The 46,709-nt window shown below is 69.4% G+C and carries 36 protein-coding genes and 2 pseudogenes; 21 read left to right on the top strand and 17 right to left on the bottom strand.

Features of this window, described 5'->3' with window-relative positions:
- Positions 1-485: 485 nt before the first annotated feature.
- The gene (locus tag E1284_RS07915; protein WP_207923622.1) at positions 486-704 is read right to left on the bottom strand and encodes a hypothetical protein; all 219 of its coding nucleotides are present in this window, start codon (positions 702-704) and stop codon (positions 486-488) included.
- A gap of 14 nt (positions 705-718) precedes the next feature.
- Positions 719-1,408, bottom strand: coding sequence for a winged helix-turn-helix transcriptional regulator (locus E1284_RS07910; protein WP_131938339.1), 690 nt, complete (start codon positions 1,406-1,408; stop codon positions 719-721).
- 113 nt (positions 1,409-1,521) lie between these two features.
- On the opposite strand from E1284_RS07910, the gene E1284_RS07905 reads away from it, so the two are divergent.
- Complete coding sequence (locus E1284_RS07905; protein WP_207923621.1) at positions 1,522-2,331, top strand: class I SAM-dependent methyltransferase; 810 nt, start codon at positions 1,522-1,524, stop codon at positions 2,329-2,331.
- 51 nt (positions 2,332-2,382) lie between these two features.
- Here the strand turns inward: E1284_RS07905 and E1284_RS07900 are convergent, their stop codons facing one another.
- Positions 2,383-3,387, bottom strand: coding sequence for a CDP-alcohol phosphatidyltransferase family protein (locus tag E1284_RS07900; protein ID WP_131938338.1), 1,005 nt, complete (start codon positions 3,385-3,387; stop codon positions 2,383-2,385).
- A 127-nt stretch (positions 3,388-3,514) separates the two neighbouring features.
- Between E1284_RS07900 and E1284_RS07895 the strand changes: the two genes are divergently transcribed.
- Complete coding sequence (locus tag E1284_RS07895; protein ID WP_131938337.1) at positions 3,515-4,963, top strand: hypothetical protein; 1,449 nt, start codon at positions 3,515-3,517, stop codon at positions 4,961-4,963.
- Here E1284_RS07895 and E1284_RS07890 read toward each other — a convergent pair.
- The 5 genes from E1284_RS07890 to E1284_RS07870 all read right to left on the bottom strand — a co-directional run bounded on the left by E1284_RS07890 (position 4,849) and on the right by E1284_RS07870 (position 14,417).
- On the bottom strand, positions 4,849-8,259 hold the full coding sequence (locus E1284_RS07890; protein WP_165965169.1) for a bifunctional glycosyltransferase/CDP-glycerol:glycerophosphate glycerophosphotransferase: 3,411 nt from the start codon (positions 8,257-8,259) through the stop codon (positions 4,849-4,851). The genes E1284_RS07895 and E1284_RS07890 overlap by 115 nt on opposite strands.
- A gap of 71 nt (positions 8,260-8,330) precedes the next feature.
- Entirely contained in the window at positions 8,331-10,517 is a 2,187-nt protein-coding gene (locus tag E1284_RS07885; protein WP_279433030.1) for a bifunctional glycosyltransferase/CDP-glycerol:glycerophosphate glycerophosphotransferase, read from the bottom strand.
- Positions 10,518-10,608: 91 nt separating this feature from the next.
- Entirely contained in the window at positions 10,609-11,733 is a 1,125-nt protein-coding gene (locus E1284_RS07880; protein ID WP_131938335.1) for an acyltransferase family protein, read from the bottom strand.
- A gap of 266 nt (positions 11,734-11,999) precedes the next feature.
- Complete coding sequence (locus E1284_RS07875) at positions 12,000-13,421, bottom strand: LCP family protein (protein WP_131938334.1); 1,422 nt, start codon at positions 13,419-13,421, stop codon at positions 12,000-12,002.
- Positions 13,422-13,532: 111 nt separating this feature from the next.
- Positions 13,533-14,417 (bottom strand): TIGR03089 family protein, encoded by an 885-nt coding sequence (locus E1284_RS07870; RefSeq protein ID WP_131938333.1) that lies wholly within the window; start codon positions 14,415-14,417, stop codon positions 13,533-13,535.
- A 138-nt stretch (positions 14,418-14,555) separates the two neighbouring features.
- On the opposite strand from E1284_RS07870, the gene E1284_RS07865 reads away from it, so the two are divergent.
- The 3 genes from E1284_RS07865 (at position 14,556) to E1284_RS07855 (ending at position 18,859) form a co-directional block, all read left to right on the top strand.
- Complete coding sequence (locus E1284_RS07865; RefSeq protein WP_131938332.1) at positions 14,556-16,601, top strand: hypothetical protein; 2,046 nt, start codon at positions 14,556-14,558, stop codon at positions 16,599-16,601.
- Between the two features lie 216 nt (positions 16,602-16,817).
- Positions 16,818-17,762 carry a glycosyltransferase family 2 protein gene (locus tag E1284_RS07860; protein ID WP_131938343.1) on the top strand — a complete coding sequence of 315 codons (945 nt, stop codon included), beginning with the start codon at positions 16,818-16,820 and terminating at the stop codon, positions 17,760-17,762.
- Between the two features lie 17 nt (positions 17,763-17,779).
- Entirely contained in the window at positions 17,780-18,859 is a 1,080-nt protein-coding gene (locus E1284_RS07855; RefSeq protein ID WP_131938331.1) for a glycosyltransferase family 4 protein, read from the top strand.
- Here E1284_RS07855 and trxA read toward each other — a convergent pair whose 3' ends face one another.
- Both trxA and E1284_RS07845 read right to left on the bottom strand, forming a co-directional pair.
- Complete coding sequence (gene trxA, locus E1284_RS07850; protein WP_131938330.1) at positions 18,860-19,183, bottom strand: thioredoxin; 324 nt, start codon at positions 19,181-19,183, stop codon at positions 18,860-18,862. It abuts the gene before it with no gap.
- A complete protein-coding gene (locus E1284_RS07845; protein WP_243714330.1) occupies positions 19,180-20,148 on the bottom strand; it encodes a lysylphosphatidylglycerol synthase domain-containing protein in 969 nt (322 codons plus the stop codon). Before E1284_RS07845 ends, trxA begins: the two co-directional genes overlap by 4 nt.
- Before the next feature lie 66 nt (positions 20,149-20,214).
- Here E1284_RS07845 and E1284_RS07840 point away from each other — a divergent pair, with 66 nt between their 5' ends.
- The 3 genes from E1284_RS07840 to manB all read left to right on the top strand — a co-directional run bounded on the left by E1284_RS07840 (position 20,215) and on the right by manB (position 23,293).
- Positions 20,215-20,919, top strand: coding sequence for a class I SAM-dependent methyltransferase (locus E1284_RS07840; RefSeq protein WP_131938329.1), 705 nt, complete (start codon positions 20,215-20,217; stop codon positions 20,917-20,919).
- A 121-nt stretch (positions 20,920-21,040) separates the two neighbouring features.
- On the top strand, positions 21,041-22,189 hold the full coding sequence (locus E1284_RS07835) for a glycosyltransferase family 4 protein (RefSeq protein WP_131938328.1): 1,149 nt from the start codon (positions 21,041-21,043) through the stop codon (positions 22,187-22,189).
- Between the two features lie 36 nt (positions 22,190-22,225).
- Complete coding sequence (gene manB / locus E1284_RS07830) at positions 22,226-23,293, top strand: mannose-1-phosphate guanylyltransferase (RefSeq protein ID WP_131938327.1); 1,068 nt, start codon at positions 22,226-22,228, stop codon at positions 23,291-23,293.
- A 15-nt stretch (positions 23,294-23,308) separates the two neighbouring features.
- Here manB and E1284_RS07825 read toward each other — a convergent pair whose 3' ends face one another.
- Positions 23,309-23,914 carry a type 1 periplasmic-binding domain-containing protein gene (locus tag E1284_RS07825; RefSeq protein WP_165965168.1) on the bottom strand — a complete coding sequence of 202 codons (606 nt, stop codon included), beginning with the start codon at positions 23,912-23,914 and terminating at the stop codon, positions 23,309-23,311.
- 254 nt (positions 23,915-24,168) lie between these two features.
- Here E1284_RS07825 and E1284_RS43620 point away from each other — a divergent pair, with 254 nt between their 5' ends.
- From E1284_RS43620 to E1284_RS07800, 4 genes are all read left to right on the top strand, one after another.
- Entirely contained in the window at positions 24,169-35,118 is a 10,950-nt protein-coding gene (locus E1284_RS43620) for a LamG-like jellyroll fold domain-containing protein (protein ID WP_165965167.1), read from the top strand.
- A gap of 9 nt (positions 35,119-35,127) precedes the next feature.
- Positions 35,128-35,547 (top strand): ankyrin repeat domain-containing protein, encoded by a 420-nt coding sequence (locus tag E1284_RS07810; protein WP_131938324.1) that lies wholly within the window; start codon positions 35,128-35,130, stop codon positions 35,545-35,547.
- A 146-nt stretch (positions 35,548-35,693) separates the two neighbouring features.
- On the top strand, positions 35,694-36,353 hold the full coding sequence (locus E1284_RS07805; RefSeq protein WP_165965166.1) for a polymorphic toxin-type HINT domain-containing protein: 660 nt from the start codon (positions 35,694-35,696) through the stop codon (positions 36,351-36,353).
- A 12-nt stretch (positions 36,354-36,365) separates the two neighbouring features.
- On the top strand, positions 36,366-37,064 hold the full coding sequence (locus tag E1284_RS07800; protein WP_131938322.1) for a DUF6193 family natural product biosynthesis protein: 699 nt from the start codon (positions 36,366-36,368) through the stop codon (positions 37,062-37,064).
- Positions 37,065-37,250: 186 nt separating this feature from the next.
- Here the strand turns inward: E1284_RS07800 and E1284_RS43615 are convergent, their stop codons facing one another.
- The 3 genes and pseudogenes from E1284_RS43615 to E1284_RS43610 form a co-directional block, all read right to left on the bottom strand.
- Complete coding sequence (locus tag E1284_RS43615) at positions 37,251-37,688, bottom strand: IS66 family transposase (RefSeq protein ID WP_207923619.1); 438 nt, start codon at positions 37,686-37,688, stop codon at positions 37,251-37,253.
- 74 nt (positions 37,689-37,762) lie between these two features.
- Positions 37,763-38,185 (bottom strand): IS66 family transposase, encoded by a 423-nt coding sequence (locus E1284_RS07790; protein WP_131938321.1) that lies wholly within the window; start codon positions 38,183-38,185, stop codon positions 37,763-37,765.
- 29 nt (positions 38,186-38,214) lie between these two features.
- Positions 38,215-38,394: pseudogene (locus E1284_RS43610) on the bottom strand (DUF6444 domain-containing protein); the annotation flags it as partial.
- A 118-nt stretch (positions 38,395-38,512) separates the two neighbouring features.
- On the opposite strand from E1284_RS43610, the gene E1284_RS43970 reads away from it, so the two are divergent.
- The 7 genes and pseudogenes from E1284_RS43970 to E1284_RS07760 all read left to right on the top strand — a co-directional run bounded on the left by E1284_RS43970 (position 38,513) and on the right by E1284_RS07760 (position 41,958).
- Complete coding sequence (locus E1284_RS43970) at positions 38,513-39,163, top strand: polymorphic toxin-type HINT domain-containing protein (protein ID WP_424923474.1); 651 nt, start codon at positions 38,513-38,515, stop codon at positions 39,161-39,163.
- Entirely contained in the window at positions 39,088-39,339 is a 252-nt protein-coding gene (locus tag E1284_RS43965) for an HNH endonuclease (protein ID WP_424923473.1), read from the top strand. Before E1284_RS43970 ends, E1284_RS43965 begins: the two co-directional genes overlap by 76 nt.
- An 89-nt stretch (positions 39,340-39,428) precedes the next feature.
- Positions 39,429-39,917 (top strand): DUF4265 domain-containing protein, encoded by a 489-nt coding sequence (locus E1284_RS07775; RefSeq protein WP_165965165.1) that lies wholly within the window; start codon positions 39,429-39,431, stop codon positions 39,915-39,917.
- Positions 39,918-40,252: 335 nt separating this feature from the next.
- Entirely contained in the window at positions 40,253-40,477 is a 225-nt protein-coding gene (locus E1284_RS07770; RefSeq protein WP_131938318.1) for a hypothetical protein, read from the top strand.
- Positions 40,478-40,616: 139 nt separating this feature from the next.
- A pseudogene (locus E1284_RS43960) lies at positions 40,617-40,805 on the top strand (polymorphic toxin-type HINT domain-containing protein); the annotation flags it as partial.
- Positions 40,806-40,829: 24 nt separating this feature from the next.
- Positions 40,830-41,243, top strand: coding sequence for a hypothetical protein (locus E1284_RS07765; protein ID WP_243714327.1), 414 nt, complete (start codon positions 40,830-40,832; stop codon positions 41,241-41,243).
- Positions 41,233-41,958 carry a DUF6193 family natural product biosynthesis protein gene (locus E1284_RS07760; RefSeq protein ID WP_131938317.1) on the top strand — a complete coding sequence of 242 codons (726 nt, stop codon included), beginning with the start codon at positions 41,233-41,235 and terminating at the stop codon, positions 41,956-41,958. Before E1284_RS07765 ends, E1284_RS07760 begins: the two co-directional genes overlap by 11 nt.
- Positions 41,959-42,119: 161 nt before the next feature.
- Here E1284_RS07760 and E1284_RS07755 read toward each other — a convergent pair whose 3' ends face one another.
- Both E1284_RS07755 and E1284_RS07750 read right to left on the bottom strand, forming a co-directional pair.
- The gene (locus E1284_RS07755; protein ID WP_131938316.1) at positions 42,120-43,235 is read right to left on the bottom strand and encodes a sensor histidine kinase; all 1,116 of its coding nucleotides are present in this window, start codon (positions 43,233-43,235) and stop codon (positions 42,120-42,122) included.
- Positions 43,228-43,923 carry a response regulator transcription factor gene (locus E1284_RS07750; protein ID WP_131938315.1) on the bottom strand — a complete coding sequence of 232 codons (696 nt, stop codon included), beginning with the start codon at positions 43,921-43,923 and terminating at the stop codon, positions 43,228-43,230. The genes E1284_RS07755 and E1284_RS07750 overlap by 8 nt, the downstream gene beginning before the upstream one ends.
- Before the next feature lie 155 nt (positions 43,924-44,078).
- Between E1284_RS07750 and E1284_RS07745 the strand changes: the two genes are divergently transcribed.
- Positions 44,079-44,681, top strand: a complete 603-nt coding sequence (locus E1284_RS07745; protein WP_207923617.1) for a M15 family metallopeptidase — start codon at positions 44,079-44,081, stop codon at positions 44,679-44,681.
- Between the two features lie 23 nt (positions 44,682-44,704).
- Positions 44,705-45,781, top strand: a complete 1,077-nt coding sequence (locus E1284_RS07740) for an endonuclease/exonuclease/phosphatase family protein (protein ID WP_131938313.1) — start codon at positions 44,705-44,707, stop codon at positions 45,779-45,781.
- A 3-nt stretch (positions 45,782-45,784) separates the two neighbouring features.
- On the opposite strand, the gene E1284_RS07735 is transcribed toward E1284_RS07740, so the two are convergent.
- Positions 45,785-46,612, bottom strand: coding sequence for a phosphotransferase family protein (locus tag E1284_RS07735; protein WP_131938312.1), 828 nt, complete (start codon positions 46,610-46,612; stop codon positions 45,785-45,787).
- Positions 46,613-46,709: the final 97 nt, after the last annotated feature.

Here is a 46,709-nt window from a genome sequence, read left to right as displayed (position 1 = left end):
TCCTGTGCGGACAAGGTTGATCTTGGTCGACAACCTCATCTAGCAGGAGCTTCACTCATTCACCGCCCACATCCGTCGCCCGCGACGAACCCGTGACCTGCACAGTCAGGTTGGAATGGGCTCACTGGTGGCGCTTGCGAGCCTCCGTGACGGCCTCTTCACCGCCGGCCGCTGCAACGATGTCGGCGCGGATCTCGCTCCACTTGGGGAAGTTCGTCATCGCTGCTCTTCCTAGATCTGACATTTCTGCACGTTTGCGGCGTCGTGAGCGGGGCGTTTGCGGTTGGTGTGATTGTCGCGCTGGGTGGCGCCTGGCCACACCTTGATGAGGGTGCCATGTCCGCTGCACAGAGCCGGTCTGGTCTGCGGCATCTGTGGTGAGGATCGCGACCGGGCCGGAGGCGGTGAGTGCGGTCGCGCGGAATGGCTTGGTCAGGCGCCCGCTGTCGAGGACGAGGGTGCCGCCAGGCGTGGCGGGAGCCGGGTCACGTGACGTCCGACCTGCCCTGTTCTCTGCGCGCCTGGTGGAGTTGGTCGCGCAGCGCTTGGACTTCCTCGGCCTTGAGGGGGCCGTGCTCGGCCTCGGCGGCCGTGATGAGTTCGTTGAGGTTGTCGCGTTCGGTCTGGCGGGTGTCGGCGGCCGCTGCGGGCTTTGGCCATGTCGCGCGGCTCATGATCGACGACTGCCCGGGTGGCTCGCTCATGCCGTTCATCCTGCCTAAGAATTGCCACCGACGTGGTGGATGGCGGGACGGGGGACGGCGGCGAAAGGGGAGAGGGCGAACCAGGTCGGGAGGGTGCGGCGGACGGTTTCGGGGCCCTGGAGGTCGAGCGCGCCGGAGCGTAGGGCGTCCGGCCAGCTCAGGTCGCCGCGCCAGATCCGGACCATGTCGCGAAGGTCGGCGGTCACCGTCACCGAGACCTCGAAACCGGGGTCGGTGTCGCAGACGTCGGCGTTGTCGGGTGTGAGGACGAGCCACCAGTGCCGGGTGCGGGCGGGGACGTCCGGGAAAGCGAAGAGGATGACGGTCCGGTGGGCCGGTAGGGCGCCCGGGACGATGTTGCGGCGCATGTCCCAGAGGAGGAGTTGAGGGTCGAGGTCCTGGTCGCCCAGTTCGCCTATCCAGCGGACGCCCCATACTGCGAGGGCCTCCACCACCGGGCGCAGTTCCTCGCCGGCCGGGGTGAGGATGTAGCGGTCGTCCTTCTTGGTCAGGACGCCGGCTCGTGCCAGCTGGTTGAGGCGCTTGGAGAGCAGGGTCGGGGACATGCGCGGGACGCCCCGGCGCAGCTCGTTGAAGCGTCCGCTTCCGGAGAGCAGCTCGCGGACGATCAGCAGCGTCCAGCGCTCGTCCAGCAACTCCATCGCTTTGGCGACGGGGCAGAACTGGTAGTACGAAGCCCCCATGCTTCGCAGGCTAGGACGATTCCCCATGAGCGGCCAGGGCCGGTACAGATCCTGTACTAGGAGCGGGGCCTCCGGATTCCTAGCGTTGAACCCACAACGGGAGGTGAAGTGTCATGGGGGACACGGTGAAGGACGCGCACAGGGCGATGTGGGCGCTGGGCGACTATCCGGCGGTGGCGTCGGAGGTCATCCCGGATTTGGGGGCGGTGCTCGTCCGGGCGGCGGGCGTGCAGGCCGGGGACAGGGTGCTGGACGTCGCGGCAGGGGCGGGGAACGCGGCCATCGCGGCGGCGCTCGCAGGGGCGGACGTGGTGGCCGGCGACCTCACTCCGGAGCTGCTCCGGGCGGGGGAGCTGGACGCGGCCCGGCGGGGCGCGGAGCTGGCGTGGCGGGAGGCCGACGCGGAGGCGCTGCCGTTCGGCGACGGGGAGTTCGACGCGGTGCTGTCGTGCGTCGGGGTCATGTTCGCGCCGGATCATCGGGCGTCGGCCGGCGAGATGCTGCGCGTCTGCCGGCCGGGCGGGACGATCGGGCTGGTCAACTGGACGCCGGAGGGCTTCATCGGGGAAATGTTCGCCGTGATGAAGCCCTACGCGCCGCCGCCGCCCGAGGGGGCGCAGCCGCCGCCGCTGTGGGGACGTCCCGAGCACGTCCAGGAGCTGTTCGGCGATCGCGTCGGCGACATCGCGTTCGAGCGGCGGGTGGTGCGGGTCGAGCGGTTCGGGAAGCCGGAGGAGTTCCGCGACTACTTCAAGGCCCGCTACGGCCCCACCGTCGCCGTCTACCGGCGCATCGCCAATGACCCGGAGAAGGTGGCCGAGCTTGATCTGGCGCTTGCCGAGCTGGCCAGGCGGCATGACGTCGGGACGTCCGGGCTGGTCATGGAGTGGGAGTACCTGCTCGCCACCGCGCGCAGGCGCTGAAAGCAGAAGTCCCCCGGTGCCCGAAGGCGCCGGGGGACTTCCGCGTCGACGTCAGCCGGAGCTGGAGACCGTCACCTGGTAGTCGGTGGGGAGGGCGGCCCGGTGGGCCTCGATCTTGGCGTTCAGGTTGGCGAGGGTGCGGGTGTAGTCGCGGCTGGCCAGCCAGAACTTGTAGATGATGACGAGCTCGAAGGCGAGCAGGCCGGCGGCGCTGACCGCGACGACGGGGATGATGGCGCCGGGGACGATCACGGCGGCGATCGGGGCGATGATGAAGACGCCCATCTGGAACTCGATGCCGCTGATCAGGTGGGGCCGGATGCGGCCCGCCATCAGCACGTTGCGGATCCGCGCGTACCAGGGGAAGCGCTGGTTGAAGCCCTGCTGGAGGTTCGCGATGGTCGGGTCGGCGTCGGCGACGACCCGCTCCTCCATGTCGGCCTCCGGGTCCTCGGCGAGGGCCTCGGCGGAGCGGAGGTCCCCGTCGGCGTCGGAGATCTCGCCGTTGGCGCGGCGGGCGGCCTGTTCGAGTTCCTGCGCCTCCGCGCGGGCCGCGTTCAGGGTGGAGCGCATCTGGGCGCGGACCTTGTAGATCTCCAGCGCGTCCATGTAGCGGAGCATGTCGAGGAACACGACCGCCACGGCCGTCCAGATGTAGGCGACGTTGTCGGTGGCGGCGTACTGGCCGGCCATCAGGGCGATCGCGCAGGCCAGGACGCGGACGCGGTCGAAGATGTAGTCGAGCCAGGCGCCGAAGACCGAGCCGGTGCCCTTGAGGCGGGCGATCTTGCCGTCCATGCAGTCGAGCGTGAACGACAGGTGGTAGAGCAGCGCTCCGGCGAGCAGCCACGGCCAGGACGCGACGGTGAAGCAGGCGCCGGCGGCGAGGCCGAGGATCAGCGCTCCGACGGTGAGCTGGTTCGGGGTCACGCGCGTCCGGTTGGCCGTGAACCTCACCAGCCGGGACGCGAGCGGATCGACCAGCAGGACGGTCCACCAGGCGTCACGCGCCTTGTACGTCCGTTGCCGAACGTCGTCGAGCGTGAAGTTCGCCATGGAGTTCCTTTCATCGTGAGGAGCGGTCCGATGTTATCGGCTGTCCGGTTCCGGTCTCCGGGAATGCGCCGCATCCGTGCCTCCGGACCGGACGTTGACGATCATCATCCTCGGTACGCTGGGCAGAGTGCGCGTCCCCCACGTCGCCCATGTGCCGTTCGCGGTGGTTCTCGCGGCGGCGATCTGGATCCGAATCATCGCGGTCCTCGCATATCCGGCGCCGTTGTGGTTCGGCGACTCGCCGGGGTATCTGGAGGCCGCGATCCGGCTGCGGCCGGGCGAGACGCGTCCGAGTGGATACCCGTTTCTGCTCTGGCTGATCGAGCCGCTGCACAGCTTTACCGCGGTGGTGGCCGTGCAGCATGCGATCGGCCTGCTCAGCGGCGTGCTGGTCTACGCGGTGGTGCTGCGCGCCGGCCGGGCCGCCCGACCGCCGGACGAGCCGGGACGGTGGTCGTGGCGCGTCTGGGCGCCGACGTGGTGGCTGGGAGCGATCGCGGGGACGTTCACGGCCTTCGCGGCGCTCACCAGGTCGGCGGGCCTGCCGCTGATCGCGGTCATCCTGGTTGCGATGCTGCTGAGGCAGGCCGGATGGCGGGCATGCGTCGCGGCGGTGGTCATGTTCGTGCTGCCCGTCGTCGGCTACATGGCCTGGTTCCAGGCGGTGTACGGGCAGTTCAAGCTCGCCAAGGCCGACTCGATCTGGCTCTACGGGCGGACGGCTTCGTTCGCCGACTGCCGGGTCATCGACCCCCGCCCCGAGTTGCGGATCATGTGCCCTCAGCGCACCGATTCGCGCATGTCACGGCCTTTCGCGGCGATGTGGACGAAGGATTCCGCCTTCCGGGAGATCCCCGGCTGGGTGACCGGCGAGCAGGCCAACCGGCTCGCGGGGGAGTTCGCGCTGGAGGCGATCGAGAAGCAGCCCGGCGACTACGCGAAGGTCGTCGTCCATGACACCTTCATGGCGTTCGAGTGGAACCGCAGGCCGTACCCGACGCCGTGGACGTGGCTGCAGTACGAGTTCCCCGAGGGGGAGGCGTGGAGCGATGAGCAGGCGCTCCTCGCCGCGAAGTACGACCCGGACGGCGGCGAGACCAGGGTCGTCCGGCCGTGGGCCGGGCAGGTCCTGGCTTATCAGGACCACTTCGCCATGCCCGGGACGTTCCTCGGCATCCTGCTCATCGGCGGGCTCGCCGGTCCGTTCCTGCACGTCAGAGCTCGGGGACGGTGGCGTCCGCTCCGCCCCGTCCGGCACTGGGGGACGGGTGCGCTGCTCCCGTGGGGGACGAGTCTGGCGCTGCTCGTCATCCCCGCCGCGACCGCCGACTTCGACTACCGCTACGTCCTGCCCGCCGTGCCGTTCGCCTGCATGGCCCTCGGTCTGGCCACCCTCCCGCCGCCCCGGCGGCCCCGCCCGACAGTTGTGGACGGGAAGGATGACGCTGACCCTCGGCGAGGTCACGAGCGCCCGGAACCGGCCGGGTCGAAGACGCGGTCCACGGCACGGGATGCGGCCTTGCCGTCGTCGAGCGGGCAGAACCGGTCGACGAAAGCCTCATATCGCGACTTGTGACCGGCGCAGGCGGCCTCGACGTCCCGGATCGCGTCGATCAGATCGTCGGACGTCTCCACCAGCGGCCCCGGCGCCTCCGCCTCGAAGTCGAAGTAGAAGCCGCGGAGCCGGTCCCGGTAGTCGGCCAGGTCGTAGGTGAAGAACAGCATGGGACGCCCCGTGTTGGCGTAGTCGAACATCACCGACGAGTAGTCGCTGATCAGCACGTCCGAGACCAGGTACAGCTCGGTGATGTCGGGGTACTGGGACACGTCCCGGACGAACCCGTGCCCGTCCTCCTCGACCCCGTCCACAACGTTCGTGTGCAGCCGGATGAGCAGGACATGGTCGTCGCCCAGCGCGGCCCGCGCCCGCTCCACGTCGAGCCGCATGTCGAACTTGTAGCGGCCCCGGCTGTAGTACTGGTCGTCGCGCCACGTCGGGGCGTACAGCACCACCCGCTTGCCCTCCGGGATGCCGAGCCGCGCCCTGACCTGCTCGGCGACGGCGCCGGCCTCCGGGCTGTGCATCAGGTCGTTGCGCGGATACCCCACTTCGAGCATCTCGCCCTTGAACGCGAACGCTCGCCGGAAGATCTCCGTGCTGAACGGGTTCGGCGACAGCAGATGGCTCCACTCCGGCAGGACCGGCCCGCCGCCCGTCTTCGCGTGCAGTGCCTTCTTCATCCCGGGCGCGTACGCGAAGTGGACCTCCTTGATGTCGCTGCCGATCTTCTTCAGCGGCGTGCCGTGCCACGTCTGCAGGACGACCTGGTCGGGATGGCGCCGGAACGCGTCCCCGAGCCGGTGGTTCGTCACGATGTAGCGGGACGTGGCGAGCGCCTCGTTCCACTCCCTGCCGTTCAGCCGTACCGCCCGCAACCCGCTCGGCAGCTCCACCTGCGCGTCGTTGACGACCCACAGCTGCTCCAGGTCCGACCCGCGGCGCAGCAGCTCCTGCTGGATCGCCTTCGGGCTGTCGGAGTACTGCCGCCCGCTGAAGCACGAGAACAGCACGGCGTCGCGCAGCCCGTCCCGGTCGACGCGGCGGCGGGCCTCCTCCCGGTATTTCGCCCCGGCGCTCTTCTCCTCCGGCGTGACGTCGCCGGTCACCGACACGGCGAGGCGCCCGTCGCGGGCCTCCAGCGCGTAGCCGCGCCGCGCGACCTCCCGCGGCTCCGGCAGCGCCTGCTGCGCGTGCGCCGACAGGCCCACGGCCAGCGCCCGCTCGCCCGGCGGGCGGAACAGCACGTCCCAGCGGCCCGGACGCAGCGGCAGCACGCCGGCGACACCGGGCACCGCCGCGACCGGGACCTCGGCGCGCAGCACGCCGGACGACGGGTCGGCGACGAGGTCGAACGCGTGCTCCTTGCGGCGCCCTCGGCTGCGCAGCACCAGCTGCCCGCCGCCGTGGACGGGATGCGTCGCGGTCACCGACAGCGACCCGTCCGGACGCCACGTGCAGTCGTCCACCGACAGCCGGACCGTGGACCGCCGGATCCGCAGGTAGCCGCTCGGGCCCCGCCCGGCGACGACCTCCAGCGCGCCGAACATCCGGTCGACGTCGCCGACGCCTTCGGCGAGCACCAGCCGCCGCCCGCCGGCCGACACCGCCCAGTCGCGGGTGTCGTCGCTCTGGTCCGGCGGCATGGGCGGCCCTTCCAGGGCCACCGGCTCGACGCGGGCCGCGAACCCGTCGCCCGCCGCCGTAACGGGCACGGTGACGCGGTCGTCGCCGAGGGACAGGACCAGCTCGTCAGGGGCCTCGCCGGTGCCCTCGATGATGAGCGCGTCGCCCTCCCAGCGCAGCGCCGCCGCCCGCCTGACGACCTTCTCGACCGTGATGACGAACCGGCCGTCCTCGACCCGGGGGACGATCCGCACATCATCGGCGACATACCGGTACGGGGGATGAGCGCCGCTGCCCGACCCGCCGCCCCGCAGCGGCCCCCGCCGGAACACGCCCGCGTTGAGCACGGACGCGTCGACCGTCCAGTCGCCCTCGACCCATCGCCCGTGGCGGCGGAGCCGCCCGGTGTCGAAGGCGGCCTCGAACCCGGACCAACCCGACTTCTGCCCCGGCGCGGGCGTCTGCCTGGCCCGCGCGACGATCTTCCGCCCGGCGGACCGCAGCGTCATCGCCTTCACCGACGTCCAGCGGCGCCGCATGCTGACCGAGTTGATGTACGCCTCGCCGCTGATCATCAGCGTGCCGCCCGACCAGCTCACCGCGTGCACCCGGCCGCGCAGCCGGACCTCGCCGCGCGCCCGGTAGACCTCGCGCGGGACGCCGACCTTGGCGTCCTTCCAGTACGGGTACACGACGTAGCGCCGCAGCGGGTCGCGGACGATCGCCGGCGACACCTTCCCGCGCTCGTACCGGACGACCTTCACCAGCTCCCTCGTGTGCCCGGCCGCGGCGAGATGCCATTTCAGCCGGGTCAGCGCGGGCGCGGCCGCGAGCACCTTCGCGGGCACCTCGGCGGCGTACGCGGCGGCCTGCGCGACGACCTGGTCGCGCTCCTCGGCGGGCACGTCGGGCAGCGCGTCCAGGAACACCTGCAGCTCGCCGGTCACGGCGAGGAACTGCAGGTGCCGCTTCGCGTCGGTGCGGCCGTGCTCGCCGAGCCAGTTCGTGGCGAGGGTGACGGCGCCGAACCCGTCGGCGATCTCCTGCGCCTCCGTCGTCGTCGCGAACCCGGGCCCGCGGCGGTGCAGGACGATGTCGGGCAGCACGTCGACGCCCTCCGCCAGGTGCAGCGCCCGGACCGCCACCGGCAGGTCGTCGTACCAGCCGAGATCGGGGAACTCCAGCTTGCCCGCCGTCCAGAACGAGCGGCGGAACAGCTTCCCCGACACGCGGCGGTCGCCGACGAGCTCCGGGGTGCGCCGGACGTCGGTGCCGGTCGCGGGCGCGGCGACCGCCGGGCCCGCCTTCCACTGCGATACCTGGCCGTTCCACTTGCGGGCGGCCTCGCGGCCGAGCGCGATGTCCGAACCGGACCGCTCCAGCGCCGCCAGCAGGGTCGCGGCGGCGTCCGGCGGGAGCTCGTCGCCGCCGTCGACGAACAGCAGGAACTCGCCGCGGCTCTCCGCGACCCCGGCCTCGCGGGCCGCGCCCCGGCCGAGCGCGCCCCGCCGGACGATCCGGAACCGGTCGTCGGGCACGGTGGCCCCGGCGGCGGCGCCGGCGCCGTCGTCGACCACCAGCACGTCGAGCCCGGTGTGCGTTTGCGCCGCGAGCGAGGCGAGGGTGCCGCCGAGCGACTCCCCGGCCCCGTGCGCGAGCACGATGACGCTGATCCCGCCGGAGGACAAGCGGCCCACTCCTTCGATCGGTTCAGGACGGCCCGGCGGCGCCGCCGGGCCGGGTCGGACGGGACGGCGGTTCACCGCGGCGGATTCGGGATCTTCTCGCCGAGGAACATGCGGCGGACGGCGCGCTCGGCAGCCTCCCCGTCGTCCCACGGGCAGAAGCGGCTCCGGAAGATCGCGAGGCTCTTCGCGGCCGCGTCGCCCCACGGCGCCCGGGACGCGAACGCGTCGACCAGCTCCTCCTCGGTCGTCGCGACGACGCCCGGCGCGGTCTCCAGCAGGTCGAAGTTGACGCCGCGGGTGAGCCGGTAGGTCTCCCAGTCGTTGGCGTAGACGACGATCGGCCGGTCGAGGTTGGCGTAGTCGAACATCACGGACGAGTAGTCGGTGAGCAGCGCGTCCGAGGCGATCATGAGGTCCTCGACGGACCGGTGCCGGGACACGTCGATGACCCGGCCCGCCGGCCGGCCGAGGTCCGCCGCGATGTTCCTGATCTTGTAGTAGTAGTGCGCGCGCAGCAGCAGGACGTGGTCGTCGCCGAGCCGCTCCATCACCCGCCCGATGTCGAACATCGGGCTGTAGCGGCGCTGGTAGTCGCGGTGGGTCGGCGCGTACAGGATCGCGGTCGCGCCGCCGGGGACGCCGAGCTCGGCGCGCAGCCGGGCCCGCTCGTTCTCGGTGGCGCGCACGAGGCGGTCGTTGCGCGGGTAGCCGATCTCCAGCATCTCGTAGTCGCACGGGAACCCGCGCTCCCACGCCTCCGTCGACAGCGGGTTGGACGACAGGAGGTAGTCCCACCGGTCCGAGCGGGCGATGAGGGTCGTGAAGTCCATGTCGGCGGCGCCGACCGGGAACTCCATCTGGTCGAGGCCCATCTTCTTCAGCGGCGTGCCGTGCTGCGTCATCATGTGCACCTGCCCTGGCCGCTTCACGTAGTGGTCGGGGAAGTTGACGTTGTTGACGAAGTACTTGGCGCGGGCCAGCGTCCGGTAGTACTCGGCGCCGCCCGCGACGACGTAGTCGACGCCGTCCGGCATGGTCTTGCGCGCGGCCGGCTTGACCACCCACACCGGCTCGATGTGCGGGGCCAGCTCCCTGACCTTCTCGTAGATGGCGGCCGGGTTGCAGGCGTACCCGCGGTACCAGTAGGCGGCGAAGACGGCGAGGTTCTCGTCGATCGCGAGGCGCCGCTGCATCTGGTAGTAGCGGTCCTTGGCGAGCTCCTTCGACAGGAGCACGCCGCGCCTCCCGACCCGCGCGGCCTTCCGGCTGCCCCGCTTCCGCGCCTTGTTCCTGGCCTCGGCGGCGCGGACGTGCAGGAACCCCTTGTAGTCGTTCGCCTTGATCAGTCGGTGCTTCTCGGCGAGGTAGGGCTGGTCCTCGCGCTCGGGCGGGACGTGCCCGATCGGCTCGTACCGGTTGTAGGTCCGCGACATCTCGGCGAAGAAGCGCGGGTTGTCCGACTCGTGGACGCGGTCGCCGCGCTCGATGATGACGAGCAGGTGCCAGATCGTCCGGTCGAACATCAGCGGGCGGAACCGGTCGGCCTTCGCCCCCATCAGGTCCATGAACTCGAAGATGCGGTCGTACTGGGCGAACGCGTCGAAGTGCTTGGCGCCGGTGGTCCTGGTGATCGCGCCGCGGCGGCGCTGCCGGTAGATGTAGCAGACCCGGTCGAGCAGGCTGATCCGCTCGGCCGCCATCAGGATCGGGTAGGTGACGTTGACGTCCTCGTAGTAGCCGCCGCTGAACCGGAGCCCGAGGTCGAGCAGGAACTCGCGGCGGATCGCCCGGTTCCACGCCGTCATCATCATCTCCAGGACGCTCTGCCGCTCGGCGAGGGAGAACACGTCCGGAGCGGGCGGCTCGCGGAACAGGTGGTTGATGATGCTGCGCTTGACCCTGCCGTTCCAGTAGGCCCGCGCGTAGTCGAACAGCAGCACGTCCGGGCGGGTCTCGGCGAGCCGGTCGAGGACGGCCCGGACCGCGCCCTCGGTCGCGTAGTCGTCGCTGTCGAAGAACCAGACGTAGTCGCCGGTCGCCATGTCGAGGCCGATGTTGCGGGCGTGGCCCAGCCCGACGTTCTCGGCGAGGTGGCGCACCCGGACGCGCGGGTCGTGCGCGGCGAACTCGTCGAGGATCTCGCCGCAGCCGTCCGGCGAGGCGTCGTCGACCGCGATGACCTCCAGGTTCGGCAGGTCCGGGTCGAGGATCGAGTCCAGGCACTGCCGGATGTACCCCTGCACTTTGTGCACGGGCACGACGATGCTCAGGGAAATGTCGCGATCAGAAGTACTCACACGTTGGCCAATCAGCTTCTCGGTGAATCCGGACCGTTTCCGCGGACCCTGTTCAGATCTTTTTTCCGCTGTGCAACGGTTTAAGCAGCCATCGGCTCTCGGGCTCGACGGCCCGGTGCGCGAGGCGCTGGACGGGGACGGTGGCGAGCAGGACGCCGAGCGCGAGCGCGCCGGCCGTCACCAGTGTCAGCCCGGCCGGCGTCCGCAGGAAGGGGGCGTCGAGGGCGCCGCCGTAGTCGAGCCCCTTCACCACGAGGCCGTGCAGCAGGTAGACGTACATCGTCCGGGTGCCGAGCGCGGTGTACCAGGCGCGTCCGCGCGGCACGGCGGCGAGGAACGCGGCGCCGAGGACGGCGGCGATCCCGAGCGCGAGGAGGCGGTAGGCCATGCCCTCCTCCGCGCTGAAGTCCAGGTGCTCGTAGCCGCGGTTCCACAGCAGGACACCGCGCTCGACCGGCGGGACGACGGTGCCGAGCTGCCAGACGTAGGCGGCCGGCAGCGCGGCGAGCAGCACGGCGGCCCCGGCCCAGCGCGCCCGGCGCAGGTCGCGCAGCCGCTCGACGCGATCGCGCGGGACCGTCAGGCCGAGCACGAAGAACGGCAGCAGCCCGGCGGCCCGGCACAGCGTCGGGTCGGCGGCGAAGCTCCAGCTGCCGGCGACCAGGCACAGCGCCACCGACACCGCGACCGGGTGCCGCAGATGCGCCCACAGCGGGGCGCTCAGCCGCCAGAGCACCAGCGCGACGAGGAACCACATCAGGAACTGCGGACGGAAAAGCTCCGGCAACCGGAACTCATTTCCCCGGACGAAGACGAGCTGCAGCCGGTAAAGCACATCGAAGATGACATAAGGGACGACCAACGTCGGGAAAACCACCCGGAATTTCTTCGTGTGGTTCATGAAGCCGCGGGAGAAGTGGCCGCAGACGAACACGAACACCGGCATGTGGAATCCGTAGACGAGCGTGTAGGCCGCGTCCACCGCGTGGCTGTCGCCGCGGAACACCTCCCAGAAGTGCCCGACCACCACCAGCAGGATCAGAAAGAACTTGACGTTGTCGAAGTAGGCGTCCCGTCCGTCCGCCCGCGCATCCGCCGCGCCCGCCGGCCGGGCGGCCGCAAGCACCGGGACGGTGGCGGTCGCGGACGGGCGCGCGGAAGACAGGATGTCCGGCATGTCTGGTATAACCACTTTCAGTGCGCAAGCGATCACGTAGAGTGCATGGTGGACTCTAGCGGCGATCGCCCGCGTCCGTGCCCAGATCCGGAAGACTGGCCCCGACCGGGAAGGCGCGGACTCGCTCAGGCGGGCCCGATCAGCAGGACAGGGGCCGGGCGGGCGCGCCCCCCGGCCGCCGCAGCGGCGTGAACGCCCGCGCCATCGTCGGCTCCAGCACCCGGCTCATCGACCGGACGAACCGGCCCGGAGCATGCTTCCCGGGGTCAGATCCCCTTGCAGATGTTGTCGCTGGCGCGGATCTCGCCCTGCTGCTTGGGGATGCCGGCGCCGGCGCTCTTCAACACGGTCCAGTCCTTGCCGACGACCAGGTCGACGACGCCGGGCGTGGCGCCCTTCCCGCGCACGGCCGGCTGCGGCTTGCTCGGGATCAGGTCGGCGAGTGTCTGGGCCTGCTGGTCGGCGCCGGTGCCGTACAGCACCTTGGTGGCCGCGGTTGGCGCAGGCGCGTTTCCGCCGACCGTCACCTGGAAGCCCTGCGACTCGAGGTCGTCGGCGACCCGCCCGGCCTGGCCGTCCACGCCGCTGCCGTTGTAGACCCGCACCCGCACCTGGCTCGGCGGGATCTTCACCTCGCCGGCCTTCGGCTCCTTCGGGATGGTCTTGTCGTTGCGGACGGCGGCGAAGAACGGCTGCGCGGCGTCGGTGAGCGCCACCCGGTTGATGTCGGCCGGGTCGGGCCCGGACGGGACGGTGACGAACCGCAGCTTGCCCGAGGTCATGCCCTGCATCTCCTGGGCGATGTCCATCATGACCTGCGGCGTCAGCTCCTTGTCGGTGGTGAGCGACTTGGTGACCGCGTTCATCAGCGAGTACATCTTCTTGGGGTTGCTGAGGACCCCCGCGCTCATCGCCTTGTTGGCGAGGGCGCCCATGAACTTCTGCTGCCGCTTGATCCGGTCGGTGTCGGAGCCGTCGCCGAGGCCGTGCCGGACGCGTACGTACGCCAGCGCCGTCTCACCCGAGATCTTGTGCGTGCCCTTGCTCAGCTTGAGCCCGGACTTCGGGTCGTTCACCGACTTCGGCAGGCACACCGGGACGCCGCCGACCGCCTTCGTGATCGTCTTGAAGCCGGTGAAGTCGACCTGCATGAAGTGGTCGATGCGGATATTGGAGATGCTCTCGATCGTCTTGATGACGCAGGCCGCGCCGCCGTTGGTGAACGCCGAGTTGATCTGGCCGCGGGACTGCGCCGGGATCGTCCCGCCCTTGCGGCCCTTGCAGGACGGCATCGGGATCATCAGGTCGCGGGGGAAGCTGATCCCCATCGCCTGGCCGCCGCCCGGCGACAGGTGCAGCAGGATCATCGTGTCCGAGCGGGGCAGCTCGTTCTTCAGCGAGCGCCCGTACTTGCCGTTGGACCCGGCGCGGGTGTCGGACCCGAGCAGCAGGATGTTCATCGCGCTGTTCAGCTTCTTCGGCCGGTTCGGGCCGAGCTGCGCGTTGACGTCCTCGTGGGAGATGTTCCCGAACGCCTTGCGGTACAGGCCGTAGGCGGTGAGGGAGCCGACCACCATGACCGCCGACAGCCCGATGCACACCCAGCCGAGGATGCGCCAGCCGCGTCGCGGCGCCGGCTGCGGGTCGGCGTCGTCGACGTACTCCATGTACATCGGGTTGCTGTTCATCGGCTCCGGTGTCCGGGGTCTCAGCGGTACTGGGGGGTGCGGGGGCGTCCCCCACACGGTGCTCGCCCGCTTTCAGGGTCGGGTCGGTGGACGGGGCAAGGAGAGCGTAGGTCAGGCGAGCCGGTACGGGGGCCCGGATGCGCCATCCGGTCCGGGCGGACCGGCCACCACCGTCACATGCTCCACGGTCAGACGTCGATCTAGTGTGGCTTTGTCGAAGTTTCGTTGGATTATGACGGAAGCACCCGATGCTAGTGGTGCAAGAAGGCCCGCCAGCACCCCGTCGAGTGTGGCGAACGGCATGTCGACGAGGAGCCGGTCGCGCACGTCCAGCTCCCATTTCTCGACGGCTTCGCGGGCGGCGGCCACCAGCTCGGCGGCGTCCAATGTGGTGTTTGTCACATCGAGCGCGGGCGCCTCGGGCGTCACTCCCGGTACCGGCTCGAACCGGTCGCCGTAACCGCGGACCTCGTCGGCGTAGTCGGTCACGCCGGGCGGGCAGTCGGCGAGCGGGCCGCCGAGCGCGTGCAGCGACAGCCCGACGATCTCCTCGGCCTCCGCGTCGTCGATCACCTTGTCCAGCACCTCCTGAGCCGCCGCAAGGATGTAAGGGCCCTTGCGGGGGGTGTGGGGGGTCGTCCCCCCACGGTGATACGGCCCGGACGAGCCGACCGGTTCGCCGCTCCGGCCCTTCACCGACTCCGGGTCGACCGGTTCGGCGACGAGCCCCGCCGACCAGCAGGCCATCAGCCACACCGCCGTCTGCCAGTGCGGCGGCAGGACGAGCACGACCCGGCCGCCCGGCTCGGCGCCGAGGCCGTCCACCAGGAAGTTCGCCGTCTTGGCGACCCAGTTGTCGAACGTCCGCGCGGACAGCTCGACCCGCTCGCCGGTCGCGTCGTCGTAGAAGGTGACGAGCGGGTTGGACGGGTCGTCCGCCACCCGCCGCCGCAGCAGCTCCGCGGGCGTCGCCCCGCTCGGGCCGTGTGCGCTCATGGACCCGAGCCTATGCCCGCGTGATCGTCCGGGAGTCACCACCCGGCCAGTGCCGCTACGCTCCGCACGGGTGGATGACCACCCCATGAACCGGAGGCGGGCGGGCGCGCACCGCACTGACGAACGCGGGGCGGATTGATGGACGCTGGCCGGCTGCTCGCCCGCGCCACCCTCGCCCCGGCCCTGCTCGTCGTGGCGTGGCTGGCGGTCGCGCTGCCGCTGCTGCTCGCGGGCGTGTTCCGCCCGGTCCCGGCGATCGCGCTGTTCGTGCCGGTCGCGGCGGTCATCCTGTGGCTCGGGCTGCGCGCCCCGGCCGGCGCCGCCGGTGACCGGCCCCGCCGCGGCCATGCGGACGCGGCGCCCTGGTGGGCCACCGGGAGCGTCCTCGCGATCACCGTCGCGTTCCTGGTGCTCCAGGTGGTCATGTGCTCGGAGCAGATCGTCGTCCGCCGCGACCCTGCGTCCTACGTCCAGTTCGCGACCTGGCTGGCCGAGCACGGGTCGCTGCCCATCCCGCGGACGACGGACGCGTTCGGCGGCCCCGACGCCGTCCTCCGCTTCGACAGCCCCGCCTTCTACGCGGACGGCGGCGCGATCGTCCCGCAGTTCATGGCGGGGATGCCGCTGGTCCTCGCGCTCGGCGGCTGGATCGGCGGCACCCACGGCATCCTGCTGATGGCGCCGCTGCTCGGCGCGTGCTGCGTGCTCGCGTTCGCCGGGCTCGTCGCGCGGCTGGTCGGCCCGCGCTGGGCGCCCGCCGGGGCGCTGCTGCTCGCGCTGACGCTGCCGATGCTCTACGTCTCGCGCAGCACGTTCAGCGAGCTGCCCGCGATCGTCCTGCTGCTGGGCGGGCTGTCGCTGATGCACGACGCGCGCCGGGAGCGCGGGCGGCACGCCGATGTGAAGGCGCTCCTGGCGGGCCTCGCGCTCGGGCTGATCGTGCTGGTCCGCATCGACGGGCTGCGGGACGTCCTGCCGGTGCTCGCGTTCGCGGGCCTGCTCATCGGGCTGCGGCGCGGCGCCGGGTACTGGGCGGCCGGCGGGCTGCTGCTCGGCGCGGGCGCCGGGCTGGCCGAGGGCTTCACGCTGTCCCGGCCGTACCTGAGGTACCTCGACGCGTCGCTGAAGCCGCTGCTGGCCATCAGCGCGGCGGTCCTCGTCGCCACGGTCGCCATGGCCGCCCTGCTGCGCGCGGACCGGACGGGGACGCGGCTGCGGGCGCTCGGTTCGAAGGTCGCGCGCGGCCCGCTGCCCGGCGCCGCCGCCGGCCTGACCGTGCTGGTGATGGCCGGCTTCGCGGTCCGGCCGCTGGTGCAGACCGTCCGGCGGGTGCCGGCGACGCAGGACGACGAGCTGAACGTCCGGTTCATCGAGATGGTGCAGCGGATCCAGCACCTCCCGGTGGACGGCACCCGGCAGTACTCGGAGCTGTCCCTGTACTGGGTCGCCTGGTACATCGGCGTCCCCGCGCTGCTGTTCGCGACGCTGGGCGCCGCGCTGGTGGTGCGCCGGCTTCTGCGCGGCCAGTCACCGCAATGGCTGCTGCCCTACGCGATGATCGTGTGGACGACGACGCAGGTGCTGGTCAGGCCGGGGATCACGCCGGACCACCCGTGGGCGTCCCGGCGGCTGATCGGCCTCGTCATCCCCGGCCTGCTGCTGTTCACCGTATTCGCGTCCGCGTGGACGGTGCGGCGCGTCCGCCGGCTCGGGTACGGGCCGAAGCTGGTCAACCGGGGCGCGGTCGCCGGCGTCCTGCTGATGCTGGTGCCGATCGTGCTGACGTCCGGCGGCTTCCTCGTGAGCCGGACGGAGCAGCACGAGGTGGGCGCGGTGCGGGGCATGTGCGGCAAGCTGCCGGGGCGGAGCTCGGTCGTGGTGGTCGAGCAGTCGACGGCCGACCGGTTCCTGCAGGTCGTGCGCGGGATGTGCGGGGTTCCGGCGGCGCGGACGAGCGGCGGGGCGACGCCGGACGACGTGCAGCGCGTCGTCGCCGGCGTGCAGCGGGCGGGCCGGCGTCCGGTGATCATGGCGGCCAAGCGGGAGCAGGTCGCGCCGTACGGGACGCCGGAACACGTCCTGCACGTGCGGACGCGGCAGGACGGCCGCACCCTCACCAAGCCGCCCGGCGGGACGTGGGGGCTGACGATGGACGTCTGGATCGCCGCGCCGTCCGCACCCTGACCGGTCGCTCCGGAGGCCCGGAGAGCGCGCCCGCATGGCCGACGAGGCTGCTGAGGCCGGCGCGGGCGAGTATCCTCGCGCTGCGTGAGCACCCAGTCTGCCGAGCCGACGTCCGAGACCGCGCCCGCCGAGCCGGCCGCGCCCGCCGAGCCGGCCGCGCCCGCCGAGGGCACCGGGCCGGTCGAGAGCGCCGAACCCGCCGCGCCCGCCGAGCCCGTGGAGGCGCCGCCCGCGCCCGCGGCGGCGCCCGCCCCCGCGGCTACGGACGACGGGCCCGTCCACGTCACGATCGTCCTGCCCTGCTACAACGAGCAGGACCACGTGATCGACGAGGTCGAGCGCATCTGCAAGGCGATGGACAACAGCGGCAAGACCTACGAGCTGCTGGCCGTCGACGACTGCTCCACCGACGACACGCTCGCCCGGCTGCGCGAGGCGGAGCCGCGCTTCCCGCACATGCGGGTCATGGCGTTCCAGAACAACAGCGGCTCGGGCACCGTCCGGCGGATCGGCTCCCAGCAGGCCCGCGGCGACATCGTCGTGTGGACGGACGCCGACATGTCCTACCCGAACGAGCGGATCCCCGAGCTCGTCGACGTCCTGGACACCGACCCGTCCGTCGACCAGGTCGTCGGGGCGCGCACCACCGAGGAGGGGACGCACAAGATGCTGCGGGTCCCCGCCAAGTGGTTCATCCGCAAGGTCGCCGAGCGGCTCACCAACACCAGGATCCCGGACCTGAACTCGGGGCTGCGCGCGTTCCGCCGCGAGGTGTCGCTGCCGTACCTGCGGCTGCTGCCGCCCGGGTTCTCCTGCGTCACCACGATCACGATCGCGTTCCTGTCGAACCAGCACCCGGTCCGGTACGTGCCGATCGACTACGCCAAGCGGGCCGGCAAGTCGAAGTTCCACTTCACCAAGGACGCCTACCGCTACATCCTGCAGGTCCTGCGGATGGTCATGTACTTCAACCCGCTCAAGGTGCTGATGCCGCCGGCGCTGTGGCTGATCGTGATCGGGCTGCTCAAGGGCGTGTTCGACATGGTGGTGCACTTCGGCTACTTCGCCAACAACACCATCATGATCTTCGTGACCGGACTGATCATCGCGTCGCTGGCGCTGCTGGCGGACCTGATCGTCCGATCGCGCGGCGACGTCTAGCGGTGGCGGCCCGGGGCATGCGCATCGCGATCGTCGGCCCGGCGTTCCCGTACAAGGGCGGCGGCGCCCGGCACACCACCGAGCTGGCGCACCGGCTGGCCGCCGCCGGGCACGAGGTCGTCATCGAGTCGTGGCGCGCCCAGTACCCGGGGTTCCTGTATCCGGGGCAGCAGACGATCGCCGAGCCGGAGGGCGAGCCGTTCCCCGGCACCCGGCACCGGCTCGACTGGCGGCGCCCCGACGGCTGGTACCGCACGGGGCGCGCGCTGCGCTCCTGCGACCTGGTCGTGCTGGTGGTGCTGAGCACCGTTCAAGTGCCGTCCTACCTGGGGATCCTGGCCGGTATCGGCGGCCGGACACGGGTGGTGGCGCTGTGCCACAACGTCCTGCCGCATGAGCGCAAGCCTTACGACGAGCCGCTGATGAAGCGGCTGCTGCGGAAGGTGGACGGAGTCCTGGTCCACACCGACGCGCAGGCCGATGTGGCGCGCGGTCTTACCTCGCGCCCTGTGCGGGTCGCGGAGATGGCGGCGCACCTGCCCTCGTCGGGGGCCGTCTCATCCGGTGACGACAAGGTGCGGCGACGGCTGCTGTTCTTCGGGATCGTCCGCCCGTACAAGGGCCTGGACGTCCTGCTGCGCGCCCTCGCCGAAGGCCCGGACGACGTGGCGCTGACCGTCGCGGGCGAGTTCTGGGGCGGATTGGACGAGACCCGCGAGCTGATCCGCTCGCTCGACCTGACCTCGCGGGTGGAGCTGCGTCCGGGCTACGTGCCGGCCGCCGACGTTCCCGGCCTGTTCGCCGCCGCCGACGCGCTCGTCCTGCCGTACCGGACGGCGACCGCGTCGCAGAACGTCTGGATGGCCTACGAGCACGGCCTGCCGGTGATCGCCACCGACGTGGGCGGCTTCGCGGACCAGATCCGCGACGGCGTCGACGGGCTCGTCTGCCCGCCGGACGACGCCGCGTCCCTGGCGTCCGCGCTGCGCCGCTTCTACGAACCGGGGGAGCCGGAGCGCCTCCGCTCCGGCGTCCGCCCGGTCGACCACGGCCCGCTGTGGGCCGCCTACATCGACGCGCTCACAGCGGTTCGATGATCAGAGGTGCGGTTCGATCTCCTTGAGCAGGGCGCGCTTCGGCTTGGCGCCGACGATCTGCTGGACGGGCTCGCCGTCCTTGATGAGCAGCAGGGTCGGCAGCCCCATCACGCCGTACTTGTTCGGCGTCTGCGGGTTCGCGTCGTAGTCCATCTTCGCGATCTTGAGCTTGCCGTCCTTCTCCTCGGCGATCTGCTCCAGGATCGGGGCGATCATGCGGCACGGCCCGCACCAGTCGGCCCAGAAGTCGACCAGCACCGGGGTATCGCTCTTGAGGACCTCGTCCGCGAATGTCGCGTCGGTCACGGTGATCGGGGCCGTCACGGTCCCTCCTTCGTCGGCTGCGTACCCGTCACAAGCTCCTTCGAGGGGGGTTCATTCCCGGCCCGCGGAGCGGTACGCCCGAGCAGGAGCGCGACCCCCGCGTTGATCAGGTCGGCGAGGGTCAGCAGCACCCGGGACGCGATCGCGACGACGACCGGCGCGCCCGCCGGCAGCACCGGCGTCAGCACCACCGTCAGCGCGGCCTCCCGCGCCCCGATGCCGCCCGGCGCGATGAACACCAGGAACCCGGCGACGAACGCCAGCGCGTAGGCGCCGGTCGCGACGAACGGCAGGCCCGTGCCGTCCCCGCCGACGGCCATGCACAGCAGCCAGGTGTGCACGCCGAACAGGATCCAGCCGAGGACCGTCCAGCCGATGGCGCGCAGCGTGACGGCGAGGCTCACCGGGTGCTCCAGCGGCGGCCGGCGGATCAGCCGCAGCATCGTCCCGAGCGCCCAGGTCACGATCTTCGGGTGCAGCAGCACCAGCAGCACGGGCGCGAGGAGGAACAGCCACCAGTACTCGTCCCGCGCGGCCTTCGACGTGAGCGGCAGCGTCACCGCCGCGACCGCGAGCCCGCACGCCGTGGACGTCGCCACCGCCAGCAGCGTCGATCCGAAGCTGCGCTCCGGCGGCACCTTGTGCTCGCGGGTCATCTCGATCTGCGTGACCAGCGCCCACACCTTGCCGGGCACGTACTTGCCGAGCTGCGAGATCCCGGAGATGCGGAAGATGGCGCGTACCGGGAGCGGCGAGCCGAGCCCGGCGAGGAACTCCCGCCAGCCGAGCATCCAGATGAAGAGGCCCGCCAGCCCGGCGACCAGGGCCCCGGCGAGCGCCGCCCAGGACATCTGCTCGAACGCCCGCACCGTCGCGTCCCACTGGGAGGCGACGCTGTAGCCGCAGAACGCGAGCGCGAGCAGGACCAGGAACACCCGCAGCGCCCGCACGGCGACGACCCTCATCTTCACCCGCCCAGCGTAGGCGAACGCTGCCTCGCACCCGGCCGGGCGGCCTAGAGTTGGGGGACGATGAAGATTTCGGATGTGGTCGCCTTCATGGGGCACCAGGTGCACGTGTGCCGGTACCGCGAGGCGGGGACGCTGCTCGACTGGATGGGACGCGACCTGCGCGGCAGGCGCGTCCTCGACGTGGCCGGCGGCGACGGCTACTGGGCGGGGCGGGCGCGCAGGCGCGGCGCCGACGCCGTGTCGATCGACCTCGCCCGCGGCAAGATGGTCTACGGGCGGACGCTGGCCAACGCCCCCGCGCTGATCGAGTGCGACGCGCTGAAGCTCCCCTTCGCGGACGGGTCGTTCGACGCCATCCTGTCCGTCTGCGCGATCGAGCACTTCGACGACGGCGGCAGGTCGCTGGACGAGATGGCGCGAGTGCTGAAGCCCGGCGGTGAGATCTACATGTCCGCCGACGTGCTGAGCCGCGCCGACACGTGGCCGAAGCTCCGCGACGCGCACAAGGCCAAGTACCACGTCCAGCACACCTACACCCACGACAGCCTGCGCAAGCTGATGGACGAGCGCGGCCTCGACCTGGTGAAGCACAGCTACCAGTTCCGCACGGCCGCCACCGAGCGCCTCTACCTGTCGCTTTCCACCTACGGCGGCAAGGTCGGCTTCAACGCCGCCGCCCCGCTCACCCCCCTCGTCGCCCTCGCCGACCGCAAGGCGCCCAACGAGCGCGGAAGCATCGTGCTCGTTCAGGCGCGTAAGAGGTAGTGATCGGGTAGGGGCCCATCGTGAATCGCGTGGAATGAGGTCACGCGAGCCCGCGCCCGACGGGCGTAGGCTCGGACGTAAAGGGTGATCTACGCGACCGCGCTGGATGGGGGAATGGACCGTGGCGCCTCGAATTCTCCTCGACGCCACCGCCGTGCCTGCCGACCGCGGCGGGCTCGGCCGGTACGTGGACGGGCTGCTGGGCGCCCTGCACGCGCAGGGCGCCGATCTCGCCGTCGCCTGCCAGCGGGCGGACGAGAAACGCTACGAGACCCTCGTCCCCGGGGCGCGGGTCGTCGCCGGCCCGGCGACGCTGGCGCACCGCGCGACCCGGCTGGCGTGGGAGCAGTCGGGGCTGCCGCACCTGGCCGAACGCGTCGGCGCGGACGTCATCCACCTGCCGGCGTACACGATGCCGGTGAGCGCCACGCTGCCGACCGTGGTGACGATCCACGACGTGACGCTGTTCACCGAGCCCGAACTGCACGACCCGGTCCGGACGTCCTACATCAAGTCGGCGACCCGCAGCGCGGCGCGCCGCGCGACCCGGCTGATCGTCCCGTCCCGCGCCACCCGCGACGAGCTGGTCGGGGTGCTCGGCGCCGACCCGGCGCACATCGACGTCGCCTACCACGGCGTCGACCACAAGGTGTTCCACCGGCCCTCCGAGGCCGAGGTCGAGCAGGTCTCCGACCGGCTCGGCCTGCACGGCCGCCCCTACATCGCCTACCTGGGGGCGCTGGAGCCGCGCAAGAACGTCCCGAACCTGATCCGCGGCTGGGTCGAGGCGTGCGCGAGCCGTCCCGACGCGCCGGTCCTCGTCCTCGCGGGCAGCGGCGGCTGGGACGACGAGGTCGACGCGGCCCTCGCGACCGTCCCTCTCGACCTGCGCGTGCTGCGTCCCGGATACCTGCCGTGGCCGTCCTTGCCCGGCTTCTTCGGCGGTGCCCTGGTGTTCGCGATCCCGAGCCGGGGCGAGGGGTTCGGACTGCCCGTCCTGGAGGCCATGGCGTGCGGCGCGCCCGTCCTCACGACCCGCCGCGGCCCCCTGCCCGAGGTCGGCGGAGACGCCGTCGCCTACACCGAACCCGACGCACCCGGCATAGCGGGCGCTCTGGCCGCCCTCATCGACGACCCGTCCCGCCGCGCCGACCTGGCCGAAGCCGCGCACGCCCGCTCCCAGGAGTTCTCCTGGTCGGCGTCCGCCGAGGCGCACATGGCCTCCTACCAGCGCGCAGTCGATCAGTACGCCGCCTCCCGCACCCACTAGGCTCTCTCCAACCGCGCGCGTGGAGAAAGGAAGCCAGTGGAAGCGATCCTCCTGGTGGGGGGCCAGGGCACCCGCCTGCGCCCGCTGACGATCTCCACCCCGAAGCCCCTGCTGCCCACCGCGGGCGTGGCGTTCCTCGCGCACCAGCTGGCGCGCGCCCACGCGTCCGGCGTCGAGCGGATCGTGTTCGCCACGTCCTACCGCGCCGAGATGTTCGAGGCGGCCTTCGGCTCGCACGCCTACGGCGTCGATCTCGCCTACGTCACCGAGAAGGAGCCGCTCGGCACCGGCGGCGCCATCCGCAACGCGGCCCGCGCCCTGACCTGCGGCCCGGACGACCCCGTCCTGATCCTCAACGGCGACATCCTGTCGGGCCACGACGTCCGTGCCCAGGTCAAGCTGCACGAGGAGGCCGCCGCCGCGGTCACCCTGCACCTCACCGAGGTGGACGACCCGTCCCGCTTCGGCTGCGTCCCCACCTCCCCGGACGGCCGCGTCACCGCCTTCCTGGAGAAGACCCCGCATCCGGTCACGAACCAGATCAACGCGGGCTGCTACGTCTTCCGCCGCTCCGCCATCGACACGATCCCCGAGGAGGAGGTCGTGTCGGTCGAGCGCGAGACGTTCCCGTCCCTGATCTCGTCGGGCGCCCTGGTCATGGGCCACGTGGAGTCGGCCTACTGGCTGGACGTCGGAACCCCCGAAGCCTTCGTGCAGGGCTCGCGAGACCTCGTCCTCGGCGCCCTGGCCTCTCCCGCCATGCCCGGTGACCCGGGCGAGCGCCTGGCCCTCGCGGGTTCCCGGGTCGCGGCGGGCGCGGTGGTGCGCGGCGGCACCACAGTCGGCCGCAACGCCGTGGTCGAGGCAGGGGCCACCGTCGTCGGCAGCGTCCTCCTGGAGGACGCCTTCGTCGCCGAAGGCGCCACGGTCTGCGACTCGGTGCTGAGCCGAGGCGCCCGGGTGGGCCCCGGCGCCGTCCTGGACGGCGTGGTCCTGGGCGACGGCGCGGTAGTGGGCCCCGGCAACGAACTGCGCCCCGGCCTGCGCGTCTGGCCCGGCATCGAACTCCCCCCGACCGCGATCCGCTTCTCCACCGACGCCTGACCCCGCCCTCCCGCATCAGGTGACCGCCTCGGACACGACGCGCTCGACGGCGGCGGCCACGGGCGTCCCCGACACCCGCACCGCACGGACGTTCTCAGCCGCACCCGCCGTCCCGAGCACGACGAAGTGCGCTGTGGCGAAATTGCGGGCGTTGGCGGTGACGGTGTCGGTGGCCAGCTCCCCGGCCGCGATGATGACGCCGCACTGCCGCTGCACGAGGCTCGCCAGGTAGGGCCGCGCGTTCGCGACCGTCGCCGGGTCCGGCACGGCGAGGTACTGGATCTTGGCGTGGGTCTTCAGCGACGCCCGCCGCATCCCCTCCCAGACGGGCGCGGCCTCCTTCCCGGCGATGCCGTGGGAGTCGGTCAGCAGGCACGCCTTGAACGCCAGGTACTGCCGGGCGCGCGGTTCGTCCGACGGTGTCGGCAGCGCGAGCCAGACCCCTGCCGCCACCACCGCGGCGAGGGCCGCCGCGATGGCGGCCCGCCACTTCGGCGCGAGGCGTTTCCACCGGTCGAGCCCGGCCGCCGCCCACCGGACCACCGCCTCGACCACCGGCGGACGGGCCGCGCCGGAACCGCGTCGCCGCTGGTCGGGGGGACGTATGCGGGATGCCGGCATGGGGGTGCCTCGTCTCTTCCGGAGCGTCGGCCGGCCTCGGCGCGAGCCGCGCGACCGTTTCCGGATGATCGTTCTCCCCCTGCCGACGATCACGAAAACGCCGCTTACCGGATCCGGCCAACGGCCCGGCCGGAGTCTTGCACAGTGCAATTCACGGGGTTACTTTCCGGCTGTTTGGAAGTTATGGGAGAAAAGTTCACATTGAGCTGGATTGTCGCTTTGTGACTACGGCTCCAGGAGAGGCCGGGTGGGCGGTGCCGAACGCGCAGGTTCTGGGCATCGTGATCGTGGTCGTCGCGCTCGGCCTCGTCGCCGCGGCGGGCGCCTACGCGGGCGGCGCGCTGTACCGCCTCGCGCTGTGGCTGCGGCGCCCGCGCGCCCCCCGGCGGCCGCGCTACGGGCCGGGCGCGGTGCGCGCCATCCGCCGGAGTGCGGCGGCCAGGCGGACCGCGATCCTCCTGTGCGTCGCCCTGGCGCTGATGGCCACCGAGCAGCCCGCCATCGCGGCCGAGGGCATGCCGGAGGTGTCGTTCGCGGGCGTCACCGGGATGTTCGGGTGGCTGACCGGCGACCCCGTTCCGCACTTCGGGCGCCTGCCGCGGCAGAAGTCCGGGACCGCGGCCGGACGCTCCCACTCGGCGACGGCCGCCGCGACCCGGGGCGGCCGGGGCACGGGGCGCGAGCCCGGCCACGCGAAGGGCGAACTGCCCGCCTACAAGGCCGGCGGACGGAAGGTCCCGCAGGGGCGCAGCGGCCACGGCAAGGTCGGCTTCGCCGCGAGCACCAGCCGCCGGGACGCCGCGAAGTCCACCGCGACGACCGACTACTACCGCAACGCCGACGGCTCGCACACCCGCAAGTTCGCGCAGAGCCCGATCAACTACCGGGACGGGAACGGCGACTGGCAGCCGATCGACACCACCGTCCGGCAGGGCGGCGACCGGCGCTGGCACGAGCGGGCCAACGCGCTCGGGGTGAGCTTCGCGCCCACGGCGTCCGACGCGCGGCTGGCCCAGGTGGAGGGCGACGACGGCCGGCGGCTGGCCTACGCGCTGCAGGGCGCGGCGCCGGTCGCCCCGGCCGTGTCGGGCTCCGTGGTCACCTATCCGCGGGTGCTCCCGTCCACCGACCTGTCGGTGTGGCCGACCGCGACCGGCCTGAAGGAGTCGATCGTCCTGCACTCGGCGGACGCGTCGAACGTCTGGGTGTTCCCGCTGAAGCTCACGGGCCTCAAGGCACGCAAGGCCGCCGACGGGTCGATCGAGCTGGTGGACGGCTCCGGCAAGGCCGCCGGCCGGATCCCCGCCGGATACGCCTACGACTCCAAGATCGATAAGCGGTCGGGCGAGGGGGCGAGCACGCATGCCGTGACCTACGACCTCACCGAGGCCGACGGGAAGCCCGCGCTGACGGTCACGCTCGACGAGACGTGGCTGCACGCCCCCGAGCGCGTGTTCCCCGTGACCGTCGACCCGTCCTACAGCAACCTGCTGACCTGGTCGACCACCTACGCCGAATCGGGGATCGACCCCGGCGACCACTCGACCGAGGAGACCATCAAGGTCGGGTCCTGGGACGCCGGCCCGCACAGCGCCAACTCGTTCCTGACGTTCCCGCGCGCCGGGATCGACGGCTCCCAGGTCTCCGTCTCCGCGGCGCAGCTCACGCTCTTCGACACCTGGGCGTCCACCTGCACGGCCGAGCGGTTCGACGTCGCCGCCGTCACCGAGGACTGGTCGCCCTCCACGGTCGTCTCCTACCCGGGGCCGTCGCACGGCGGCTCGATCGGGTACGCCACCCCGAACGTCCCGCACGCCTGCGCGAACACCGGCGCCGACCGGAACGTGGGCGACTGGGTCACGGTCAACCTGTCGACCGGCACGTTCAACAACTGGGCCAACGGCGGCAACGACTACGGGCTCGCCCTGTACGCCGCCACGTCCGACAGCCTGCACTGGAAGCAGTTCAACACCGCCTTCGCCCCGACCGGCACACCGACCCTGTCCCTCACCTACACCGGCGCGATGCTCCCGCAGGTGTACGGCCAGATCCCGGCCAGCGGCCACCGCGCCGACACCCTGACACCGCAGCTGACCGCCTGGGGCGGCCGCGACCCCAACCTGGCGGTCACGGTGAAGCTCCAGTTCCGCGTCCTCGACGCCGATGGGAAGACGGTCGCCGACTCCGGGCTGCTGACCCCGCCGGGAGACTCCTCGACCGCCACGTGGAAAGTGCCCGCCGGCAAGCTGAAATGGGGCCACACCTACTACTGGGGCGCGGTCGCCTTCGACGGCACGAACTATTCGGCGGCGCCACCCCTGAACCAGCTGGTCATGAGCGTGCCGCAGCCGACGGTCACATCGAGCCTGGCGCAGAACTCCGAGCACGACTTCGACCCCGCGATCGGGAACTACACCTCCACGGCGACGGACGCGGACGTGGCGACGGTCGGGCCGAGCCTCTCGGTGGTCCGCGACTACAACTCCCGAGACCCGCGCGCCTCGGGCGCCTTCGGGACGGGCTGGTCGAGCGTCTTCGACGCGAAGGCGACCGAGTGGTACACCCCGTCCGGGGCCGTCCGCAGCGTCGCGGTCACCTACCCGAACGGCGCCACGGTCGGATTCGGGAAGAACTCCGACGGCTCGTTCAGCCCGCCGTCCGGGCGGTTCGCGACGTTCACCGCGATCAGCGGCGGCGGCTACCGGCTGACCGACAAGAACGACACCGTCTACACCTTCGGGCAGTCGCTCGGCTCCGGCGCCTACGGCATCACCTCCGTGGCCGACGCCTCGGACCGGACGGTGGACTTCACCTGGGCGTCCGGGCACATCACCGCGATGACGTCGCAGGCGTCCGGGCGGTCGCTGCACCTGACCTGGTCCACGCCGCAGGACGCCACGAGCCCGCATGTGGCGACGGTCGTCACCGACCCGTCCGATCCGGGCGACACGTCGACCGCGCAGACCTGGACCTACTCCTACACCGCCGACCGGCTCACCTCGGTGTGCTCACCGGAGGACACCGCCCCGGCCTGCACCCGGTACGGCTACCAGAGCGCGTCGCCCCACCATGAGCAGGTCCTCGACGAGGGCGCGTCGTCGTTCTGGCCGCTGGCGGAGTCCTCCGGAACGACGGCGGCGAGCGCCGTCCTGCTCCATGAGGGCACCGACAACGGCACCTACTCGGACGTGACGCTCGGGCAGCCGGGTCCGCTCATCCCCGGGACCGCGACCGCCGCCGGATTCAACGGGACGTCGTCCAAGGTGAGCCTGCCCGACCTGAACATGGGCGTGTCCACCACCGAGTCGGTGTCGATGTGGTTCAAGACGTCGCAGGGGCCGGGCGTGCTGCTGTCCTACTCCGATGTGGAGATCAAGCCCAGCAACACCAGGGGCGACTTCACACCCGCCCTCTACATCGGGACGGACGGCAAGCTGAAAGGCACCTTCTGGTGGGACGGGGAGAGCCCGAACCCCATCAGCACGTCCGGTTCCGTCGCCGACGGTGCCTGGCACCACGTCGTGCTGACGGGTTCATCGACCGGCCAGACGATGTGGCTGGACGGCACCAAGGTCGGTACCGGGCCGGGGGCGTCGTCCTTCGCCTTCAACTTCCAGCCGTCCTCGCTGAGGCACCACTACCTCGGCACCGGCTACCTCGGCTGGAAATGGCCCGACCAGCCCCACTACAGCACGTCGTCCTACACCGTCTACGGCACCTACTTCAACGGTTCGATGGCCGATGTGGCGCTGTTCGGCGAGCCCCTCGTCCAGGCCGATGTCACCGCGCTGTACAACAGCGGGAAGCAGCCGACGAGCCTGCTCACCTCGGTCACCAAGCCGTCCGGCGACACCTACGCGACGGTGTCGTACGACCCGCTGACGTCGACCGTCACCCACGTCACCGACGAGAACGGCGGCTCGTGGAACCTGGCAGCTCCCGCCGTGACCGGCACCTCGAACGTGTACCGGGCGGCGGTGCTCGGCTCGCAGCCCGCGACCTACTACCGGTTCGGCGAGGCTGCGGGCGCGGCCCAGGCCGTAGGGGAGACCAACTCCGCGACGGCGGAGTACTCGAACGTCACGCTGGGCGCGGACGGACCGTTCGACGATGCCACGGCGGCCGCGTTCAACGGCACGTCTTCGCTCGTGCGGCTGCCGGTCGACGACCGGGTGCAGACCTCGCCCGGCTCGATCGAGATGTGGTTCAAGGTCCCGGCCGGCAACACGGCGGGCGGCGTTCTGTTCGACGAGGAGTCCGAACCGGTCGGCCCCGTCTCGGGCAACTTCGTCCCCGCCCTCTACGTCGGCACCGATGGCAAGATGCACGGCAAGTTCTGGGACACCGACGGGACCAGCAAGGTCCTCATCTCCGGGCACAAGGTCAACGACGGCGTCTGGCATCACGTCGCCCTCGCCGCCGGGACGAACAAGCAGACCCTCTACCTGGACGGCGTCGCCCAGGGCTCGCTGAGCGCCGCGCTGGTCACGACCTCGGTCAACTACGTCTACGTCGGCGCCGGCATCTCCGGCGGAGCGTGGCCGTCCCATCCCGCCGTCACCACCGGGTACTTCACCGGGTCGATCGCCGAGTTCGCGTTCTACCACTCGCAACTGTCCGGCGAGGACGTCGTCCGGCACTTCACCTCGGGCCGCAACTCGCGCGGCCTCTCCCCGACCACGACCGTCGACCTCACCGACCCCGGCGGCAAGACGCTCGTGCGCCAGTACGACCCCGGCAACGGCAACCGCCCGATCTCCGAAACCGACGGCCTCGGCAACCGGACGACCTTCGGCTACGACTCCGGCGGCTACCTCCACACCGTCACCGACCCCAACGGGAACGTGACGACCACCGGGCACGACGCGCGCGGCAACACCGTCTCCGAGACTACCTGCCAGGACCAGGCCGCGCAGAAGTGCTCCACGACGTACACGACGTACCTGCCCGACGACACGAGCACGCAACTGACGCCCGACCCCAAGAACGACCTGGTCGCCACCGTGCGGGACGGGCGGTCGTCGGGGCCGTCCGACGACACGTACAAGACGTCCTATACCTACGACGACGCCGGCAACCGCACCGCCGTGACGACACCGCCGGTCGCCGGGTTCCCGAACGGCCGCACGACCAAGATCTCCTACACCGACGGCACCACCGTCGCCGCCGCCGACACCGGGTTCGCGCCCGCCGGGCTGCCGTACAAGACGGTGTCCCCGGGCGGGGCCGTCAACACCATCGCCTACTTCCACACCGGTGACGTCGCCTCGGTCACCGACGCCGCCGGGAAGATCACCCGGTACACCTATGACGGTCTCGGGCACGTCCTGACCAGCACCGAGGTATCGGACACCTATCCCGCCGGCCTGACGACGTCCTACGTCTACAACGCGATGGGCCAGGTCGTCACCGAGACCGACCCGCCCGTCACCAACCGGGTGACCGGCGCCGTCCACACGGCCCAGACGACCAGGGTCTACAACGCCAACGGCGACGTCACCTCGGAGACCGTCGCCGACACCACCGGCGGCGACGCCTCACGCACGACCCTCACCGGCTATAACACGCACGGCCAGATCACGTCCCGTACCGACCCCCTCGGCAGGGTCACCGAGTACACCTACGACGCCTACGGCAACAAGGCGACGGAGAAGAGCCCAGGCGGTATCACCGTCGCCTACACCTTCAACCCCTCCGGGCAGGAGCTGACCCAGACCCTCAAGAACTACACCGGTGACCCGAACGATCCGCAGGACGCCAAGGACCTGGTGGAGTCCTCCCGCTCCTACGACCCGGCCGGACGGCTCGCCGCGCTGACCGACTCGATGGGCAACACCACGTCCTACACCTACACCGACAACGACCTGGTCGCGACGGTCACGCGCACCGACGCCGACGGCAACTCGCCCTTCGTCGAGCGGTCCACCACCTACGACGCGGCGGGCAACCCGGTCCAGCAGGTGACGAACAACGGGGCGACGGTCACCACCGCGACCCTGGACGCCGCCGACCGTCCCACCAAGACTGTCGTCGACCCGGACAAGGAACGCCGCACCACCACGATCTCCTACAACCCGGATGACCAGGTCGCGCAGCGGGTCCAGACCGACCTCGACGGCTGGTGGTACTCGACGTCCTTCACCTACGACCCGATGGGACGGATGACCAGCAGCGTCCTCGGCGGCGACCATCCCGACCATCCGGTCGCCTGGTGGAAGCTCGACCAGACGTCCGGTGAGTCCGTGCCCGACTCCTCCGGCGTCGGCAACGACGCCCACGTCGGCACCGGGGTCACCTGGGCCGACCAGGGCGCGGTGTTCCCCGGCACCGCCGGCCAGGAGATCGCCACCAACGGCCCCGTCCTGGACACCTCGCAGAGCTTCTCGGTGTCGGCCTGGGTGAAGATGGCGGCCACCCCGTCCACCGGTTACCAGACCGTGGCGAGCCAGGACGGTAACCGCGCCAGCGGGTTCTTCCTCCAGTACTCCGGCTACGCCGGCAAATGGGCCTTCAGCCGGTCGGCGTCCGACACCGACGGCGCGTCCGGCATCCGCGCCTTCTCCACGCAGACGCCGGCCGCCGGCACCTGGACGCACCTCGTCGCCGTCTCGAACTCCGAGGACGGCTCGATGACCCTCTACGTCGACGGTGCGGCGGAGGGCACCGCCGTCGACCCGACCCCGTTCAACACGTCGGGCCCGATGGTCCTCGGCCGCGGCAAGTACAACGGCGCCGCGACGGACCTGCTCAACGGGTCGGTCGCCAACGTGCAGGTCTACGACCGCGTCCTCACCGCCGACGAGGTGTCCTCGCTGTACGGCAAGGGACGCGGCGGAGGCACCGTCCACTCGTGGCACACCGCGACCACCACCTGGGAACTCGACCAGCGCGGGCTGCCCACGAAGATGACCGACCCCAAGGTCCGCAACACCCACTACACCTACGACGAGGCGGGCCGCCTCGCGATCACCAGCCTGCCGACCATCAACACCGAGACCGGCGGCGGCGCCCCGGTGGTCGCTCACCCGATCGTGACGACCGGCTACGACACCTTCGGGGAGAAGACCGAACTCCAGGACCCCGGCGGCAACGTCAGCACCATCGCCTACGACGCCGCCCGGCAGCAGGTCAGCACCACCCTGCCCGACTACACGCCGCCGGGCGGGACGAGCCCGATCACCGCCGTCGCCTCGCGGGCCTACGACCTCGACGGCAACGTCACCGACGTCACCGATCCGCTCGGCAAGACCACGCACTACGACTACACCCAGCTCGGGGACGTCGCCACGATCACCGACGCGTCCGGTGGCGTCACCAAGACGGTGTACGACACCAACGGCGACGTGCTGTCGACGACGACGCCGACCGGGGCGCAGACCCAGCAGACCTACGACCACCTGGGACGCACCCTCACCAGCACAGTGCTGGATCGCCTTCCCACGCCGACCGCCGCCACGACGACGTACTCCTACACCGCATCCAACGACAACCGGGGCGGGACCTGGCTGGCAGCCGAGACCACACCCGAGGGAGCCACGACCACCTACGGCTACGACCACATGGGAGAACTGGTCAAGGCCACCGACCCGGCCGGTGCCGTCACCCAGTACCGCCGCAACCTGCTCGGCCAGGTGACCAAGGAGATCCGGGACGACGGCACCGCGACCCGCTACACGCTGAACCAGTTCGGCCAGCCCACCACGACGATGGAGCTCGACACCGACGGGACGACGCTGGCGGTCGGCACCGCGGCGTACGACTCGATGGGGCAGTTGAGCTCCGCGACGGACGCCCGCGGCCACACCACCACCTTCACCCGCGACGGCGTCGGCAACATCACGTCCGAGGTACAACCGGTCGACGCGACGCACTCGATCACCACGTCGTTCGGATACGACGCGGCCGGCAACCGCACTCGTTTCACCGACGGGCGCGGCAACTCCTGGATCTACGGTTACAACAGCTGGAACAAGCCGGAATCGGTCCTCGAACCGGCCACCGCCACGTACACGTCCGCCGGTGACCGCACGTCCACCGTCGCCTACGACGCGGCCGGTCGTCCCGTCACCAACACGCTGCCCGGCGGCGTGACCGTCACGACCGGTTACGACGACCTCGGCAGGGTCACCAACCAATCGGGGAACGGAGCCGACGCCCCCACGCCCGACCGGACGTTCACCTACGACCACGACGGCCGCATGCTGACGGCCGCGACCTCGGCTGCCGGGTCCGCGCCCTCCACCAGCGAGACGTTCACCTACAACGACCGCGGCCTGCTGCTCACCGCGTCCGGCTCCGCAGGCGCCAGCTCGTTCGCCTACAACAAAGACGGCCTTCCCACGTCCCGCACCGACGCGGCCGGGACCACGAGCTACACCTACGACGTCGCCGACCGGCTGTCCACGCTCGCGGACCCGGCGACCGGTACCACCCTCACCTACGGCTACGACGACCTCTCGCAGCTCACCTCGATCGCGTACGGCTCGGGCGGCGACACCCGCGCCTACACCTACGACCACCGGCACCGCCTCACCGGCGACACGCTGAAGACGTCCGCCGGCGCCACCATCGCGTCGATCGCCTACGGCTACGACGAGAACGGCAACGAGACGTCCAAGACCACGACCGGTTTCGGCGGCACCGTCCAGAACACCTACGCCTACGACTGGGCGAACCGCCTCACGAGCTGGGACAACGGCACCGCCGTCACGCCGTACGAGTACGACGACTCCGGCAACCGCACCCGCGTCGGCGGAGACGTCTACACCTACGACGCCCGCGACCAGCTCACCTCCGACGGCACGAACAGCTATACCTACACCGCGCGCGGCACGCTCTCCGCGCAGACCACTCCCACCCAATCGCTCACCGCCACCAGCGACGCCTACGGGCAGCAGGTCACCGTGGCCGCCCCCGCCGGCACCCAGACCTACGTCACCGATGCCCTCGGACGCGTCGTCACCGCCAACTCAACGGCGAGCCCCAACCGCACCTTCGTCTACTCGGGGGCCGCGAACACCCTGGCCTCCGACGGCACCAACACCTACACCCGGACCCCGGACGACTCGCTCGTCGGCATCGGCACCCCCGCCGGAGGCAGCGGCGTCCTCGCCTACCTCGACCAGCATGACGACGTCGTCGGCAACTTCAGCGCCACCGGCGCCGTCCTCACCGGCTCGGCCGCCTACGACCCGCTGGGCAACGTCACCAACAGCACCACCATGTCCGGGCGGCTCGGCTACCAGTCCGGCTGGACCGACGACACCACCGGCAAGGTCAACATGGCCGCCCGCTGGTACAACCCGGCCGTCGGCCAGTTCCAGAACAAGGACACAGTCGCCCTCGACCCGATCCCCGACCCGGCACAGGCGAACCCGTTCGCCTACGTCGGCGACAACCCCCTCCTCGGCACCGACCCCACCGGCCACTGCTGGAGCGGCTTCGGCCTGGTCTGCAAGGCCGCGAGCGCGGTGAACCGGCACGTCATCCAGCCGATATGGAACGTCATCAAGTGGGGCGCCCACAAGGTGCAGCAAGGGGTCTCGTGGACGGCCCGCCATGTCGCGCACATCGTCACCGACTCCTTCAAGTCCCTCGGACGCCAGTTGCAGGTTCTGGCCCAGGAGATCAAGGACCTGAAACATGAACTGCACCAGCAGATCGTGCGCGCGAAAGCCGCGGCAAAACGGGCAGCCGCACGAGCACGAAAAGCCGCGGCACAAGCCAAGAAACGCGCGATAGACGCGTACAACAAGGCCTACAACCTCGGAAAGTACTCCGTCAGCAAGCTTCAGAAGGCCGTCCATACCAGCGCCACGTTCGTCAAACACCATGGCGCGGCCATCGCGTCCATCGCCCTCGCGACCGTGACCTTCATCGGCTGCGAAGCGGTCGTGGGCGTCCCCACCGCCGGCGTGGGCGCCGTCGCGGGCGCCGCCGGGTGCGGAATGCTCGCCGGCATGGTCGGCGGCGCCATCGACCAGGGCTCCAAGTGCATGAAGGGCCAGAAGGGCGCCTGCTCCGCCGGTTCCTTCGGCAAGTCGATCCTGATCGGCGGCGTCGGCGGTGCCATCGGCGGAGCACTGGGCGGCAGCCTCGGCGGGAAGCTGGCCCAGTCCGCCTTGGGCAGGATCCTTCCCCGCGTGGCCACGGACGCGCTGGAAGGCGCCACCATCGGCGGCCTGTCCGGCGGCGCCACCGGCGCCCTCGACTACGGGCTGACCTGCCGTGAACGCTCAGGCGGCTGTACCTGGTCCGGTGCCGCCGGCGCCGCGGGCACAGGCGCCGCCTTCGGCGCCATCGGCGGCGCCGCGTTCGGCGCCGCTGGCGGCCGCCTGGCCCGCTCCAAGTGCCACAGTTTCACCGCGGCCACCCCGGTCCTGATGGCCGACGGCTCGTCCAAGCCGATCAGCAAGATCAAGGCCGGTGACAAGGTCGTGGCCTCCGTCCCCGGCGGCCACACCGAGAAGCACAAGGTCGAGCGCGTCATCGTCACCCGCACCGACCACGACTTCGTCGACCTGACCATCGCGACGAGCCACCCGGGCCGCGGCCCTCCGGCCACCCTGACGACCACCGCGACCCACCCCTTCTACGACATCACGCAGTCGGCCTTCGTAGACGCGGCCCACATCAAGCAGGGCGACAAACTCCAGCAGCCCGACGGCACCACCGCCACCGTCAAGAAGACCCACCGCTACACCACCACCCAGGTCACCTACGACCTGACCATCAACGGCCTCCACACCTACTATGTAGAAGCCGGCACCACCCCCGTCCTCGTCCACAACTGCGACAGAACGGCGACGGTCTATCTCCATCCGGCTGATGAATCCGGAATTGGGCACGCATCCATACGAATTAATGGACGGAACGAGTCGCTGCATATACACCAGGTTGCGCCTGAGGGCATGGAAGGGCCAACGTACGTGCAACGTTGGCGGGGGCCTGTTCCGGAAGGCAGCGAATCGTATACCTTTGACCTGCCACTCGTCGATCGAGCTCTCGCCCAGGCTAGAGGGGCACTGAAGTTGAGCAGCGGGCGCGACCGAGAAAGTCTCGGTCGATATAATATAGCTACTAACAGTTGTGTCACGATCTGCGGCACGATGCTACGGGCGGGCGGCGTCTCAGAGGTACCGCGGAACTCCGCTAAAATCATCCTTTGGCTCAAAGGTTTGCCGTATGATGACCTGCCGGATTGAGGGGAGCCTGTGAAGCGAGTCGACTGGAGTGAATATCAATCTTTTTGGACGCATGGGAGCCTGCACGAGGCCATTGCGGAAAAGAATGATGCTCGGGTTGCGAGTCTGATAGCTTCGGGCGTTGATATGAATCGCACTGAGCGCGGCATGACTGCCTTGCATGTGGCTTGTGAACGCTGGAATGTCGAAGCAGTGCGGCAGCTTGTATCGAATGGAGCCAATCTCGATGCTCCCGGTCCGGGAGGGTGGACGCCGCTGGCATTGGCGGTTGCCCGCTCGACACAAAAAGGTACCGAGATTATTGAAATACTGGTGGCGGCCGGCGCCGATCCCGATAAGGCAAGCGACTCTGGTGAAACGCCAAGGAGTGTGGCCCGTGCATTGGACGCCAATACGCTGAGTAGTGTCCAAAAAGCGTTGGAGATGTAGGGGCTGCGCTTTTGCTCTGAGCAACGCGCCCGCGGGGTGAGCGCAGCCTGTCCGCCGGCGCGGTTGGCGGCGCGATAGGCGGCCGCCTCTTCCGCGGCTGCCGAGCGGGCGGACGCCACAGCTTCACCGCGGCCACCCCCGTCCTGTTGGCCGACGGCTCGGCCAAGGCGATCAGCAAGATCAAGGTCGGCGACAAGGTCCTGGCCTCCGTCCCCGGCGGCCACACCGAGACTCACAAGGTCGAGCGCGTCATCGTCACCCGCACCGACCACGACTTCGTCGACCTGACCATCGCGACAAGCCACCCGGGCCGCGGCCCCCCGGCCACCCTCACTACCACCGCGACCCACCCCTTCTACGACATCACGCAGTCGGCCTTCGTAGACGCGGCCCACATCAAGCAGGGCGACAAACTCCAACAGCCCGACGGCACCACCGCCACCGTCAAGAAGACCCACCGCTACACCGCAACCCAGGTCACCTACGACCTGACCATCAACGGCCTCCACACCTACTATGTAGAAGCCGGCACCACCCCCGTCCTCGTCCACAACTGCAATGGCGCCGGTGGGGCTACAGACCTGGAGATGAGTTGGGTGGCACGAGCGGTGGCCAACGGCGAGCGAAGTTGGGATTCGATCACCTGGTACAAGTCCAATGGTGATGGCTTCGATGCATTTAGCCTGCCGGAACCGGACTGGGGTCTAAGTTTCACTAGGAATATCGGAAGAAAGGGCGAAGCTGCCGCTGCTCGCCCAAGAGGATTCATCAACGATGATGATCCATACTGCTCTTGTGGTGGCTGATGGATGGCATCTATGGCCGACGATTCGTTCCGTGTGATCCGAGACCGCTATCCGGAACTCGTGGAGCACGGCGGGCTTGGCGGGGCCTTGCGATGGGTCGCACAAGAACACGATATCCTCCTAGGGTCGCTCGGATCTCCCTATAAGGGAGGGGTGGGTGAACTCGTCACCGCAAGCATCGATGGAGTAAGAGGCATCGTCATAGTAAGTGCCGACCTTGATGAACGATCCTTCCATGTCTCCATCAGGCGAAAGACTGTGCTGATCGCAACCGGTGAGACCAGCGAACTGGTCAAGGTCGTGAAGTTGGCCGAGGCATGGGAACGGGGAGCTTCGCACGCTGATCTGAGATTCGCTTTCCCATTCTTGGAAATCACGGCGCCGGCCCGAGTGTTGGCGAGTCCGGATCCGGTGGCGGCCCAGTGGGAGTGGTTGCGGGAAGCTCCCGAGATGGCTGTGGATCGGGACATGGTGAATCCTGCTTATGGGAACCTGGTGCTTCGTTCATGCTTTCCAGATCTCAGCCATCGAGTCCTCAGCTTGTCGAGCTCCTTCTGCGACCGGCGAGACGAGGTGCGCATCTCGTCCCAAGATGATGCCCGATGCTTTACCGTGGAGCAGGCGGGGCGGGATAGGCGGATAGAATGCCTGTCCATTGCTGAGGCTGTTATCGTGGCCGCTGAATTCGTGAGTTCAATGCGTACGAACTGAGTTTCAAGCCTTTCGCCAAACTGTCGTGCTCTTGTTTTGGCCATTCGGCCTGACTTCGGTCACTCCTTCTTGATTCGGCCGGGTATAGTGCATTGATGCGATGAAGGAGCGGGGCCTCCACTCCTAGTGACGGTCCCGGTGTCCAGGTGGTCCGTTCTGGCGCTAAGACATGCCGCTCGTAACTGGTCAGCTGCTCGTTATTCGGTGAGCTGATTCAGCCTGTGACCGGTAGCAGGGGCGGCCGTTGGTGAGCCGGGTGAGGGCGTCGAGCAGCCCGAGGCCGTGTCTGGCGGTGGTGGCCGGGTAGGAGCGGATGAGGCAGAACTGCTGGGCTCCGGCGAGGGTGTGCAGACAGCCGGAGACCTTCTGCCGGATCTTGATCATGCGGATTCCGCGCTCGGCGGCGTTGTTGTCGAACGGCACCCGCGGGTCGCGGGTGACCAGGCGTTTCATCGCGCGCTGTGCGTCGGCGGCCTGCTCGGCGCAGCACCAGCCGCCCGCGCCGCCGGTTCGGGCCCGGTGATCGATGACCGCCTGCAGTTCCCGCAGCACGTGGGCGTTGCAGCGGGCGTGCACGGCGGCGGTGTAGGTGTCATAGGGCGCCCACCCCTCATGGACGGCCACCCGGTGAAGCCCGGGAGCACGCCGGCGGCGTCCATGGTCTTCACTCCACGCTTGTCGTGCACGGTGATCAGCACTTACTTGCCGGTGGGGGCCGAGTGCACCCACCGCAACTTGGAAGCGACCCGCAACGAGGTCTCGTCGAAGTGCGCCACCTGCGCGTTGCGCAGCACCTGGCGCGCTCGGCCGGTGAAACAGGTGAGCCCGGCGGCGGCCCGGGCGGTCATCGCCGCGACCGTCCCGGCCGAGACCGGGGTGCCGAACAGTTCGGCCAGCGCACGCGCGGTGCGGTCCTTGGACAGGAACTGTCCCGAGTACAGTAGACGGCGATCTCCGCGGCGTTCGGCCCGTACTGCACCGGCGCCGCCACCCCTTCGGCGCCTGGGCCGTGGTGAGGGTCCCGCACCCGCGCCGGCGCCCCCGGGCGCCCCCGCCAGATCGTCCCCGCAGCCCCGGCGGCGCCCGGGCACATGCTCCACCCGCCGGTCCGCATCGGCCATCTGGAACAGCGTCCGGCCCTGCCGCCCGCCTGCCCGCCCGGCTTCCTGCTGCTCTTGCCCCGCAACGACTTGGGCGCCGGCTTGGCGAGCCCGTCCGACGAGGGCGGCTTGGAGGAGTTCCGCGAGTTCGCACCCAGCTGCGCCTTCGGCTCCGCCTGCTCCGACCGCAGCAACTCCACCATCACCCGAAGCTGTGCATTCTCCGCCACAAGCTGCTCATAGGAAGGCTGCTCACCGGCGGACGCCCCACCATGATCAGTTTCACGCAGCCAAGATCAAACCGGACAAGCTGCCAGAACCTGACCAGTTACTGCCGCTCTATCTGGCATTTCGAGGCATGTTGACCAGGCAGTCCAGTGTGGCCATGTAATTCTGACGTCATGGCGCAACTGCAGCAGAACACGGCTGATTTCAGTCTTATGCAACCGTTCAGAGGGTTATCTGCGGCCCGGTCGCGACCATGGCCATGGCGACCTGACGCTCGCGACGAGCCATCCGGGCCGCGGGCTTCCGGCCGCCCTCACCACCACCGCGACCCACCCCTTCTACGACATCACGCAGTCGGCCTTCGTAGACGCGGCCCACATCAAGTCGGGCGACAAGCTCCAACAGCCCGACGGCACCACCGCCACCGTCCAGAAGGCACATCGCTACACCGCAACCCAGGTCACCTACGACCTGACCATCAACGGCCCCCACACCTACTACGTGGTCGCCGGCACAACCCCAGTCCTCGTCCACAACATAAATGATCCGATCGCATGCGTGGTAAACGGCGGTAATGAGATTTATGACATTCCGTCCGGTCGTCCGGAGGTCGGGGGGCAGGGGAGGAGATACCCACATCGATGCTTCGAGACTACAAAGTCGGCGTTAACGCTCCGCCGGGCTCCACTCCTCCGCTGTGCTCTTACTGCAGGACCAATCCTGCGCAGGCCATCGACCATGTTGAACCGAGGGTCGGGAACGGGGATCTGACCGACTCAAATACGACGCCCGCCTGTCGGCGATGCAATAGTTCGAAACGCGATCGTGTGGCGCCGAAAACGCCGTCGCCCAACTACACGGGATCCTGGCCCCCTCCCTGGTGGCCGAGTAGTATGAGACAGGGCTGGGCGGCCACTTACGGTATCGGCCCATACGTCGTGCCATAGAATACCTTGGCCTAGGCGCGGGGAGTCTCGGCCCAGGCCAAGGGCTGTGAAGTCAACCATGGATGCCGGACGAGTCAATGAGTAATCGCATGTATATCGTGCATGAGGAACCGACGATAATCTCAGAAGACCAGTACATTGCAATGGTCGATCTGGCGAGTTTCGGCTTTGCTGGGCTTCTTGAGCAAGTGTGGCTGGGCCCTTGTGGTGACGGCCTCTTCCAGCTTCAGTGCATCCCGTTCAGATTCTATGGGGCCTCCTTGTTCGACATCGCAAGAGTCGACGAGGAAGGCTTTTTGGTCGAAATAGTGCGGCTTCGTGGGCACAGAACGTTGAGAGGGCTTATCGCGCCGAACGTAGTCGATCTGGCCGACATTCGAAAGACGATCATGTCTCTGGCGGAGACTGCTGGATTGCTGCTTGAATGGAGCGGCGATCGGCATGTGGCCATTGATGTGCCATTGGGAAGTTCTTTCGTTGATCTGTTGGACTTCTTTCGGGAGCAGCGAAAGGCTGAGCGGGTGTATTGGGAATGGAGTGACGTAAAGCCATTTAGTGTTGCTGGCGAACCGCACTGATCGGGGGCAGTCGCCGAGCTGCCGGCACGACGGCGTTAGAGCACATTGCACGAGATGCCTTTGCGGGGCAGGGTCTTCCTGCGCCGGGCGAGGATGGCTCCGTTATCACGGCCAAATTCGATTCCGCGTTCGGTGACGAGGCCATCGACCGGAAGCTTGGATTGACGAGATTTGGCAAGGACGAAGCGGAGCGGCAAGCGGCCGTGGCCAAACATCATGGATTCCAGGCAGTGTACGAGCTGCCTTCTCAGAAGAAGGTCGACCAGGCCAAGGCGCTCCTTGCCGAGTGGGGAGTGACGGGAACTTTGGTCCGGGTGGGGGAATGGTGAGCCGTGGTGGAAGAATATCTCTTGAAGGCGCTCCTCTCTGTCGTGGCGATGCTTGAGGATGCAGCGAAGTTCGGCATGGATTCTCACGCCGCGGTGAATGCCTTGGAGAACGTGGGATTCGAGCTCGATCAGATGAACGAAGCTGAGCGTCAAAAATTCGCTGAGATTCTCGAGCGTGTTGCGGCTTCGGTCGACCCTGCGCAGAGAGATTGGGTGCGCAGTGTTCCGTGAAACCTCGGAATCGACTCGTAAAGGCCTTGGGGCGGTGAATTTCGCCGGGGTGCCGATCAGGACCTCATGACCTGACCGTCGCGACCGGCCGCGATCCCTCGGCCGCGTCGGCCGCCACAGGCACCTACTCGTCTACGACATCGCGCAGTCGGCCTTCGTAGACGCGGCCCACATCAAGCCGGGCGACAAACTCCAGCAGCCCGACGGCACCACCGCCACCGTCAAGAAGACCCACCGCTACACCGCAACCCAGGTCACCTACGACCTGACCATCAACGGCCCCCACACCTACTATGTAGTCGCCGGCACCACCCCCGTCCTCGTCCACAACTGCGAAGACCTCGCGCTTGGCGTGCAGGATGCACCGAGTGGCGGATTGGCGGCTTTTGCGAGGAGCGTCAACGCTAAGCACTACGGCCCTCCGAACCGGGAGAAGGGTGAGCAGCCCGGCTACTGGAGACCGCTGGTCGAGAAGTTCATCGGCCGAGGAGAGGGTACCGTCCATGTGAACATGGACGGCCTGAGAGACGGATTCGCCGAAATGGCCAAGAGAGGGTTGAGGCCGGCGCTCTATGAGGCGAGTGCAACCGACGAAGAGATATCCTGGATTGCGCGTTCTGTGGTCAACGGGCAGCGGTCGTGGAGTTCCGTCAAGTTCTATCAGGGAAGGAAGGAATTGCCGATGCCCATGCCCGATTGGAGTTCGATGATGGGGATGCGGCACATGGATGAGCCTCTCTACGTCGGGAGACCGGGTGCCGACTGATCGCCTGTATCCGGACGTCATGGCGGCCGGCAGTATCGGGCGTGCCGTCGAGGTTCGGGCGAGAAGGTCGGGGGTGCCCTGGAGAATAAGCCGTGCAAACTGGCAAACTGACGATATGATATCCGCTGTTGTTCGGACGGATCACGGTGATGTTCGGATAATGGTTGGCGCAAAGTTGCGCGTGTTCATCGTCAGCGTATGGCGTATGGGTGCTCTCTGGATTTCCGGAAATACCCCGGACCTGGACGCGGTGACCCGGTTCGTCGCGGCATGGCACGATGGTATATCGCTCGCCGAGGCCCACAGCCGTTGGCCGTTCATGGCCTATGAGCGTCTCGCAGAAGCTCGCGAAAGTGGGGATGCGGTGGCGGTGAAGTGGCAGCTTCTGGACGCGGATCCTGGAGCCGACTACGTCAGGGACGTACTCAATGCTGCAGCCGCCAGGCCGGAGCTCGCGCAGCTATTCCCCTGGTTGAGCCACCATGGTACGAGGCTGCATTTCAGTCGTTGTACCGGATACCCGTTCAGCAGAGACGTCCCCTACATTCAGGGCAACCTTGCCAGTTATCGGGTCATCGATGACCGGGACGGGACTCTGCTGGGCGAGTATCCCGACCCGGTAGACGCTGTGGCAGCCGTCGTCAATTCCTTGCCAGAGGGTGTCGGTCCGGCAGTTGATGGCGATCGCAGTGTCCTGCCGGAGCTTGAGAGGTAGCACGCTCGGCCGGATGCCTGTGGGCAACCGACGGCCTAGTCGATGCGGCGTGCTTCTGCCCGCTATCCCGGCAGGGCAGGTAGCCGGGTTGCTCGGTGTTCGAGGACCTTCCTGCGGGTGGGTCCTGAGGCTGCTGTTTTCAGCCGCGGGGTTTCGGTGTCTCATGTGTTGGTGTACGGGGATATCGCGGGGAGTTCTACGGTGATGTGGAGGCCGCCTGTCGGACGGGGGGTGAGGGTCAGGGTGCCGTCGTGGGCGTGGGCGATTGTCTTGACGATCGCCAGGCCGAGGCCGACGCCGGCTTGGTCGGTGTGCATGCGTTCGGTGCCGCGCTGGAATGGTTCGGTGAGCGTCGCGGCGAGATGTGGGGTGACCTTCTCGCCCGTGTTCTCGACGGTCAGGATGACGGTCGTGGGGCGGACGCTCGTCTTCACCCACACGGTGCCCTGGCCGGGCAGGTTGTGGACGATCGCGTTGTGCACGAGGTTCGTGGTCAGCTGCAGGAGTAGCGCGTGCGAGCCGATGACGGGGGCGATGTCACCGGAGGACTCGATGGTGACGTGGTGCTTTTCCGCCAGGGGCAGGAGCGTTTCCGTGGCTTCCTCCGCGAGCAGCGACAGGTCGACGTTCTCGCGAGTGAACGACCGCTGGCTGGCGCGGCTGAGGAGGAGCAGCGCCTCGGTGAGGTCGATCGCCCGGGTGTTGACGGTGTGGAGGCGTTCGATGATCTCGACGGTGTCGCGTGCCGGATCGGTGCGGGCCACGTCCAAAAGCGTTTTCGAGATGGCCAGCGGGGTGCGCAACTCATGCGAGGCGTTGGCCGCGAATCTCTGCTGCTCCGCCGCGAATCTCTGCTGTGCGGCCACGTGTGCCTCGAGTCGCGCGAGCATCATGTCGAAGGCGTCGGCGAGTTCGCGGAACTCGTCCCTGCGTCCCGGCAGCAGGATCCGTTGGGAGAGCGCTCCGGTCGAGGCCATGCGTGTGGCGTCCGTGATCCGGGACAGGGGGGCGAGCATCCGGTCGGCGAGGATCCAGCCGCCCAGGAGACCGAACACCAGCAGGAACGCCAGCACGATGACCACGACCGGGACGAACGAACGCAAGATGAGCCGGCGGTTGATGAAGAGGCGACCATCGGTGTAGATCGCGCCGTTGGGCAGGCCCCACAGGAAGTAGAACCCCACGGCCGTGAGTATCAAGGCACCCGCGAGCATGAGGAACCCGGCGTAGCTGAGGGTGAGCTTGAGGCGGACGCTCGTACCCGGCGCCCTATTCACGCTCGGCTCCTTCACGTCCCGTGCCGGGCGGTGTGTCGATGCGGTAGCCGACGCCCGGCACGGTGGCGATGACCCAGGGTTCGCCGAGACGCTTGCGCAGCGCCGAGACGGTGATGCGGACGGCGTTGGTGAACGGGTCGGCGTTCTCGTCCCATGCCCGTTCCAGGAGTTCCTCCGCGCTGACGACGCCGCCTTCGGCCGCGACGAGGACTTCGAGGACGGCGAACTGCTTCCTGGTCAGCGCGACGTAGCGGCCGTCCCGGTAGACCTCCCTGCGGAACGGGTCCAGCCGCAGGCCCGCGATCTCCCGCACGGGGGGCCTGCTGTGGGCGCGCCTGCGGTCCAGGGCCCTGAGCCTGAGCGCGAGTTCCTGCAGTTCGAAGGGCTTCGTCAGGTAGTCGTCGGCGCCGAGTTCGAAGCCGGACGCCTTGTCGTCCAGTCGGTCGGCCGCCGTGAGCATGATGATCGGCATGCCGCTCCCGGAGGCGACGATGCGTTCGGCGATCTCGTCACCGGACGGTCCGGGGATGTCGCGGTCGAGAATCGCGATGTCGTAGGCGTTGACGCTCAGCAGTTCCAGCGCGGTGTCGCCGTCCCCCGCGATGTCGGCGGCGATCGCTTCCAGGCGGAGTCCGTCGCGGATGGCCTCCGCCATGTAGGGCTCGTCCTCGACTATCAGCACACGCATCCTCTCAAGCTACGAGCCGCGGCATATCGTCGGCGTATCGAAAACCGCATACGCGCCGGCAACACACCGCCGCCTTGACTGGCGCCATGCCTCGAACCCCACCATCGGCACGAACGACGATCCGCCGGTTTCGGTGGCCTCTCGTCATCGGCCTGATGGTCGTCATCGCGGCGATCATCTCGACGCTCGGCCATCAGCCGAGGAACACCTCTTCACCGTCACCACCCATGGAGTCCGCCTCGCCCGCGCCGCCCTCGTCCTTCCTGGCTGCGCCGCCCTCGAAGGCTCCACGCAGGGAGCGCATCGGCAAGGCGGACGGTGTCGTCCCCGACGGTGTGACGGTCTTCGATGACCGGTTCCCGGCCGTCGCCAACCTTGATCCGGAACTGCTCAGTGCGTTGCGCCAGGCCGCGACGGACGCCGCGGACGATGGCGTCACGTTCCACGTCAACAGCGGCTGGCGCTCCGCGGAGTACCAGAACCGGCTTCTCCGCGACGCGGTGTCCAAGTACGGGTCCGAGGAAGAGGCCGCCCGATGGGTGGCCACCGCGGCCACGTCCTCTCACGTATCAGGGGACGCGGTGGACATCGGGCGCCCCGATGCGGCGTCGTGGTTGTCCCGGCACGGTGCCGTGTACGGGTTGTGTCAGATCTACAGGAACGAGCCCTGGCACTACGAATTGCGCCCCAAAGCGATCGATCGTGGCTGCCCGCACATGTACGCCGACCCCACTCAAGACCCGAGGATGCAGCAGTGACCGGTAGTGAACGAACTCAGACGATGGCGCAGGCGGGCACGGCGGGCACGGCGGGCACGGTGGAGACCGGGCAAGTCGGCGCCGGGAACTGGCGTGGGGGCGTCCGCCGGGCGATTCGCGTCGCCTCGCAGCCGGGGCCCTGGAAGCGTGGCCGGGGCGTCGTGGCGCTGGCGCTGCTGCTCGGCTTGTCCATGCTGCTGCACGCGAACATCCCGAACCGGATCGGCAATCTCGGCAGCCTTGTGGAGACCTTCCTGCCGTGGTTCGGCCTGCTCATCCCGGCGCTGCTGGCCGGGGCGCTGTGGCGGCGTTCCGCCTCTGGCGTGGCCGCGGTGCTGGTGCCGGTCGTGGTGTGGCTCCACCTCTTCGGTGGGCTGCTCGGCGACAAGTCCGGCCCGGGTGGCGATCTCACCGTGGCCAGCCACAACGTCCGCGCCGACAACCCCGACCCGTCCGGCACTGCGCGTGCCCTGGTCGCGTCCGGCGCGGACGTGCTGGCACTGGAAGAGCTGACCCGGCAGGCCCAGGGCACCTATGAGAGGGAACTGGCGAAGACGTACCCGCACCACACGGTGCACGGCACGGTCGGGCTGTGGAGCAGGCTTCCGCTGTCGGACGTCCGGCCGGTCGACATCCAGACGGACTACGGGCCGCTGGCGGCCACCAAACCGGCCGACGTCAAGGCGAGCTACGCCCGGGCGCTGCGCGCCACCGTGACCACCGACCACGGGCCGCTGGCGGTGTACGTGGCTCATCTGGGATCCGCACGGGTGAATCCCAGGGCGGGCTTTTGGACGGTCCACCGTGACAGGAATGCGCAGGCGCTCGGCAAGGCCATCGCCGCCGAGCAGAACAAGCGGGTGGTGCTGCTCGGCGACTTGAACGGCACCATGGGCGACCGCGCGTTCGCCGCCCTCACCTCGCAGATGCGCTCGACCCAGGAGACGGCCGGGGACGGCTTCGGCTTCACCTGGCCGGCGACGTTCCCGGTGGCGCGCATCGACCAGATCCTGGTTAAAGGCGTCGAGCCGGTGAATTCGTGGTCGCTGCCCGCCACCGGCAGCGACCACCTGCCTGTCGCAGCCGCGATCGACTTTTGACGGTCAGGGATGTGGCTGGTCGAGCAAGGTCAGCAGCCGGGTCGCCTGGCCCGCCAGGACTTTCGCGCGGATCCGCGGTTCGCCCCTGTCGTCGCCCATGATCCGCAGCAGCCAGAACGCGGCGAGAAGGCGCCGGCAGTTCTTGATCCTGTCGGCCTCCGTCGGATCCAGGTCGAAACATTTTAGGACGTTGTCCATGCCTGGCCCGTTCGCGGTCTGTACCGAGATGTGCTCGGTCAGTTCGGCCAGCTCGTAGGGACGATCGCTGCGGCCGGAGTACTCGAAGTCCACGAGGCGGACTTCGGTGCCGTCCCAGAGGAAGTTGGCCAGGTTTCCGTCACCGATGCCGAACACGGGCCGTGTCGGACGCCCGAGCATGGCCTCCAGTGCAGGCTGCCGGAGCCAGACCTCTGCCCCGCGGAGCGCGTCGGTCACCGTCGGGTCGTCGGCAGGACGTTGAACTGCCGCGCACCATGTCCGAACCTGTCGCAGGAGTTCGAGCGGATGCCCTGCGCGGGCAGGCAAATGCGCCAGCGTGCGCAAGGGGACCGCCTCCTGGACGCGCGCCACCGCGCTGGCCACCGCCACGGCCGACTCGGCAACGGGCCCGCAGTTCAGCGGAGTGCCGCTAAGGCGGGACATCACCACGGTCGGTGGCTCCGCGTCCAGGTCGGCGCCGATCGGTGCGGGTGCGATACCTCGGGCGTGCTCGTGAAGCAGGTTCAAGGCCAGCCACTCGCGGCGAGGTTCATCATTCCGGCGCGAGCGGTACCGCTTGATCACCACATCGGGTCGCATCTCGATGGCGTGTGTGCTCGACGACGCGTCCACCGATATCTCCCAATCCTGTGCTCCTGCCGCTTCTCAAAGATCCCACGGACGTTCGTAGCGGCCCGAATTTCGGTGACCTCAGCGCGGGGTGGGGGAG

It is taken from the genome of Actinomadura bangladeshensis (assembly GCF_004348335.1).
GTDB lineage: Bacteria > Actinomycetota > Actinomycetes > Streptosporangiales > Streptosporangiaceae > Spirillospora > Spirillospora bangladeshensis.
Note: the sequence above shows the minus strand (reverse complement) of the source record. Positions and strands in the feature narration are given on the sequence as shown.

What these genes read in the sequence shown, in the direction of transcription:
- E1284_RS07840 (WP_131938329.1), top strand. Translation starts at nt 20,215, where the DNA reads ATGAAGATTTCGGATGTGGTCGCCTTCATGGGGCACCAGGTGCACGTG.
- E1284_RS07880 (WP_131938335.1), bottom strand. Translation starts at nt 11,733, where the DNA reads ATGCCGGACATCCTGTCTTCCGCGCGCCCGTCCGCGACCGCCACCGTC.
- E1284_RS07875 (WP_131938334.1), bottom strand. Translation starts at nt 13,421, where the DNA reads ATGAACAGCAACCCGATGTACATGGAGTACGTCGACGACGCCGACCCG.
- E1284_RS07750 (WP_131938315.1), bottom strand. Translation starts at nt 43,923, where the DNA reads ATGCGTGTGCTGATAGTCGAGGACGAGCCCTACATGGCGGAGGCCATC.
- E1284_RS07775 (WP_165965165.1), top strand. Translation starts at nt 39,429, where the DNA reads ATGTATATCGTGCATGAGGAACCGACGATAATCTCAGAAGACCAGTAC.
- E1284_RS07740 (WP_131938313.1), top strand. Translation starts at nt 44,705, where the DNA reads ATGGCGCAGGCGGGCACGGCGGGCACGGCGGGCACGGTGGAGACCGGG.
- E1284_RS07900 (WP_131938338.1), bottom strand. Translation starts at nt 3,387, where the DNA reads ATGGCGAACTTCACGCTCGACGACGTTCGGCAACGGACGTACAAGGCG.
- E1284_RS07855 (WP_131938331.1), top strand. Translation starts at nt 17,780, where the DNA reads ATGCGCATCGCGATCGTCGGCCCGGCGTTCCCGTACAAGGGCGGCGGC.
- E1284_RS07865 (WP_131938332.1), top strand. Translation starts at nt 14,556, where the DNA reads ATGGACGCTGGCCGGCTGCTCGCCCGCGCCACCCTCGCCCCGGCCCTG.
- E1284_RS07870 (WP_131938333.1), bottom strand. Translation starts at nt 14,417, where the DNA reads ATGAGCGCACACGGCCCGAGCGGGGCGACGCCCGCGGAGCTGCTGCGG.
- E1284_RS07910 (WP_131938339.1), bottom strand. Translation starts at nt 1,408, where the DNA reads ATGGGGGCTTCGTACTACCAGTTCTGCCCCGTCGCCAAAGCGATGGAG.
- E1284_RS07800 (WP_131938322.1), top strand. Translation starts at nt 36,366, where the DNA reads ATGGCCGACGATTCGTTCCGTGTGATCCGAGACCGCTATCCGGAACTC.
- E1284_RS07745 (WP_207923617.1), top strand. Translation starts at nt 44,079, where the DNA reads ATGGTCGTCATCGCGGCGATCATCTCGACGCTCGGCCATCAGCCGAGG.
- E1284_RS07915 (WP_207923622.1), bottom strand. Translation starts at nt 704, where the DNA reads ATGAGCGAGCCACCCGGGCAGTCGTCGATCATGAGCCGCGCGACATGG.
- E1284_RS07905 (WP_207923621.1), top strand. Translation starts at nt 1,522, where the DNA reads ATGGGGGACACGGTGAAGGACGCGCACAGGGCGATGTGGGCGCTGGGC.
- E1284_RS07790 (WP_131938321.1), bottom strand. Translation starts at nt 38,185, where the DNA reads ATGGCCGATGCGGACCGGCGGGTGGAGCATGTGCCCGGGCGCCGCCGG.
- E1284_RS07845 (WP_243714330.1), bottom strand. Translation starts at nt 20,148, where the DNA reads ATGAGGGTCGTCGCCGTGCGGGCGCTGCGGGTGTTCCTGGTCCTGCTC.
- E1284_RS07825 (WP_165965168.1), bottom strand. Translation starts at nt 23,914, where the DNA reads ATGCCGGCATCCCGCATACGTCCCCCCGACCAGCGGCGACGCGGTTCC.